The sequence below is a fragment of the Streptomyces sp. NPDC048483 genome (assembly GCF_040651455.1).
Lineage (GTDB): Bacteria > Actinomycetota > Actinomycetes > Streptomycetales > Streptomycetaceae > Streptomyces.
The window spans coordinates 1-56410 of record NZ_JBEZJZ010000035.1 but is presented as its reverse complement, the minus strand read 5'-3'; the positions used below and the strand labels follow the sequence as shown (position 1 = coordinate 56410).

Below are 56410 nucleotides of genomic sequence, written 5' to 3'. Positions count from 1 at the left end.
AAGAACCACGGCGCGCGCGGCGAGCAGGCCATGAAGGACGCCCAGGCGTACGTCGACGGCATCAACGCCTACCGGGAGCAGTCCAAGAACGGGCGGTACTTCCCCGGCGAGTACGTCCTCACCGGCCACATCAACGCGATCACCAACGCCGGTGAGATCAAGCCCTTCAAGCTCACCGACCTGATAGCGCTGGCCTCCGTCGTCGGCGGGCTCTTCGGCAACGGCGGTGGCGGCGAGGTCAATTCGGCCCTCGCGCTGCTCTCCGCCCAGCAGAAGTACGGCGTCGAGAAGGGCACCAAGGTCTGGGAGTCCTTCCGGGAGCGCAACGACCCCGAGGCCGCCAAGACCCTGCACAACGGCCAGAGCTTCCCGTACGCCGGCAAGCCCGACAAGGCCAAGGGCACCGCCCTGCCCGACCGCGGCTCGGTCACCCCGGAGCAGCTGGTCTTCGACCGCACCGGCGCCGCGGCCCTCAAGAAGGGCGAGAGGACGCCGCAGGACCCGGTCGAGGCCCCGAAGAAGTACAAGAAGCTGGAGGGGCTGTTCAAGGACGGGGTGCTGCCCAAGGGGAGCTTCAACCCCTCCCAGCGCCGCGGCATGTCCAATGCGCTGCTGGTCTCCGGCAAGCACACCGCCGGCGGGAACCCGGTCGCCGTCTTCGGCCCGCAGACCGGCTACTTCGCGCCCCAGCTGCTGATGCTCCAGGAGATCCAGGGACCGGGCATCAGCTCCCGCGGCGCCTCCTTCGCGGGCGTCGGCATGTACGTCCAGCTGGGCCGCGGCCAGGACTACGCCTGGAGCGCCACCTCCGCGGGCCAGGACATCACGGACACCTACGCCGTCGACCTGTGCAACGCGGACGGCTCCCGGCCCACCAAGGACTCGACCTCCTACCGCTACCGCGGCGCCTGTATCCCCATGGAGAAGCTGGAGCGGACGAACTCCTGGAAGCCCACCATCGCCGACCCGACGGCCGCCGGCTCGTACCGGATGCAGGTCTTCCGCACCAAGTGGGGGACCGTCACCCACCGCGCCACCGTCAAGGGCAGGCCCGTCGCCTATACGGCGCTGCGCACCACCTACCGGCACGAGGCCGACTCCATCATCGGCTTCCAGATGCTCAACGACCCGTCGTACGTCCGCAGTGCCGCGACCTTCAAGAAGGCCGCCCAGCACATCGGTTACGCCTTCAACTGGTTCTATGCCGACTCGCGTGACACCGCGTACTACAACAGCGGCCTCAACCCGGTCCGTCACCCGGACGTCGATCCGGCGCTGCCCATCAGGGCGCAGCAGGCCTACGCCTGGAAGGGCTACGACCCCGCCACCAACACCACCGACTACACCCCGCCCGCCCAGCACCCCCAGTCCGTCAACCAGGACTACTACATCTCCTGGAACAACAAGCAGGCCAAGGACTACGACTCGGCCGGCTTCGGCAACGGCCCGGTGCACCGCGCCAATCTGCTCGACGACCGGGTGCGCGCGCTGACCAAGGAGGGCGGGGTGACCCGGGCCTCCCTGACCCGGGCGATGTCCGAGGCCGCGGTCACCGATCTGCGCGGCGAGGACGTACTGCCCGAGCTGTTGCGGGTGCTGCGCAGCAAGCCCGTCACCGATCCCGCGCTCAAGACCGCGGTGCAGCGGCTGGAGGCCTGGCGCAAGGACGGTGCGCAGCGCCGCGAGACCGCCGCGGGCTCGCACACCTACGCCCACTCCGACGCCGTACGGCTGATGGACGCCTGGTGGCCGCGGATGATCGAAGCCACCTTCAAGCCGCGCCTGGGCGGCGACCTCTACCAGGCCCTGACCTCCAACCTGGCCACCGACGAGTCCCCGTCGGCGGCCCACGGACCCACCGGGGCGCACGCCGGCTCGGCCTTCCAGTACGGCTGGTGGAGCTACGCGGACAAGGACCTGCGCGCGGTGCTCGGCGACCAGGTCAAGGGCCCGCTCACCCAGCAGTACTGCGGCAACGGAGACCTGTCGGCCTGCCGCGACACCCTGCTGGACACGCTGCGGGAGGCCAACGCCAAGACGGCCGAGCAGGTCTACCCGGGCGACGACAGCTGCAAGGCCGGCGACCAGTGGTGCGCGGACGCGATCATCCACCGCGCGGTGGGCGGTCTGACCCACGACACCATCAGCTGGCAGAACCGGCCGACGTACCAGCAGGTGGTGGAATTCCCCGCACACCGGTAAGAGACCCGCACACCGGTAAGAGCGGAGCAATGCCGATGCCGCAGGCCCCGGGCGCGCGCCCGGGGCCTGCGGCAGGGGATCAGGCAGCCGTGCCCGGCTACAGGCCCTTCAGCTGCTTCGCATAACGGCCGTTGGCCGGCAACCAGCTGAACACGATCGCCACCAACGCGGTGAGCATGGCGACCATGCTCGTGAGCAGGAGGGAGTCCGGCGGGTAGTCGCCGGCGATCAGGATGTGGGCCAGCAGAACCACCACGGACATGATGGTGATCATGACGCGGGCCCAGGTGGCCGCCTTGCGGGCGAACAGCGCGAAGAGGAGCAGCAGCGCGCCGATGACAACGGCCATCACGGCGCGGTTCACCAACTGGTCCTGCCGCTCCTCGACCAGCGACTTCCAGAGAGCGCCGTCGCCGAACACGGTCTTCGCCGTGGTCCCCGCGGGCAGGCCGATTTTCTCCGGATCCTGCGCAATGGCGTCCTTGAGGTTCTGGTCGGCGAATTCCGTCCCTCCGGCGAAGGAAATGACCGCCCCGACAAATGCGGACACCGCCGAGAGCACCGTTACCACCAGCAGGGTGGTGAGGGTGCCGGGCCTCTTGGCCGGGCCCGTCGGTACGGGCGTGCCGTGCGGCGGCGCGACCTGGGAATGGCTCACTAGCTCAACTCTCCTTGCAGAGAAGATGGTTGACGGGGATTGGCCTGACCATTGCACGGGTACCGGGAACGCATCCAGTATTTTCCGGAAGAAATCCCCAGATAATCCCTGCTGACCTCGGGATCAGTTCGAACCGGTTTTGGGCAAGGGTTATGCTGCACAACCGTGATTTGAAAAGGGAGTGCGAAAGCGAGAAGGGGCGCATGGCCTTACAGGGTCCGCTGCAGTATCCGCCGGAGCTGCTCGATACGACCATGGACCAGTTGCGCACGTTGATCATGGTTCGTGAGGAAGGCACCGCGCTCGGTGCCGCCCGCCGGCTGGGACGCGAACAGTCCAGCGTGCAAAAGCAGCTGGACACGATGAACCGTACGTTCGCCGCCCTGTGCGGCGAGGAACTGGTGCTCAAGCAGGGGCGGGGGCGCGACGCCCTGTTCACCGCGACCGGCGAGGCGCTCGTCGGCCTGGCGCGGCGCACGCTCGGCGACTGGTCGGACGGCGTGCACGACGCCCGCCGCCGCCTGGGCCGGACGCTCTCCGTCGGCACCACCCGCTACACCCTCGGCTTCCTCCTGGACGCCGTGGAACGCGTCAGCGAGGCGTACGAGCGCGACAACGTCGACCTCAAGGTCACCCATGTCCGCACCGGCGACCTGTTCACCAAGCTCCGCTCCAAGGAACTCGATGTGGTCTGCGGCAGCGTGGTGGTGACGGAGGGCCAGGAGGAGGAACAGCTGGCCCCGTACGAGGTGATGGAGTGGCGGCGCAGCGGCCTGTCCCTGCTGACGAATCTGCCGCCCGACCGCCTCCCCGGCGGCTCCTTCGGCGCCCGGGACCTGCCCGCGCTGCCGCTGGTGATCTCCGCGCGCGGCCTGATCGGCCGCTTCCTGACCTCCTGGTACGGCCCCGACTACCGCCAGAGGCTGACCGTCGCCGCGGAGATAGAGGCCGCCCACTACGGCTTCGAGCTGCTGCGTTCGGGGGTGGTCAGCGGGGCGATGCTGGTCACCCGGGGCATCGGGGAGGCGGCGGAGGACGGCCGTCTCCCGGAGGCCGGGGGCCTGCGGATGCTGGACATCGTCGGCGATGTGGGGCCCCGGACCGAGGTGCTGGTCGGGGTGTTCACCCGGCGGGGTGAGCGGGACGCGTACGGCCCCGACCACCCCCTCAACCGCCTCTGGGAGGCGCTGTCCCGGGAGAGCGAACGGTGGTGGCTCAGGCCGTGAGCGTGCGGCCGCGCAGCAGCTCCGCCAGCCGCGGGGCGAAGTCGGTGGCGTTGTCCGTGTAGCCCGTGTGGCCGCCGGGCAACTCGGTGAGATCCAGGCTCAGTTGCCCGGCCAGCGCGGCACTCGCCCGGCCGGGCATCGACCGGCGCGCGTCGCTGCCGATGCCGATCAGCAGCCGGTCCGCCGCCGTGCGCAGCGCGTCGATGTCCGGTGCGTACGCCGTGACGGGAACCAGCTCGTGCTCAAGGAAGAACGGCTCATTGGCCGCCATCCGCTCCAGCAACGCACGCAGCGGTGCCGGGAGTTCGGCCAGGGGCGGCAGCTTCTGCGTGCCGTCCTCGAGCCCCACGCCCGCCAAAAACTGCCGCATCGCCGCCTCGGTCCCCTGCTGCCGCAAGGTGACCTGGACACCGGCGAACAGCTGCCGGTGGTCGGCGGCGTTGGGCAACAGCCCGATCAGCGGCGGTTCATGGGCGATGACGGTGTGTATCCGGTCCGGGTGCCGGGCGAGCAGGTCCAGCGCCACGACGGCGCCGGAGCTGCTGCCATAGACCAGCGCGGGCTCGTCGGTCAGTTCGCCGAGCAGCCGGTGGATGTCGTCGCTGTGCTCGTCGACCCGCGGTGTGGTGCCGGGCGGGTCGAGCGGGCTGCGGGAGTGGCCGCGACGGTCCGGCGCCACCACGGTGAAGTGCGCCGCCAGCGGGTCCGCGATCCAGTCGAAGACCCCGGCGTCACCGGCCCCGGCGTGCACCAGGACGAGCAACGGCCCGCGGCCGCGCACCTCGTAGTGGATCCGCGCGCCGGGCACGTCCAGGGTGCCGGTCCGGGGTGTGGCCATGGTCAACCTCCGCGAAAGCCGGTCCGGGAAGCCGGTCCGGGAAACCAGGTGGCCGGGCATCGGCCTGCCGCCATCCTCGCGTGCGCCGCCGACACCCGGCCGACACCCGGCCGACATCCGGCCGACAGGCTCAAGGCCTGCAGGCCCTAGCCGAGTTCGCGTTCCCGCGTCTCCGGCAGCGCCAGGACGCACACCAGCGAAACGACCGCCATGGCGCTGACGTACCAGCCCACCGACGCCGAACCGAACGCCGACTGGAGCCGGGTGGCGACCAGCGGTGCCACCGCGCCGCCCAGGACCCCGCCCAGGTTGTACGCCAGCGAGGCGCCCGAGTAGCGCACCGTCGTGCCGAACAGCTCGGGCAGATACGCGCCCATCGGGCCGTACACCACGCCCATGCAGAACAGCGCGCCGCCGATTCCGGCTGCGATCAGCACCGGCTGCCCGGTGTCCAGCAGCGGGAAGAGGACCAGCCCCCACACCGCCGCCAGACCGGTGCCCGCGAGGACCGGCGTGCGGCGTCCGAGGGCGTCGGAGAGGGTGGCTGCCAGCCAGGTGCCGGCCGCCAGGAACAGGCAGGCGACGAGGGAGAGGGCCAGCATGGTGTTACGGGAGATGCCGAGGGCGCCGGTGGCGTAGGCGAGGCAGTACGTCGTCGCCGTGTAGAAGAGGCCGTACGCGACGATCATGCCGCCGGCGCCCAGCAGCAGTGCGCGCGGATGCCGGCGGAAGACCTCGACAGCCGGGACCCTGGCGGCCTTGTGGGCGTCCATCACCTTGGCGAACACCGGCGTCTCGCTGATCTTCAGCCGTACGAACAGCCCCACGCCGACCAGCAGGAACGACAGCAGGAACGGCACCCGCCAGCCCCAGGAACGGAACGCCGCGTCATCGAGCCCCGCCGACAGCAGCCAGAACACCCCGGTTGCCGCGAAGAATCCCACGGACGGCCCGAGTTGAGGGAACGCGGCATACAGGCCGCGCCGCCTCTTCGGCGCGTGCTCGACGGCCAGCAGCGCGGCCCCGCCCCACTCACCGCCCAGCCCGATGCCCTGCAGGAAGCGCAGCGCGATCAGCAGCAGCGGCGCCCAGATGCCCAGCGTGCCGTAGCCCGGAAGCAGCCCGACGAAGGCCGTGGACAGGCCCATCAGCAGCAGCGAGGCGACCAGGACGGACTTGCGGCCCACCCGGTCCCCGAAGTGCCCGAAGATCACCGAGCCGAGGGGCCGCGCGGCGAACGCCACCGCGTAGGTGGAGAAGGACGCGAGGGTGGCGTTGACCGGGGAGAGGGTCGGGAAGAATGCCTGGTTGAGGACGAGGGCGGCGGCCGTCCCGTAGATGTAGAAGTCGTAGAACTCGATGGCCGTCCCGATGAACGAGGCCACCGCCACGCGCCGCAGGCTTTCACCGCCGCCCCGGCCCCCCGCCGGCTCCTTGTCCGGCTCCGTTTCCCGCGCTGTCTTTGCTGATCTCGCGTCACTCTGCACGAGCGGCACTCTCATGGTCGGTGTAGAGGGCAGTCAATAGCCGGACCGGTCTGTCTCGGTTGATGAGATATGCCGGTCCTTCCGACGCCCGGTACCGCCTACGCGTACCGCAGATACCGCCGCCGCACCCTGCGGAACCGCCGCAGCTGCGCCTGCCAGGACGCCACCACCTCGTCGGCTCCCGCGCCCGCGTCGATCATCGTGCGGACCGCCGACGAGCCGGTGAGCCGGTCGATCCCGTTGTCCGGCCGCCAGGCGAAGCCGCGCCAGACCTGCCGGGCCGTCACCAGCAGGCCGATGCCGGTCCGTACGGGGTCGAAGGCGGCGCGGTCGTGGACGTGCAGCTGGACGCCGCCGATCGTCCTGCCCTGGAACTTGGAGAAGGTGGGCGCGAAGTAGGCCTCCCTGAAATGCACACCGGGCAGGCCCAGTGCGGTGGCGGCCGCGGCCCACCGGGCGTCGATGCCGTCGGCTCCCAGCAGTTCGAAGGGGCGGGTGGTGCCGCGCCCTTCGGAGAGGTTGGTGCCCTCGAAGAGGCAGGTGCCCGAGTAGACCAGGGCGGTGTCGGGGGTGGGCATGTTGGGGCTCGGCGGCACCCAGGGCAGTCCGGTCGCGTCGAAGAAGTCCTCGCGCCGCCAGCCCGTCATCGGTACGGTCTCCAGCTCCACCGGCCGCCCGGCGGCCTGCGTCACGAACTCGCCGTTGAAGAGCAGCGCCAGCTCCATCGCCGTCATCCCGTGCGCCTGCGAGATCGGCTCGCGGCCCACGAAGGAGGCGTACTTCTTGTCCAGTACGGGCCCGGTGGCGGCCCGGCCGGTGACCGGATTGGGCCGGTCGAGCACCACGAAGCGCTTGCCCGCGAGGACGGCCGCCACCATGCAGTCGTAGAGCGTCCAGATGTAGGTGTAGAAGCGGGCGCCGACGTCCTGGATGTCGAAGACGACGGTGTCCACACCGGAGTCGGTGAAGATGCCGGCCAGTTCCGCGCCGCTCTTGTTGTAGGTGTCGTAGACCGGCAGCCCGGTGGCGGGATCGTCGTAGCGGCCCTCGGAGCCGCCGGCCTGGGCGGTGCCCCGGAAGCCGTGCTCGGGGCCGAAGACGGCGGTCAGGCGGACCCGTGGGTCGGCGTGCATGACGTCCACGATGTGGCGGACGTCCCGGGTCACCCCCGTCGGGTTGGTGACGATGCCGACCCTGCGGCCCTCCAGGAGGCGGTAGCCGTCGGCGGACAGACGGTCGAAGCCGGTGCGTACGGGGCGGCCGCCGGGGGGCGGCGCCGCCGCGTGGGCGGGGCCCGTGGCCGCGGTGACCGCTGCCGCGGCCGCTCCGGTCGCCGCCAGCCGGCCCAGAACGCGTCTCGACAGAGCCATGTGCACACCTCCGTGATCGGGGATGGATCCGATGGTCGTGACGTGGGCACGCTAACGCGCCCGGACGTGTTACGGAACGCGCCCGGCCGTGACGAGGGGGTACCTCCCGCTCGTGGGGGTCCCCCCGCTCGGGCGAAGCCGAAAGCGGGGGAGCGGCCGAGAGTGGTGGAGAGCTCTTCCACTTCTACATACCGACTGGTTAGTCTGCCGTGGAGCCGAGTCAGCGCGACCGAGGGAGACACCACATGGCAGCCGTACGGGACCAAGGCGTTGTCGTGACCGGAGCGGGCGGGGGGATCGGCGCCGCGCTGGCCCGCCGGTTCGCCGCCGAGGGGGCCCGCGTCGTGGTCAACGACCTGGACGAGGCCAAGGCGAAGACGACCGCCGAGGAGATCGGGGGTATCGCGGTGCCCGGCGACGCATCCGCCGTCGTCCCGGCCGCCCGCGACGCGCTCGGCGGCGCCATCGACATCTTCTGCGCCAACGCCGGGGTCGGCACCGGCGGCGGACCCGAGGCGCCCGACGACGCCTGGGAGCTGGCCTGGGACGTCAATGTGATGGCCCACGTACGGGCAGCGCGCGAGCTGCTGCCCGAGTGGCTGGAGCGCGGCAGCGGACGGTTCATCTCCACCGTGTCCGCCGCGGGCCTGCTCACCATGGTCGGCGCCGCCCCGTACAGCGTCACCAAGCACGGCGCGTACGCATTCGCCGAGTGGCTGTCGCTGACGTACCGCCACCGCGGCATCGACGTCCACGCCATCTGCCCGCAGGGCGTACGGACCGACATGCTGGCCGCCACCGGGGCCGCGGGCGACCTCGTCCTGACACCCACCGCCGTGGAACCCGCGGACGTCGCCGACGCGCTCTTCGCGGCCATGGCCGAGGGCCGGTTCCTGGTCCTGCCGCACCCGGAGGCCGGCGACTACTACATCGCACGGGCCACCGACCCCGACCGCTGGCTGGGCGGTATGAACCACCTCCAGCGCAAGCTGGAGGAGCGCGAGGGAGGCGCCCGGTGATCTCCTACCGGGACAAGCCGTGGCTGGGACAGCTCAACGACGCCCAGCGCGCCCCCGTCCAGCCGCCGCCCTCCACGCTGCACGCCTTCCGGGCGGCGGTCCGTGCCGCGCCCGACCGTACGGCGCTCGCGTACTTCGACGGCCGGCTGTCCTACGCCGACACCGACGCGCTCTCCGACGGCATCGCCGCCCACCTCACCGCCCGCGGCTTCCGGCACGGCGACCGGGCCGCGGTGATGCTGCAGAACACCCCGCACTTCGTGCTGGCGCTGCTCGGCGTCTGGAAGGCGGGCGGCGTGGTGGTGCCCGTCAACCCCATGTACAAATCGGGCGAGATGCGGCACATCCTGGACGACGCCGAGGTCACCGCCGTCATCTGCGCCGACCGCACCTGGGACGGCTTCCTGCGCGCCACCGCCGCCGAGGCGCCGTCCGTACGGATCGCACTCACCGCCCACGAGGCCGCTCTGCAGACGCGGAACGACGCGCGGGTGCTGCGCGGCGATCTCCCCGCAGCACCTTCGCCCGAGGGCGCCGACGATCTGCTGACCGTCGCCCGCACCGCCGGGACACCGACGGCACCGGCCGGGCCGGACCTCACCGCCGACGACATCGCACTGATCAGCTACACCTCGGGCACCAGCGGCACCCCCAAGGGCGCCACCAACACCCACGGCAACATCAGCTACAACGCCGAGCGCCAGCGCACTGGCCTGGCCCTGCCCGACGGCGCCACCTACTTCGCGCTCGCCCCGCTCTTCCACATCACCGGCATGGTCTGCCAACTGGCCGCCTGCATCGCCAACACCGGCACCCTCGCGCTCGCCTACCGCTTCGAGGCGGGCGTCGTCCTGGACGCCTTCCTGGAGCACCGGCCCGCCTACACGGTCGGCCCCTCGACCGCGTACATGGCGCTGATGGCCCACCCGGAGGCCGGCCGCGACCACTTCGCCTCCTTCCAGGCGATGTCCTCGGGCGGCGCGCCGCTGCCGCCCGCCCTGGTGGAGAAGTTCCGTACCGGCTTCGGCCCGTACCTCCACAACGGCTACGGGCTGACCGAATGCACCGCGCCCTGCGCCAGCGTCCCGCCCGGGCGCAAGGCGCCGGTCGACAAGGTTTCCGGGACCCTGGCCGTCGGCGTCCCCGGCCCCGACACCGTCGTCCGGATCATCGACGAGAACGGCGCGGACCTGCCGTTCGGCGAACAGGGCGAGATCGCGGTGCGCGGCCCCCAGGTCGTCCCCGGCTACTGGCGGCGGCCGGACGCCACCGCCGCCGCCATGCCGGACGGCGAACTGCGCACCGGCGACATCGGCTTCATGGACACCGACGGCTGGCTCTATGTCGTCGACCGCAAAAAGGACATGATCAACGCCTCCGGCTTCAAGGTGTGGCCGCGCGAGGTCGAGGACGTCCTCTACACCCACCCGGCGGTGCGCGAGGCGGCCGTCGTCGGCGTGCCGGACGCCTACCGCGGCGAGTCGGTGAAGGCCTATGTCAGCCTGCGCCCGGGGACCGCTCCCGAGCCCGCCGAACTGGCCGCCTACTGCAAGGAACGGCTGGCGGCGTACAAATATCCCCGAGTGGTGGAGATCCTGCCCGAGCTTCCGAAGACCGCGAGTGGCAAGATCCTCCGACGGGAGCTGCGCCACCGCGCGTAACCCCGCGGCACCCGCGGAGCACCACAGGCGCATACGCACGAAGGACAGGTGAGGGCGATGGCCGGCACGAAGGACGGCAGCGGCAACGGCACCGCTAGCGGCAACGGCGGTACGAAGCCGGTGGCCCAGCGACTGCTGGCCACCGCCACCAGACTCTTCGCGGAGCGCGGCTACGACCGCACCTCCGTCCAGGAGATCGTCGATGCGGCGGGCGTCACCAAGGGCGCCCTCTACCACTACTTCGGCTCCAAGGACGATCTGCTGCACGAGGTCTACGGCCGGGTGCTGCGGCTCCAGCAGGAGCGGCTCGACCACTTCGCCGGCTCCGATGCGCCGGTCGAGCAGCGGCTGCGGGACGCCGCCGCCGATGTCGTCGTCACCACCATCGAGAACCTCGACGACACCAAGATCTTCTTCCGCTCGATGCACCACCTCGGCCCCGAGAAGGACAAGCAGGTACGGGCCGAACGGCGGCGCTACCACGAGCGGTTCCGCGCCCTGATCGAGGAGGGGCAGCGGACCGGCGTGTTCGCCGCCGACATCCCCGCGGACCTCGTCGTGGACTACCACTTCGGGTCCGTCCACCACCTCGGCACCTGGTACCGCGAGGACGGGCCGCTCACGCCCCAGCAGGTGGCCGACCACCTGGCCGACCTCCTGCTGCGGGCACTGCGGCCGTAGGGCGATCCGTGCCGGTGACGCCCGTGCCGGTCACGCCCGTGCAGCACAACGCGGTGGGCCACGGGAATACCGCCGCGCCCCACCGCGTTGTGGCCCCGCAGGGGGCGCGTCCACCCCCTACGGGATCTGTTCGGCCACCCCTACGGGTACCGCCTCAACTCCCTCACCGGTACTGCTTCAGCTCCCTGCGCGCCAGCGACCGCTGATGCACCTCGTCCGGACCGTCGGCCAGGCGCAGCGTCCGTGCCCCGGCCCACAGTTCGGCCAGCGGGAAGTCCTGGCTGACGCCGCCCGCGCCGTGCAGCTGCACGGCCTGGTCGAGGATGTTCACGACCGTGCGCGGGGTGGCGATCTTGATGGCCTGGATCTCGGCGTGCGCGCCCTTGTTGCCGACGGTGTCCATCAGCCAGGCCGTCTTCAGCACCAGCAGCCGCAGCTGCTCCACCGCGACCCGCGCGTCCGCGATCCACTCCTGGACCACACCCTGCTGGGCCAGCGGCTTCCCGAAGGCCGTACGGGACACCGCGCGGCGGCACATCAGCTCGATGGCCCGCTCGGCCATCCCGATCAGCCGCATGCAGTGGTGGATCCGGCCGGGCCCGAGCCGCGCCTGCGCGATGCCGAAGCCGCCGCCCTCCTCGCCGATCAGGTTGCCCGCCGGCACCCGTACGTCGTGGAAGATCACCTCGGCGTGGCCGCCGTGCCAGTGGTCCTCGTAGCCGTAGACCTGCATGGCCCGCTTGACCTCGACGCCGGGGGTGTCGCGCGGCACCAGCACCATCGACTGCTGACGGCGGATGTCCGCACCGTCCGGATCGGTCTTGCCCATCACGATGAAGATCTGGCAGAGCGGGTTCATCGCCCCGGAGATGTACCACTTGCGGCCGTTGATGACGTAGCTGTCGCCGTCCCGCGCGATATGCGTCTCGATGTTGGTGGCGTCCGACGAGGCCACCTCCGGCTCCGTCATCGCGAACGCCGACCGGATCTCGCCCGCCAGCAGCGGCTCCAGCCACTGCTTCTTCTGCGCCTCGCTGCCGAACTGCGCCAGCACCTCCATGTTGCCGGTGTCCGGCGCCGCACAGTTCAGCGCGGTCGGCGCCAACTGCGGGCTGCGCCCGGTGATTTCGGCCAGCGGCGCGTACTGGAGATTGGTCAGCCCCGCGCCGTGCTCCGCGTCCGGAAGGAACAGATTCCACAGCCCCTGCTTACGGGCCTCGGCCTTCAGCTCCTCCACGATCGCCGGGGTGTCCCACGGCGAGGCGAGCGCCGCCCGCTGCTCGTGCGCGGTCTGCTCGGCCGGATGGACATGCTCGTCCATGAACGCCAGCAGCCGCTCGCGCAGCTCTTCCGTACGGGCATCGAATGCGAAGTCCATGGGCGCCTCAGCCTTCCTTGAGGGTGGTGAGTCCGTGGTCGATGAAGACGGGCACGAGTTCACCGATCCGGTCGAAGCCCGCGCCGACGGTCTGGCCGAGCGTGAAGCGGTAGTGGATGCCTTCGAGGATCACGGCGAGCTTGAACCAGGCGAAGGCGGTGTACCAGGCGATGGCGGAGGTGTCCCGGCCGGAGCGGGCGGCATAGCGCTCGATCAGTTCGGCGGGGGAGGGGTGGCCGGCCGCGCCGCTGGTGGTGCTGACCGGCGATTCGGGCAGGCCCAGGTCCTGGCTGTACATCACCAGCAGCCCGAGGTCGGTCAGCGGATCGCCGAGCGTGGACATCTCCCAGTCCAGGACGGCCTTGATGGTGTCGACGCCCTTTTCCGTGCCGACCAGGACGTTGTCGAGGCGGTAGTCGCCGTGCACGACGGCCGGCGCGGGGGAGGCGGGCAGTGCCCGGCCCAGCGCCTCGTTCAGCTCGTCGATCCCCGCCAGCTCGCGGTTCTTCGACGCACTCAACTGCTTTCCCCAGCGCCGCAGTTGGCGCTCCAGGAAGCCGTCCGGCCGCCCGAAGTCGCCGAGCCCGACCGCCTCCGGGTCCACGGCGTGCAGGTCGACGAGCGTGTCGACCAGGGACAGCACCACGGCCCGGGTGCGCTCCGCGCCGAGCGGGGCCAGCTGGTCCGCCGTCCGGTACGGCGTACCCTCGACCAGCTCCATCACATAGAACGGCGCGCCGGTCACCGACTCGTCCTCACACAGCAGCAGCGTCTCGGGCACCGGCACCGGCGTCGCGTGCAGCGCGCTGATGACCCGGTGCTCGCGCCGCATGTCGTGCGCGGTGGCCAGCACATGCCCCAGCGGCGGCCGGCGCACCACCCAGGAGGAGGCGCCGTCGGTGACGCGGTAGGTGAGATTGGACCGCCCGCCCTCGATCAGCTGCGCGCTGAGCGGCCCGCCGGTCAGGCCCGGCCGCTCCCGGTCCAGATGCTCGCGCAATCGGGCGAGGTCGAGGCCGGGGGGTTCCTCCCGGTCCGCGGCCTGCGGGGGAGGGGTGCCCTTGCTCATCGTTGTCCTCCGTACGGCATGACGGTCGCTGCGGTCGATCGGCCGCAGCCTCGATCATGCCGACTAGTCGGTATGGAGTCCAGTTCCTGTCAGTGGGGCGTGAGTCACGCCGCGCTAGGGAGCCGTGTGCGGCGGTGCACTTCCGCCGTACGCGCCGGCCCCTCACGCGTGGCACGCCATCGGGATCCCGCCGTTCAGCACCGTCATGTCGCCGAACCCCGCCACCGGGTCCAGCCGCACCCCCGGCTCGCCGCCCGCCAGCTCCGCGTAGGCGCGATGCAGATTCGCCACCAGCCGTTCGCTCTCGGCCAGCGCCGCGAACGGCCCGAGGTCCGCCTCCTGCGCCACCTCCAGAGGGGTCCGCCCGGCCGCCCGGCCCTGCCGCGCCAGCGCGTCGACGAACCGCAGATAGCGCTCGATCCCGTCGTACACCTCGGGCCCGGTCACCGGGCCGTGCCCGGGGACGACGGTCACCGCGTCCAGCGAGCGCAGCAGATCCAGCGAGCGCAGCGATCCGGCCAGCGAGCCCATGAAGATGAACGGGGTCCCGCCGTGGAAGACCAGGTCCCCGGTGAAGACGATGCGCTGCGCGGGCAGCCAGACGACGGTGTCGCCCGGGGTGTGCGCGACGCCCGGGTGCAGCAGCCGGACCTCGATGTCGCCGACGTGGAGGGTCAGCTCGTCGGTGTAGGTGACCGTGGGCGCGGTCAGGCGGATGTCGCCGTACTCCACGCCGGGCCACATCGCGTGCAGCTGGTGCCCGGCGGCCAGCAGCTCGCGGCGGCAGGCGGCGTGCCCGATGACGGTCGCCTCGGGGGTGAAGACGCCGTTGCCGTAGGTGTGGTCGCCGTGGTGGTGGGTGTTGACCATCATGCGGGGCGTGGGAGCACCGCTCTCGGCGATCCGGCGGCGCAGCACGCGCGCCCGGCGCTCGGTGGCGGCGGTGTCCACGACGAGGGTGATGCCGCCGTCGGAGACGAAGCCGGCGTTGTTGAGGCACCAGCCGCCGTCCGGCTGGACGAATGCGTGGACGCCGGTGGCCAGTTCGGTGAGATAGGGCTCGGCACGGGCCGTGTCGGTCATGGGGTCCCCCCTGGAGCGGTGATCGGTGAACTTCTCTGTCCGGCGGCGGAGCTGCTGCCGGAATGCGGGTACGTACGTACCCACGCGAGGCCCGTATCCACGCGAGGCCCGTATCCACGCGAGGCCCGTATCCACGCCAGGCCCACCTCGCCCCTACGCCACCACCATCGCCGCCCCGAACGCCGCCAGCGCCAGCGTGCAGCTCACCAGCAGCAGCGCGGTCCGCGGTGGCATGTCCGGCGGGCGGCCGGTGGTCATCTCGCGTACCCGGTGGTGGGCCAGTGCCACGAACGCGAGCCACACCAGCGCGGTCAGCGCCGTCAGAACGGCCACCACCGGGCCCGGTGCCGCGCTCCGCCCCAGCTGGCGGCCGGCCAGTACGGCCACAACCGTGCAGGACAGGGTCGTGCGCCGCCAGGCCAGCCGGGTGCGCTCCGGCTGGAGGCCGGGGTCGCGGTCGGGGGCCGGTGGGCGCGCCCGCGGGTCCGGCCGGGGGGTGCCGGACATCGTCAGCCGGTCCGGCGCAGCGCGACCAGGACGACCATGGCCACCGCCAGCACACCGACCCCCAGGGCCAGGACGGACGGGAAGCGGGAGACCGGCAGATCCTCACCGCGGCGCATCGCCCGTTCGCAGCGGACCCAGTGGTTCACCGCCCGCACGGCACACAGGCCCCCCGCCACCAGCAGGGCGACGGTGCAGGTCAGCCGCAGCGTCTCGTGCAGCCGGGGCAGGAACTGGTCGACCGCGAAGCCGCCGCCGACCAGCGCCAGCCCGGTCCGCAGCCAGGCCAGGAACGTGCGCTCATTGGCCAGCGAGAAGCGGTAGTCGGGGGTGGTGCCCTCCTCGCGGACCCGCGCGGGCGAGACCCACAGTCGCACGGCCGCGCCGAGCGACCGGAGCCCGTCGGAGAGGATCATGGTCAGAACCCTAACGGCCGGTGCCGTCCAGGGACCCGGAGCCCCGTCGGGCGGCCAGCTCCCGGTACGCGGCGAGCCCGTCCGGCGTCCACGGCCACTCGTCCAGCCGCCGCGTCAGCTCCGCCTCCGTCAGGAAGGTGTGCCAGTCGATCTCCGACTCCTGCGGGGCGACCGGCCCCGTCCAGCGCACCTGGTAGACCGCCGACCACCAGGTGTGCTCCGCCGTCTCGTACAGGAACTTCAGCAGCGGCTCCGGCTGCGCCAGCCCCCGCACGCCCAGTTCCTCCTCCGCCTCGCGCAGCGCCGCCTGGTCGTAGGTCTCGCCGGCGCCGACCACCCCGCCCACGAACATGTCGTAGTGGGCGGGGAAGACGAGCTTGTGCGGGGTGCGGCGGTGCACGAAGATCCGGTCCTCGGCGTCGCGGACCAGGACGAAGGCACAGCGGGTGCGCATCCGGCGGGCGTAGGTCTCGCCGCGTGGGGCCTGTCCCACGACCTGATCGTTCTCGTCGACGACATCGAGGATCTCGTCCGCGTTGAGCGGCTGCTGATCGTGATCGGTCATGGGGCCATGCAATCACCAGGGGCCGGTCCCGGTCGTGCCGGGGAGCGCGGCTGCGCGTCCTACTGCCCCATGACGTACTTCACCGTCGGTCCGGTGGTCCAGCCGCCGTCCACCGCCAGCTCGGCGCCGGTGACGTACGAGGCGGTGTCGGAGAGCAGGAAGACCACGGCACCGGCGATCTCGTGCGCCTCGCCGACCCGGCCCATGGGGGTGTTGGGGTAGTTGCCCTCGCCCTTCTGGATGCCGACCTGGGCGGTCATCGGGGTGTAGGTCATGCCGGGGTGCACGGAGTTCACCCGGATGCGCTCGGTGCCCAGCTCCACCGCACCGACCTTGGTCAGGCCGCGTACGCCCCACTTGGAGGCGCCGTAGCCGCCGGTCATCGCCAGGCCCATCAGCCCGGCGGCCGAGGAGATGTTCACGATGGAGCCCGCACCGCGCTCCTTCATGGCGGGGATGACGGTCTTCATCCCGATGAAGACGCCGGTCAGGTTCACATCGATGACCTTGCGGAAGAACTCGACGGACACCGTCTCGAGCGGCTGTCCGGTCGATATGCCGGCGTTGTTGACCAGGCCGTCGATACCGCCGAACTCGGCCACGGCGTAGTCGGCGACCCGCTGCCAGTCCTCCTCCGAGGTCACGTCGTGGGTGAGGAAGCGGGCCCGCTCGCCGAGCCGGGCGGCGGTCGCCGCGCCCTCCTCGTGGAGGACGTCGGTGAGGACGACGTTGGCGCCGGCGGCGAGGGCCTGCTCGGCGGCTGCCGCGCCCAGGCCGCGGGCGCCGCCGGTGATGATGACGGTCCTGCCGGCCAGGCCTGCCGCGGGGGCGGGGGTGGCTTCGGTCATGAGGGGACTCCTAAGGGTCGGGTGTGGTGGTGCCCGGGGCGGCCGCGAGCAGGAACGCCACGGTGGTCCCGGTGAGATCGGCGAGAAACAGCTCCTCGCCGGTGAGGGGGGCGACGCCGTCCAGGTAGTGCCGCGCACGGTCGGCCATCGCCGCGCCGATGAGGGTCAGCGCGAGATCGAGGCGCTCCAGGCGCAGCGCCTCGGGCAGGCCGGCCGCCGTGAGGGCGTCCTCCATACGGCCGATCAGCCGCCAGTAGTCGGTGCCGTCCAGTGCCGGATGCGGGATCCGGGTGCGTACCCCGCTCTCATGGGTGAGCTGGGCGGAGATCCGCAGACAGCGTCGCCCGCGGTCGTCACGCAGTTCGGTCGCCTCGGCGGTGATCAGCGCGCCGACCAGCCCCGTGAGCGTCGGTCCGGCGGCCTCCACCGTCTTCAGCAGCGGCGCCAGGGCCGCCTCCGTACGGGCCAGCCGGCCGGCCATCACGGCGTCCAGCAGCCCCGCACGCGAACCGAAGTGGTACTGCACGGCCGAGGGATTGCCCTGGCCGGCCAGCCGGACGATGTCCCGCATCTGGGCGCCGTCCACACCGTGCGCCGCGAAGATTTCCTCCGCGGCGCGGATCAGCTTGTCCCGGGTCTCGGGTCCTGAGGTCCTGGCCATGATCCACACTCTAATGCTGGCCATTATTAATGGCGAGTCCTTCCGCCCGGTCCGCTGCGCTTTGCCTGGGCCCCACGTTGTCGGCTTTCCCGCCGTGGGGGTGTTTCGCCGTTGCGCCTGCGGCGGGCGTGGGTTTGTCGGGTGCGGTGAGGGCCCTGCACGGCTTCGCCGCTACGGTCCGTCCCCTCCCGTGGGTGGGTGGTGGGGCCGGTGGGGGTGGGCGTGGTGTGTCCGGTTGCCCCATCACTGCGTCCACTGGCCGTACCTGACCACGCACTTACGCCCCCACCGGTCTTCACCACCCCCAACGGGGAGGTGCCGGGCCGCAGGACGGAGTCCGGAGGCTCGGTGCCGCAGCCGAACAGCCCCGCGCAGCGGCACCGCCCGCCGCAGGCGCAACGGAGAGAAACCCCCTACGGCGGGAAAGCCGAAAACGTGGGGCCAGGCAAAGCGCAGCGAACGGGCCGCAGGCGAAACGGCGAGAAACCCCCTACGGCGGGAAAGCCGAAAACGTGGGGCCCAGGCAAAGCGCAGCGGACCGGCGAAACGGCGCCCCCGCCACAAGCGGCGAGGGCGCCTCAGCGCGGCTGCAGTTCCCGGAGACCCTCCGGCGATGCCGCCCCCGGCGGCATCGCCGGATGGCTGCCGATCAGGACGATTCCCGTGATCACCGCCGCCACCCCGGCCGCCTCCCAGGCCAGGGCCCCGGTCGTCACCCGCAGCTGGTCGCCGAGGAAGCCCACCCCGCAGGCGATCCCGGCCAGCGGCTGGGCGGCGGTCAGGGCGGGCAGCGACATCCGCAGCGGCGCGGTCTCGAAGGCGCTCTGCACCATCACCAGCGCCAGCACCCCGAGCACGAGGATGCCGTAAGGGTGCCAGGTCGTCAGGAGGGCGCCCCAGCCGCCCTCTCCGAAGCGTTCGCCGCTGATCCGGGTCAGCGCGTCCTGCAGCCCGTACAAAAGCCCGGCCGCGACGCCCAGCAGCGCCGCCTCCAGGCTGACGTGCGTCCGCTCGTGTTTGGCGACGGCGGCCAGCAGCAGTGCGGTGCCCAGGAGCACGCCGGTGATCAGCCACTGGGCGGGCCGCCCGGCCTCGCTGTCGCCGCCGTGCGGCCGGCCGGCCAGGATGAACGCCGTCACCCCGCCCGCCAGCAGCCACAGTCCGGCCCAGCCGCTGCGCCCGAGCCGCTGCCCGCTCAGCCGCCGGGCGAGCGCCATCGCGAACAGCAGATTCGTCGCCAGCAGCGGCTCCACCAGAGTGATGTCGCCCATCCCCAGCGCCACCGCGCCCAGCGCCATCCCGGTGACCATCAGCCCGATACCGGCCACCCAGCGCGGCATCCGCACCAGGTCCAGCAGCAGCCGCAGGGACAGATAGTCCTTGGGCGGCGCGTGCTGGGCCGCTGCCTGCTGGAGGACGAAGCCGAGCCCCAGACAGCAGGCCGCCCCAAGGGCGAGCAGAATCACCGTCACGTCACACACCTCGTATCGCGCGGGGTGGGGGATGGTGCCTGAGGACAGTCGTCCGGCGGCGGCCCGGGGTGGCCCTCAACACCCCCCATTCTTGCGCGCACCCGCCCGTACCACCCGGTAACAAAGGGTTGACGGCATGGTCCGGCGCGCTGAAGATCGTGGGCACCACGGCTCACCGGGGCGTCCGGCGGGCCCCGGTGAGGAGAGCTGAGATGGCGTACGACGCTGATGTGATCGTGATCGGGGCGGGCCTTGCGGGGCTGGCGGCCACCGCGGAGCTGGTGGATGCCGGGCGCCGGGTGATCCTGCTCGACCAGGAGCCCGAGCAGTCCCTCGGCGGTCAGGCGCACTGGTCCTTCGGCGGCCTCTTCCTGGTGGACTCCCCCGAACAGCGCAGGCTGCGCATCCGCGACAGCCGCGAGCTGGCCTGGCAGGACTGGCTGGGCACCGCCGGCTTCGACCGTCCCGAGGACCACTGGCCGCGCAAATGGGCCGAGGCGTACGTCGACTTCGCGGCCGGCGAGAAGCGGGCGTGGCTGCACCGGCAGGGCGTACGGATCTTCCCCGTCGTCGGCTGGGCCGAACGCGGCGGCTACGACGCGACCGGGCACGGCAACTCCGTCCCCCGCTTCCACATCACGTGGGGCACCGGGCCCGGCCTCGTTGCGCCGTTCGAGCGCCGGGTACGGGCCGGCGCCGCCCGTGGCCTGGTGGACCTGCGCTTCCGCCACCGCGTCACGGGGCTGATGCGCACCGCGGGGGACGTGGACACGGTCAGCGGCGAGATCCTCGCGCCCTCGGACGCCGAGCGCGGCACGCCCAGCAGCCGCGAGGTGGCCGGCGCCTTCGAGCTCACGGCACAGGCGGTGATCGTCACCTCGGGCGGTATCGGCGGCAACCACGATCTCGTCCGCGCCAACTGGCCCGAGCGGCTGGGCAAGGCCCCCGAGCGGATGCTGTCCGGGGTGCCGGCACACGTGGACGGCAAGATGCTGGGCATCGCCGAGGCGGCCGGCGGCCGGATCATCAACCGCGACCGGATGTGGCACTACACCGAGGGCATCGAAAACTGGAACCCCATCTGGCCGATGCACGGCATCCGGATCCTGTCCGGCCCGTCCCCGCTGTGGCTGGACGCCCGTGGCAAGCGGCTGCCGGTACCCCTGTTCCCCGGCTTCGACACGCTCGGCACGCTCGAGCACATCATGAAGACCGGGTACGACCACACCTGGTTCGTCCTCACCCGGAAGATCATCGAGAAGGAGTTCACGCTCTCCGGCTCGGAGCAGAACCCGGACCTGACCGGCAAGAGCGTGCGCGACGTGCTGGGCCGGGCGAGGGCCGGGGCGCCGGGGCCGGTGCAGGCGTTCATGGACCACGGCGCCGACTTCCTCGTCGAGCGGTCGCTGAGCGATCTCGTACGGCGGATGAACGGCCTCACCGAGGACCCGCTGATCGACGAGGCCGCGCTGCGCCGCGAGATCGTCGCACGCGACCGCGAGATCGCCCACCCCTTCACCAAGGACCTCCAGGTGACGGCGATGCGCGGGGCCCGTAAATACCTCGGCGACCGGCTGATCCGCACCGCCGCCCCGCACCGCATGCTGGACCCCGGGGCCGGCCCGCTGATCGCCGTACGGCTGAGCATCCTGACCCGCAAGACGCTCGGCGGCCTGGAGACCGATCTGTCCTCGCGGGTGCTGACCAAGGGCGGCGAGCCCCTGCCCGGTGTGTACGCGGCGGGAGAGGTGGCCGGGTTCGGCGGTGGTGGCGTGCACGGCTACCGCTCGCTGGAGGGCACCTTCCTCGGCGGCTGTCTCTTCTCGGGGCGCACGGCGGGACGGGCGGCGGCCCGGGCGGTTTCCTAAGAGCGGGCACAACGCGGTCAATTCCGGTCGGCGATCGGTCAATGTCATTTTTCGGTAGGGGACTTGGCGTGGATCCGGCCATTCCCTTTCCGGCCTTGACGCGAAGCTGTGCGGAACGCTTTGCTGTGCGTGAAATTCCCGTAGTGGACCAGACCACTATCCGCTGACGTGCTACGCGCGCAGACCCGGTCCGCTCCCACTCGGACGACACGGTTCCCCGGGCGGCACGGTGCGCCCGGACGACACAGCGAGGTGGAAGATCGGTGCAGCGCGGCATGGAGTCACCTGATCCATGAACCCGCCTCCGTCGTCTCCGCTGGGACGCTCCCGCCGCAAGGACGCCCCGGCCCTCATCCCGATCCTGGACGACGCCGAACTGGCCACCGCAGCAACGGCGTTGACCCATGGCAGATGGGGCGAGGTGCGCACCCTCCTCGCCGGGACCGGTGAGGAATGGGACCTGCGCGGCCACCGATTAACCGTCCTGGGCACCGCGCCGGGCTGCGCCGCCTGGGCCCGCGACTGGCAGCTCGCCGAACCGGACAGCGGCGACGCCGCCACCCTGCTGGCCTGCGCCACCGTCCACCTCGCGCTGGCCGGCAAGGGCAGCATCCAGGCCGCCGCCGACGCCTGCGGGACCGCCGCCGCCATGCGGCCCGACGACCCGACCCCCTGGCTCGCCGCCCTGATCCTCGCCCGCCGCACCGGCACCGTCGACGAACGCGAGCAGGCCTTCGACCAGATACGCGCCCGCCACCCCGACCACCACCACGCGCACCACCTGATGACGGCCTGCCTCGCCGAACTCCAGCAGGGCGACCGCGACGACCCGCTGCACCAGGTCTACGACTTCGCCGCCTGGGCCGCCGAACAGGCCCCCGCCGACTCCCCGCTGGCCGTCCTCCCCGTCATCGCGCACGCCGAGCGCTACCGCGTCCTGGCCGCCCACGGCCTGGAACCCGCCGACCCCGCCGCCTCCGGCCACTGGTCCACCCGGCGCGCCCGCCAGGCCATGAAGGCCGCCTTCGACTGGTGGCTGGAGTGGGAGGGCGAGGGCCACCCGCGCTCCAAGGTCGACCTCAACTTCCTCGCACACGCAAAGTTCTACGAGGGGCGGATGGCCGAGGCGGCCGCGCTCTTCCACCGCATCGGCAACCACGTCACCCCCGAACCGTGGTCGTACGCGGGCCGCCACCCCGTCAAGGCCTTCAAGGCCGCCCGCGCCGCCGCCTTCAGCACCACCTGACCCCACCCCCATCCCTGGAAAGGACAACCCCGCCATGCCCATCGGCAGTTCGGGAAAGACGAGCAGCGCCGTCGCCACCGCCGGCCCCGGGCGCACGACCGGCCCAGGCGGCGCGATCCGCACCTTCAAGGGCACCGAACGCGCGCTGCGGGCCGACCGGATCGGCACGCCGGGCCTGTTGCTGTCGGTGCTGGCCGCCAGCGCACCCCTGATGGTCGTCGCCGGGATCATGGTCACCACGTACCAGGTCATGGGGATCGTGGGGCAGCCGCTGCTGTTCGTCGCCCTGGGCGTGGTGATGGCGCTGTTCAGCGTCGGCTATGCCGAGATGAGCCGGCACGTCCACAACGCCGGTGCGTTCTACGCCTATATCGCCCGCGGGCTGGGCGGTACGGTCGGCGCCGGCGCCTCCTTCGTCGCGCTCGTCTCCTACAGCATCATGCAGACCGGCATCTACGGCATGTTCGGCTTCGAGGTCTCGGCGCTGCTGGAGCGGTATCTCGAGGTCTCCGTCGCCTGGTGGATCCCCGCGCTGCTGGGCGTCGCGGTCGTCGGAGCGCTCGGCGCCCTGAAGATCGACCTCAACGCCAAGGTCCTCGGCGTTCTCCTGCTCCTCGAGGTCGTCATGATCGTCATCTTCGATCTCGGCTTCGCCGCCCGGCCCGGACCGCAGGGCCTGTCCCTGCAGGCCTTCGACCCCGCCACCCTCGGCGGCGCGGGCCTGGGCACCTCCCTGTGCTTCGCGGTCACCGGCTTCGTCGGCTTCGAACAGGCCCCCGTCTACGCGGAGGAGACCAGCCGGCCGGGGACCGTCGTGGCCCGGGTGATGTTCCTCACCGTCGGCTTCGTCGCGGTCTTCTTCGCCCTCAGCTGCTGGCTCATCGGTGTCGCCACCGGCCCGGACCATGTCGTGGCCGCCGCCGGCGAACACGGCCCCGGGCTGATCTTCGCCCTGGCCGAACAGCGCCTGGGCACCCTCTTCACCGACGTCCTGCATCTGTTCTTCGTCACCGGCATCTTCGCGGCGATGCTCAGCTGCCACAACGTCGTCGCCCGCTACGCCTTCGCCATGGGCCGCGAGGGCCTGCTGCCCGCCCCGCTCGGCCGTACCGCCAAGGCCAGCGGCGCCCCCGCGCTCGGCTCCCTCCTCCAGACCGTTCTCGCGCTGGTCGTCGTCACCGCCTTCACCGTCAGTGACAACAAGCCCGCGGGCGACCCCACCGCCCCGGTCATCCATCTGTCCGCCTGGGCCGGGAACCTCGGTGCGTTCGGCGTGATCCTGCTGATGGCCACCGCTTCCGTCGCCGTCATCGTCTTCTTCATACGCCGCGGAGCGGGCCGCGCCCAGGCCGGCCGACTGCTGGCCGCCGGGCTCGCCGCCCTCGGCCTGCTGGCCGTACTCGTCTACGGCGTCAAGGACTTCGACATCCTGGTCGACGCCGGGGAGGGCTCCGTACTGGGCTGGCTGCTGCCCTCCCTCATCGGGGTCGCCGCCGTCATCGGCCTCGTCCACGGCCGCCTGCTGCGCGCGCGCAAGCCGGAGGTGCACGCCCGGATCGGGCTGGGCAACGAGGCCTTCCAACTGGACAAGGCGGCCGGTGCACCGGCCCCCGGCGGCGCGGGCGCCCCCACCCCGCAGCACAAGGAGAGCTGACCGTGACCACCCCCCACCCGCTCGACCCGCTGACCGCCGACGAGATAGCCACCGCCCGCGCCGTCCTGGAGGAGGCCGGCAAGGCAGGGGAGAGCACCCGCTACCCGCTCGTCCTCCTCGAAGAGCCGGACCGGCACACCGTCACCGCGCACCTCCCCGGCGCCCCCGTCGTCCGCCGGCTCCGCGTCACCCTCCTCGAACCGGCCACCGGCACCGGCCACGAAGCCCTGGTCGACGTCACCGCCCGCACCCTGCTCGCCCACCGCGAACTCGACCCGGAGACCGACGGCCGGCCGCCGATCCTGGTCGAGGAGTACGAGCGCTGCGACGCGATCGTCAAGGCCGACCCGGGCTGGCGCAAGGCCATGGCCGAACGCGGCATCACCGACACCGGCCTGGTCATCTGCGCCGGCCTCGCGGCCGGCAACTTCGCCATCGAGACGGAACGCGGCCGCCGGATGCTGCGCGCGCTGACCTTCCTGCGCTGCGACACCACCGACAACCCCTTCGCCCACCCCGTCGCCGGCCTCGTCGCCGACGTCGACCTCACCGAGCGCCGGGTCATCCGCCTCATCGACACCGGCCCGGTCCCCGTCCCCGCCGAATGCGGCCGCTACGAGGCCGAGTTCACCGGCCCGCCCCGCACCGGCCTCAAGCCGCTGGAGATCACCCAGCCGGACGGCCCCTCCTTCACCCTCGACGGCCCCGTCCTCACCTGGCAGAACTGGCAGCTGCGGATCGACTTCAACGCCCGCGAGGGCCTGGTCCTGCACCAGCTCGCCCACCGCGACGGCGACCGGCTGCGCCCCGTACTGCACCGCGCCTCGCTCGCCGAAATGGCCGTCCCGTACGCCGATCCCGACGCCTCCCGCAACTGGGTCTGCTACCTCGACGTCGGCGAATACACCCTCGGCCGCAACGCCAACGCCCTGCGCCTGGGCTGCGACTGCCTCGGCGAGATCCGCTACCTCGACGCCGTCGTCGCCGACGACCACTGCGCCCCGCAGACGCTCCCCAACGCCATCTGCATCCACGAGGAGGACCACGGCCTCCTGTGGAAACACACCAACATGTTCGACGACTTCGCCGCCGAAAGCCGCCGCTCCCGCCGCCTGGTCATCTCCTTCATCGCCACCCTCGGCAACTACGACTACGGCTTCTACTGGTACCTCTACCAGGACGGCACCATCGAGTTCGAGGCCAAGTCCACCGGCCTGGTGCAGACGACCGCCACCGTGCCCGGCGAGCCCACCACCTACGCCACCGAGGTCGCCCCCGGCCTCCAGGCCCCCTTCCACCAGCACCTCTTCTGCGCCCGGCTGGACCCGGCGGTCGACGGCCACGCCAACACCGTCGAGGAGATCGACGTCGTACCGCTCCCGACGGGCCCGGACAACCCGTACGGCAACGCCTTCACCACCCGCGCCACACCCATGGCCGACTCCGCCGAGTCGGGCCGGCTCGCCGATGCCGCCGCCGGCCGCCGCTGGCAGATCACCAACCCCGCCGCCCACAACCGCATGGGCCGCCCCGTCGCCTACACCCTCATCCCGCAGCCGGGCCCCACCCTCCTCGCCCGCCCCGGCTCCGCCGCCGCCCGCCGCGTCGGCTACGCCACCCGCCATCTGTGGGTCACCCGCGCCCGCCCCGAACGCCGCTTCCCCGACGGCGACTACCCCAACCAGCACCCCGGCGGCGCCGGCGTCCTCGCCTGGTCACAGCCCGGCGAATCCCTCCTCACCACCGAACTCACCCTCTGGCACACCTTCGGCCCCACCCACCTCCCGCGCCTGGAGGACTGGCCGGTCATGCCCGTCGACCGCTGCGGCTTCACCCTCCGTCCCACCGGCTTCTTCGACCGCAACCCCGCCCTCGACCTCCCGCGGGAGAGCGGCGGCCACTGCGGGGGCGCCGCCGGCTGCGGATGACGAAAGTCTGACGCCGGGGCCGCGGCACTGGCCCCGGCCGCCTCCTGGTGCTCGAATCAAAGGGTGACCAAGGACCCTGCGATTCCGCCTCACGCGGCGGACGACGACAGCAGCGGTGCGGACGGGCGCGGGACCCCCGTCGGCCGCCGCGTGGTGCTCGGCATGCTCGCCGCCGGCGCCGCGGGCATCGCCGCCGCCCCGATCCTGCAGCGCGCCTACGACAACACCGTCGGCGCCGCCGCCCAGAACGACCCCACCGGAATCTCCGGCCTGCTCCCCGCCGGCGGCGGCTTCCGCTACTACTCCGTCACCGGCTCCGTCCCGCACAAGGACGAGCGCACCTACCGCCTCACCATCGACGGCCTGGTACGCCACCGCACCAGCTACCGCCTCGCCGACCTGCGCCGGCTCCCGCAGACCCGGATCGTCCACGACGTCCAGTGCGTCACCGGCTGGCGGGTCCCCGACACCCCCTTCGAAGGGGTACGCCTCGCCACCCTCCTCGACGCCGCCGGCGTCAGCCCCCGCGCCAAGGCCGTCCGCTTCACCTGCTTCGACGGCGCCTACAGCGAATCCCTCACCCTCGCCCAGGCCCGCCGCATGGACGTCCTGGTGGCCCTTCGTATGCAGGACAAACCCCTCGGCCACGACCACGGCGGACCGGTACGCCTCTACGTCGCCCCCATGTACTTCTACAAGTCGGCGAAATGGCTCTCCGGCATCACCGTCACCGACAGCGTGGAACCCGGCTTCTGGGAAGAGCGAGGCTACGACGTCGACGCCTGGGTCGGCCGCTCGAACGGACGCGACGATGCCCCGACCGGCTGAGCACACCGGGGGCGCCGCCGGGGACCGCACCGGCGGCGGCACCGGCACGGCCCGGATCCCCCGCTTCACCCCCGCCGAACACGGGGTGCACCGCGCCACCGCCACCCTGCTGACCGTCTGCATCCTCACCGCGGCCTGCCTCTACCTCCCCTTCCTCGCCGAACTCGTCGGCCGCCGCGCCCTGATGGTCACCGTCCACGAGTGGTCCGGCATCCTCCTCCCCGTCCCCCTCCTCCTGGGCCTCGCCTCCCGCGCCCTGCGCGCCGACCTCACCCGCCTCAACCGCTACGGCCCCCACGACCGCCGCTGGCTGTACTCCGCCCTGCGCCGCCGCCGCACCGGCCGTCCCGCCGGCAAGTTCAACGCCGGCCAGAAGCTCTACGCCGCCTGGATCGCCGGCGCCGTCCTGGTGATGATGGCCACCGGCCTGCTGATGTGGTTCACCCACCTCGCGCCGCTGGTCTGGCGCACCGGCGCCACCTTCGTCCACGACTGGCTCGCCCTCGCCGTGATCATCGCCGTCGCCGGCCATGTCTATATGGCGGTCGGGGACCCGGAGGCGCGGCGGGGCATGCGGACCGGGTCGGTGGACGCGGAGTGGGCCCGGCGGGAGCATCCGCTGTGGGCGAGGGAGGCACGGGAGGCGCGCAGGACAGGGCGGGAAGAGTAGACGTCGCCGTGGCCCCGCACGGCGCTCGCACCCCTGACAACCCGTAAAGCGACCACAGCACAGCCAACACGCCCCATGACAACCCGGCAATCACCCTTCGTGCCGATAATGTGACGAATAGTAGTGATGTCGTCTCGGAGAGGTCATGTCATGTGCGTTTCCCATGCCATCGGCAAGCGGGCCGCGGCTGCCGTGCTGGGTGCAGCCGTCCTGGTGCTGAGCGCTCCCGCGGTCAGCAGCGCGGCCGCGCCTGTCCCGCGTACCGACAGCGCCGCCAAACCGAGAGCGGACGAAGGCCAGGTCGCCATGCTCAAGCGCAGCGTGGCCGCGTGGAACCAGTGGCGCGAGCGGCACGCCGGTATCAAGCCCGACCTCCGCGACGCCAAACTCGGCGGCGCCGACCTCGCAAGGGCCGACCTTCGCGGCGCCGACCTCAGTGGCGCCTACCTCAAGGGCGCCTACCTCAGGGGCGCCGACCTCCGCGGCGCCGACCTCAAGCGCGCCAACCTCAACGGCGCCTACCTGGAAGGCGCCCACCTCGGCGGCGCCGACCTCAGTGGCGCCCACCTGGACGGCGCCACACTGGGGTGCCTCGACCACCCGGTGTGCCGTCAGTCGTGGCAACTCAAGCGGTCCTGGCCCTTCGAGGACTCCGGCCACTCCGGCACGCCGCGGAAACCGCATTCACCTACCGGAGGAAGTGCCGTCGACCGCCGCGACGACACCGTCTTCATCGCGGGTCCGCACATCAGGCTGATCATTTAGTCGGGCGGCCCGCCCCCCCGCATTGCGCACTGTGGCGCGTCCCTCGTGCGCCTCCACGATGCTCCGTGCGGAGGGGGCAGGGCACAGCGGAGGCATGCCGGGAGCCATGTGCAGAGAACTCTCTGCACATCGCGCCGAAAGGGATGCAGAGAACTCTCTGCATCCCTATGCTGACGCCCATGACCGATGCCCCGCACGGCAATGCCCCGGACGACAACACAGGGCCTCTGCCCACCCGCCACATGGACGCCCGCAGTCTGCGCGGTATCGCCCACCCGCTGCGGATGCGCATCCTGGAGCTGCTGAGGCTCGACGGCCCGGACACCGCCACCGGCCTCGGCCGCCGCCTCGGCGAGAACACCGGCACGGTGAGCTGGCATCTGCGCCACCTCGCCGACCACGGCTTCATCGAGGAGGAAACCGGCCGCGGCACCAGACGCGAACGCTGGTGGCGGGCAGTCCGGGTCTCCCACAACCTCAACACCACGGAATTCCGCGAGGACCCCGACGCCCGCGGCGCCCTGTCGGTCTACGTACACGAGATCGTCCAGCAGCACTTCAACCGGGTCATCGGCTACCTCACGGAGGACTGGGACGCCGACTGGCGGAACGCCGGCACCCTCACCCAGGTGCACGACCTCCGCCTGGCACCCGACCAGCTCGCCGCCCTGAACGCCGAGTTGATGACCGTCATCGACCGCCACCGGGAGTCGGCGCAGGTCTCGCGCCAGGCCCCCGACGCGGACGCCGGCACCACCGACGCCCGTCCCGTCATCATCCAGCTCCAGTCCTTTCCCCGCAGGGACCGGCAGGAACGGCCCGGACCGGACCGCGGCGACCGGTGACCGGCCTGCTGCGACGCCACCGCGACTTCCGTCTCCTCTGGTACGGAGAGACCTCCGGCAAGTTCGGTGCGGCGGTCACCGGCGTGGCCATGCCGCTGGTCGCCGTCTCCACCCTGCGCGCCGACACCTTCGCCGTCGGCCTGCTCAGCGCCTGCGGCTGGCTGCCCTGGCTGCTGATCGGCCTCCCGGTGGGCGTGTGGGTGGACCGGGTGCGCCGCCGCCCCCTGATGCTGGCCGCCGCCGCGCTGTCGCCGGTGTTGTTCGCCGTCGTACCGGTCCTGGCCTGGTGCGGCGGGCTCACCCTCGGCCTGCTGTTCGCCGTCGCCCTGCTCACCGGCGCCGCCGCCGTCCTCTTCCAGACCGCCTACAGCGCCTATCTCCCGACCCTCCTGGACCCGGCCGACCAGCCGGAGGGCAACGCCAAGCTGCACGGCAGCGCCTCCGCCGCCCAGATCGCCGGCCAGGGCGCGGGCGGCTTCCTCGTCCAACTGGCCGGTGCGGCCAATGGGTTGCTCGCCAACGCCGCAACGTTCGTGATCTCCCTCGGCTGCCTCCTCGGCATCCGTCACCGCGAGCCCCGGGCGGACCCCTGCAACCGCCGGTCCCGTTCCGTCGCCGCCGAGGTCGCCGAGGGCCTGCGCCGCGTCGCCCGCGACCGCTGGCTGCGTACGCTCACGCTCTTCGGCGCCGCCTCCAACCTCGCGCTGATGGGCTACCAGTCCCTCGCGCCCGTCTTCCTCGTCCGCGAGGTCGGCCTCGCACCGGGCGCCGTCGGCGCGGTGCTGGCGCTGGCCGGCGCGGGCGGCGTCGCCGGCGCCTTCGCCGCACGGCGCACGGCCGACCGCCTCGGCACCGCCCGCGCCACCCTCTTCTTCGAACTCGGCCTGTCCACCGCGGCCCTGCTCATCCCGCTCACCACCACCGGCGCCGGCACCCTGCTCTACGTCGCGGGCGCCGGCTGCGTCTCGGCGGGCGTCGTCGGCGGCAACATCCTCAAGGCAGGCTTCCAGCAGCGCTACTGCCCAACGGAGTTGCTGGGGCGGCTGACCGCCAGCACCTCCTTCGTGAACTATGGCACCTTGCCGCTGGGCGCACTGCTGGGCGGTGCGCTCGGCGCCGCCCTGGGCGTCCGTACCGCAATGTGGATCATGACGGCCGGAGTGCCGCTGGCCGCGCTGATCCTGGTCTTCTCGCCGGTCCGGACCGTACGCAATCTGCCGCTCGGCCCGATGGAGGGGGACCGGGGCGGCCCCGCTCAACCGCCCGCCACCTCATCCACCACGCCAACATCACCCACGTCTGCGTAGGCCGCCGGCCCCACCCCGCCGGACGTATTCGCGACGTCGCCGAGCAGGCACTGACGGGGTGGGGGACGACGTGGGAACTGCCGACGGCCCCTGATCCGGCGCACATCGGAAGGGCACATCGGAAGGGCGCATCGGAAAGGCGCATCGGAAAGGCGCATCGGAAGGGCGCATCGGAAAGGCGCATCGGAAAGGCTCTCGCCACAGCGTGTGGCGGAACGGGCCGTGGAGTGCCTAAGGGACCGGCCCCGCCGCCTCCCCCGCCGGCAGCTCCACCTCGAACCGGCAGCCCGCCCCCGCATTGCGCACCGTGGCGCGTCCCTCGTGCGCCTCCACGATGCCCCTTACGATCGCCAGCCCCAGCCCGGCGCCGCTCTCGCCGAAGGGGGCACCTCCCGCTCGGGCGAAGCCGGGAGTGGGGGAGCGAGGGGTACGGGCCGGGGCGCCGCGCCAGCCGGTGTCGAAGACGCGGGCCAGGTCCTCGGGCGGGATGCCGCCGCAGCCGTCCTCGACCGCGAGGACCACCCGGTCCGCCTCCTGCCGGGCGCTGACCGCGACCGTCCCGTCCGCCGGCGTCGCCCGGATCGCGTTGACCAGCAGATTGCTCAGTACGCGGGTGATCTGCTGCGCGTCCACCCGGACCGGCAGCGGCGCCACCCCGCCGTCCACCAGCCGCACCCCGCTCGCCCGCGCCAGCGGCTGCGCCCCCGCCAGCGCCTCGTCCACCAGGTCGTACACCGACACCCGCGACAGGGTCAGGGCCAGCGCGCCGGCCTGGATGCGGGCGAGTTCGAAGAGGTCGTCGACCATTGCCGCCAGCCGGTCCACCTCCACCCGCATCCGGGAGTGATAGCGCCCGGTGTCCTCGGCGACGCCGTCCTCCAAAGCCTCGGCCATCGCCCGCAGCCCGGCGAGCGGGGTCCGCAGATCGTGGGAGATCCCGGCGATCAGCTCGCGCCGCGAGGCATCGATCGCCCGCTCCCGCTCGCGGGCCGCCGCCAGCCGCCCGCTGGCATCCTCCAACGCCCTTGACAGCGCGGCGAGTTCGGCCGTGGGCGGCTCGGTGGGCGCCACGAAACCGCCCTCGCTGCCGACCGTACGGGCGGACCGCGCCAGCTCCCGGCTGCCCGCCGCGATCCGCCGCCCGAACAGCAGCGCAGCGGCCAGCGACACCACCCCGGAGACGCCGACCACGGCCATCACCACACCCAGGTCGTGGCCGGAAAGGAACATCGCCTGTGCGACGGCCACCGTCCCCGCCGCCATCGCGGCCACCGCCATCGCCGCGACGGCGAACAGCGACAGTACGACGGAGCGCCGCCGCAGGGCCCGTACGGCCGGCGCGGCCGGCAGCCCGACGGCGGCCGCGCCGAGCGCCGCCAGGGCGACGATGACCAGGAAGTCCGTCATGCCGGGGGCCTGCCTTTCGTACGGGCGGCTGCCGGGAGCGCCCGGAACCCGCGCCGCGGCCGCGCCCCCACGGCAGGGGCCGCCCGCGCCACCCTGTTCCGCAACACCGTCATGACCCCGCTCCGTCCCCGGCCGGATCGAAGCGGTAGCCCGCGCCCCAGACCGTCGTCACCAGCAGCGGCGCCGCCGGATCGTCCTCGATCTTCTCCCGCAGGCGCCGTACGTGCACCGTCACCGTCGACAGATCGCCGAACTCCCACCCCCACACCCGGTGCAGCAGCTCCTCCCGGGAGAAGACCTGCCCCGGGTTGCGCATCAGAAAGGCCAGCAGGTCGAACTCGCGGGCGGTGAGGGCGAGTTCGCGTCCGCAGCGGTCGGCGCGACGGCCTCCGGGGTCGGCGGTGAGGTCCCCGGCCCGCAGGACGGGGGAGTGCGCGGTGGCCGGCGGCGCGGACTCCGCCCGGCGCAGCACCGAGGCGATCCGCAGCACCAGTTCCCGCGGGCTGAACGGCTTGGTGACGTAGTCGTCCGCGCCCAGTTCGAGCCCGAGGATACGGTCCGCCTCCTCGCCGCGCGCCGTCAGCATCACCACCGGGACGGCGGGTCCGTCGGCCGCCCGGCGCAGCCGCCGGCACACCTCCAGCCCGTCGATGCCCGGCAGCATCAGATCGAGGACGACGAGGTGCGGGCGGAAGGCCGCGGCCCGGTCGAGCGCGGCGAACCCGTCGGCGGCGTGCTCGGTGGCGTACCCCGCGCGCGCGAGATAGCCGGTGACGACCTCGGCGACCGTCGGATCGTCCTCGACGACCAGGACGCGCCGGGGCGGCCCGTGCGGGGGAACCTGCGCGGGCAGCGGGGCCGAAGGGGACGTCATGCTTCCAGCCAACACCACCGGGCGGCGCGACGGGCGGACGTCCCGCAGGCGTAAGACTCCGGTAACCGGCCCGGGACGCGGCAGGCCCCGGGACGCGGCAAGCGGCCCGCCGCCGGCCCGCCCCTGACCCATCGGCCCCGCCCCTAACCCTCCAGCCCCTCCCGCACCCGCCGCGACACCGTGATCGCGTACAGATCGAGAACCCCCGGCGGCTCGGCGATCCCCGGGCCCCCGGCCCGTATCCAGGACGCGATGTCCGCCAGCGCCTCGTCGTCGTTGACCAGCCCCAGCCACACGGGCCGCCCGCCCGCGGCCCGCCCGGCGGGCGACGGCTGGACCACGACCACATTCGCCTGGTCGCAGACGTCCAGACACTCCGAGGCCCGCACCGGCGCCGCCCCCGCGAGCGCCGCGCGCAGCCGCGGGATCTGGCCGCTGTGGTCGACACCCGGAATCTTGGCCGGGTCGCCGCAGCAGCAGCCGCGGCAGACGGTGACACGACAGGGAGCCTCGGCGGCCGCCCGGCCGGAACGCTTGCTGATCATCCGGCCCATGCTACGTGCCACCCGATCGCCCCCGGTGAGCCATATCCGGCCCGCATCCTGGACAGGAATCCGCCATGACAACGACCCCCGTCGACTCCCGCTCCCGCGGCGAGGCCCCCGGCCCGGCCGGCCTCCCCCTCCTCGGCTCGATGCTCGACCTGCGCCGCGACTCCCTCGGCACCTTCTTACGGGCCCAGCGCGAACACGGCGACGTGGTCCGCCTCGAAGCCGGCCCGCCCGGCCTGCGCAGCGTCTTCCACGCGGTCTTCGCGCCCGAGGGCATCCAGCAGGTCCTCGCCTCCGAAGCCGCCAACTTCCGCAAGGACCACCCGCTGTACGAGGAGGTCCGCCGGTCCTTCGGCAACGGCCTGCTCACCAGCCAGGACACCGACTACCTCCGGCAGCGGCGGCTGGTGCAGCCGCTGTTCACCAAACGCCGGGTCGACGGCTACGCCGCGGCCGTGACGACCGAGGCCGCCGCCGTCGCCGCACGCTGGCGGACGGCCGGCACCCCCACCGTCGACGTCGTCCGCGAAATGAACCGCCTGGCCCTGTGCACGGTCTCCCGCATCCTGTTCGGCACGGACGCGGCCGCGGCGGCGGACGCCATCGACCGCTGCGCCCCGGTCGTCAACGCCTATGTCGTCCAACGTGCCTATGTCCCCGTGAAGATCCCCCGCGAGTGGCCCACCCCCGGCAACCGGCGGGCGCGCGCGGCCACCGACGAGCTGAACGCGCTGTGCGACCGCATCATCGCCGAACGGCGCACGGCGGCCGCGGCGCCGGCGGACGGTGCGTCTGCGGCCGGTGCGCCCGCGGACGGTGCCGTACCGGGCGGCGACCTGCTCTCCCTCCTCACCGAAGCCGGCAACGACGAGGACGGCTCGCTCGATGCGACCGAGATCCGCGAACAGGTCCTGATCTTCCTGCTGGCCGGTCATGAGACCACGGCGACCTCCCTCGCCTTCACCCTCCACCTCCTCGCCCGGCACCCGGCCGAGCAGCGGCGGGTCCAGGAGGAGATCGACCGCACGCTGGGGGACCGTACCCCCACGGCCGCCGACCTGGACCGGCTCCCGTATCTGACGCAGGCCCTCAAGGAATCCATGCGGCTCTATCCGGCGGCGCCGGTCATCAGCCGCCGGGCCGTCGAGGCCACCGAGATCGGCGGTCACCGCATCCCGGCCGGCGCGGACGTGGTCGTCGCTCCCTGGGTCACCCACCGCAACCCGGCGCTGTGGGAGGACCCGGAACGCTTCGATCCGGGCCGCTTCGCCCCCGAGCGCGAGGCGGCCCGCCACCGCTACGCCTGGTTCCCGTTCGGCGGCGGCCCGCGCGCCTGCATCGGGCAGCACTTCTCGATGCTGGAGTCGGTACTGGCGCTGGCGACACTGCTGCGCGCGTACGACCTGGAGGCGGTGGACGAGGAGGTGCCGGTGGCCGCCGGGATCACGCTCCAGGCGACGGGGCCGGCGCGGGTACTCCTGCGCCCGCGCCCCCACTTCTCGTAAACGCAACGAAAATAGCGTTTGCGTTTGGGTGGCGGTGCGCGTACGGTCGGTACCGGTCCAGCGCGCCGCCACGGCGCCACCGCACCGACAGGAGAAGGCCGTTGCTCGTCTGAGGTCCTGAGACACCGCGCCCGCGCATGCACTGCATCGCGCGGCCGACCGTCACGACCTCGGCGTACCCGCACGGCGTACCCCGGCGCACCCCGACGTTCTCCCGCGGTGTCTCCCTGCGCAGTCCCCCTTCACCCCGCGCACCAGGAGACCTGTATGTCAAAGATGCCCAAGCCGCCCACCCCCGCCGTCACCTCCATCGCCTGCACCGGCCTCGGCTTCACCTGGCCCGACGGCACCCCCGTCCTCGATGACTTCCAGCTGGCCGTCGGCCCCGGCCGTACGGGCCTCATCGGCCTCAACGGCACGGGAAAATCAACCCTGTTGAAGCTGATCGCGGGCGAACTCACCCCGACCGCGGGCCGCGTCAAGGTCGCCGGCGACCTCGGTTACCTCCCGCAGCACGCCGCCCTCGACACCCACCTCCGCGTCGACCAGGCGCTCGGCATCGCCACGGCCCGCGCCGCCCTGCACGCCATCGAGCGCGGCGATGCGAGCGAGGAGCACTTCACCGCCATCGGCGACGACTGGGACGTCGAGGAACGCGCCCGCGCCACCCTCGATCAGCTCGGACTGCCCGCCCTCGACCTCGACCGCACCATCGGCGAGGTCTCCGGCGGCGAGTCCGTCCTGCTCCGCCTGGCCGCCCTCCTCCTGCGCCGGCCGGACGTCCTGCTCCTGGACGAGCCCACCAACAACCTCGACCGCACCGCCCGCGGGCGGCTGTACGACGCCGTCACCGGCTGGTCCGGGGTCCTCCTGGTGGTCAGCCACGACCGCGAACTCCTCGAACGCGTCGACCGCATCGCCGACCTCCGCGACGGAGAGATCCACTGGTACGGCGGCAACTTCAGCGCGTACGAAAAGGCCCTGGCCGTCGAGCAGGAGGCGGCCGAGCGGATGGTGCGGGTCGCCGAGGCCGACGTCCAGCGCCAAAAGCGCGAACTGGCCGACGCCCACGTCAAGCTGGCCCGCCGGGTCCGCTACGGAAACAAGATGACCGCCAACAAACGTGAACCGAAGATCGTCATGAACGAGCGCAAGAGGGAGGCCCAGGTATCCGCGGGCAAACACCGCATCATGCACACCGAACGCCTCAAGGAGGCCAGAGAGCGCCTCGACGAGGCCGCCGACGCCGTCCGCGACGATGACGAGATCCGTATCGACCTGCCCCACACGGCCGTACCGCCGGGCCGCACCGTCCTCACCCTGCACGACCTCACCCTCCGCTACGGCGCCCACGCCCACCTGGAGATCCGCGGCCCCGAACGCATCGCGCTGACCGGCCGCAACGGCTCCGGCAAAACCACCCTGCTGCGCACCCTCACCGGCGAGATCCCACCCCTGTCCGGCGCCGCGCAGACCCACGTCCCGTACCGCTTCCTCCCCCAGCGCCTGGAGGTCCTCGACAACGACCTCACCATCGTCGAGAACGTCGCCCGCTTTGCCCCGGACGCCACCAACAACCGCATCCGCGCCCGGCTCGCCCGCTTCCTGTTCAAGGGCGCCCGCGCCGACCAGCAGGCCGGCACCCTCTCCGGCGGCGAACGCTTCCGCGCCTCCCTCGCCGCCCTGATGCTCGCCGAACCGGCCCCCCAGTTCCTGATGCTGGACGAGCCGACCAACAACCTCGACATGGCCTCCGTCCGCCGCCTCGTCACGGCCCTGGAGTCCTACGAGGGCGCGCTCGCGGTCGTCAGCCACGATCTGCCGTTCCTGCGCGAACTGGGGATCACCCGCTGGCTGGCCCTGGAGGACGGTGAACTGACCGACATCGGCCCGCAGTAACGGGCACCAAACGGCAGGGCCCGGCCCATCGGACAGGCCCTACCGCACCTCGGCGAACCACTCCCGCCCGAGCAGCAGTCCGAACACGGGGACCGGCAGGCGCACCAGCGCCCGCATCACCGCGGCGAGCCGGCCGGTCCCCGCCACCTGCGACCGGTGGGCGGCCAGCGCCGCCTGCTTCCGGCCGGCGAACCGCCGGACGTCGACCGCGTGGGTGATGGCCTCGCGAGGGCTGAAAGCGGTACGGAGCGCCTCATCGTCGTACCGCAACGGAATCCGCACCAGCCGCACCAGCCTCACCAGCCGGGTGACCACCTCACGCGGCACCGTGGCCTCCAGCAGACGGGGGACCCCGGCCAGTTCGGCCGCCCGCCTGCCCACCTGATGCACCTTCACATGATCACGGTGGCCGTACCCGCCGTTGGCGTCGTAACCGAGGAGCACGTCCACCTCTTCCTCGCGGAGAAGGGCCGCCAGCCGCTCGGCGGCCTCCTCCGTACCGGCCCGCGCAAAGCGCACCCGGTCCGGCGGATCCGGATGGAGCACCGGACCGTGGCCACTGTCCGCATACCCCAGGTGCACCACCCGTGCCACGCCCAGCACACCCGCACTCGCCCGCAGTTCGCCCATCCGCGGCGCCTCGTCGGCACCCTCCGGGACGGGACCCATCAGACCGTCGGCGGCCACCACGACCACCACCCGGTGGCCTTCGGCGGCAGCGCGGGCCAGCGTGCCGCCGGTCAGGAGCACTTCGTCATCGGGATGTGCATGAAACGCCAGGAGGGTCGCCATGCCCCCATCCTGGAACACCCGTCAGAAGTGGTGCAGCAGTTCCCCGAATGCCGCCAGCCGCAACACCTTCTCATCGGCCGGATCCAGCTCGCTGTGCTCCAGCACCCAGGTGTTGCCGTTCGGAAGGAAGACGGCATTCAGCCCGGCCGACCGCGCGGGCAGGATGTCCGACTTGGGAGAGTTCCCGATCATCCACGTCGAGCCCGGCACCAGCGCATGGGCCCGCACCAGCTCCTCGTACGTGGCCACATCCTTCTCCGCCACGATATGGACGCCCTTGAAGTGCGGCGTCAGCCCGGACGCCGCCACCTTCCGCTCCTGCTCCTCCTGGTCCCCCTTGGTCAGCAGCAGCAACTCATGCCGCCGCGCCAGCTCCGCCAGCGTCTCCGCCACTCCCGGAATCAGCTCCACATGATCCCCGTCGAAGGCCGCGGCCCACCCCGAGATCCGCGCCGTCTCCTCGGCCGTCGCCGCCCGCCCCCGCACCCACGCAAGGCACTCCGCAAGGCTTCGCAGAAACACCTTGCTCCCGTACCCGTGCGTCACCGCATTCGCCGCCTCGATCCCGTCGAGCCCGGCCCGTACGCCGTCCCGGTCGAGCCCGGGATGCGCCATCCAGTCCAGGAACTCGTCGATGACCCGCTCGAAGATCACGTTGTTCTCCCACAACGTGTCATCCGCATCAAAGATCAGCACCGCGGCTCCACTCCCCTTCGTTCCCCAACCTCGGACCCGCGCACCCTATGCACGCCCGGCCGCGTCCCGCACCGGAAATACCGGCGCGGGGGCCGGGCCCGTACGCCGCCCCGCGTACCGGCGGTCCTCACTCCGCCGCGCCGGCATCCCACACCGCCAGCCGCAGCCCGCTCTCGAACCGCCGCACCCGCCCGTCCACCGGATCCGTGAACTCCAGCCGCCTCGCCAGCAGTTGCAGCGGCGCGCGGAAATCGTCCGGCGCCGGCTCGGCGCGGACGGCCGGGAACAACGGATCGTTCAGGATCGGCAGCCCGAGGCTGTTCATGTGCACCCGCAGCTGATGGGTACGCCCGGTGGCGGGCAGCAGCCGGTACCGCCCGAGCCCGCCCCGCCGCTCCACCAGCTCGATCCGGCTCTCCGCGTTCGCCTCGCCGGCCTCCTCGCGGGCGGCCATGACCCCCCGCTCCTTCACGATCCGGCTGCGCACCGTCACCGGCAGCGCCACCCCGGCGTCGTACGCCGCCACCGCCTCGTACTCCTTACACACCCGCCGCCCGGCGAACAGCCCCTGATACGCCCCCCGGTCCTCGGGCCGTACGACGAACAGCGCCAGCCCCGCCGTCAGCCGGTCCAGCCGGTGCGCGGGCTGCAGCGCGGGCAGCTTGAGATCACGCCGCAGCCGGGCCAGCGCGGTCTCGGTGATGTGCCGCCCCCGCGGCGTCGTGGCAAGGAAATGCGGTTTGTCGGCCACCACGATCCGCTCGTCCCGGTGGACCACCCCCACCCCGAACGGCACCGCCACCTCCGGGGCAAAATCCCGGTGGAACCACACATACCCCCCGGCCGGATACGGCTCACCCCCACTGAGCACCCCGCCCGCCCCCACAAACCGCCCCGCCCGCAGCATCTCCGCCACCCGCCCGGCCCCGACGGCCCCCGCAAACCGGTCGACCAGATGATCCCCGACCGTCCCCCAGACCCCGCCCGGATCGGCCGGCAGCCGCACCCGCACGGGGTCGATGCCGTCGCGCTGGGGGAGAGGGGCGGGGGGAATGGCGGGTCTGCGTCTCACGGGGGCAAGGGAACCTCAGCCCGGCGGCGTTCTCAAGCCGAGGGGACCGGGGACGGGTACCGGGCCCCGATGGCGTCGAGGCGGGCGCGGATGCGGTGCCGAGGCGATCGCCGTTCCAGGTGCGGGCGTACGGGTCCGGCACGCGCTCGGCCTCGGGGCGGGACCTCGCAGCCGAGGCTCGGCCGGTCCGGCCGGCGGGACGAGACGCGCGCCGCCGTCGCTCTCCACGACCGTGCCGGTGAGGTTGGCATTGGTTGCCGCAAGGGCAACCACCTCGGCAACCTCCTCGGCCGTCGCGATATGCCGTACCGGCAGAGTCGCGGCCGCCTGTGCGAAGTACTCGCGCCTGGCATCGTCGGGCAGACCGCTCCGCCAGGGTGTGTCGACGAATCCGGGAGAGACGGCGTTCACCCGTATCGGAGCGAGTTCCGCGGCCGGCGGCCCGACCAGTGCCTCGACGGCGCCGTTGAGGGCGGCGAGGCCTGCCGTTCCCGGTATGCCGGTCCGGGCGGTGATGGCGCTGAGCAGGGTGACCTGTGTGTCCTGATGGCGGAGGCCCAGATCAACGCGGAGTTCGGCCGGCTCTTCCGCACGGACTTTCTGCAACGCCGGCGGGACGCGCTCCACGTGGTGCTCGACAGAGCTCGGGCGCGCGGCGACCTGCCGCCCCGCCCCGCTCCGTCCACGGTCCTGGACATCGTGTTCGGCGCCCTGTGGTACCGCCTCCTGGCCACGCGGGAGCCCGTCGACGACGACCTCATCAACGACCTCACGGCCACCCTCACCCGCATCCCCCAGACCCCGGCCGGCACCTCGAACGACCCGGGAGGCCCGCAATGACCCGTCCCCGCACCATCCTCATCACCGGGGCCACCGACGGCCTCGGCCGTGCTCTGGCCGAACACCTGGCAGCCGACGGTGCCGACCTGATCCTCCACGGCCGGACACAGGCCAAACTCGACCGGATCGCAGACGAGTTCGCGGCCCGAGGAGCATCCAGACCCCGGACCGTGATCGCGGACCTCGCCGACCTCGACCAGGTCCGCCGCATGGCCGCCGGCATCCGCGCATCGACAAACCGACTCGACGTGCTGGTGAACAGCGCGGGCATCGGCGGCGGGGAACCGGACGGCCGCACCCGCCGCACCAGCGCCGACGGCCACGAGCTGCGCCTTGCCGTCAACCACCTCGCAGGCTTCCTGCTCACCCTCGAACTGCTGCCGCTGCTGCGTGTGTCAGCACCGGCCCGCATCATCAACGTCGCCTCCATCGGCCGGCACCCGATCGACTTCGGCAATCTGATGCTGGAGCGCGGCTACGACGGCATCCGGGCGTACGGCCAGAGCAAGCTCGCCCAGATCATGTCCGGCTTCGAACTCGCCGCACGGCTGCCCGCCGACGAGGTCACGGTGAACAGCTTGCATCCCGCCACATACACGCCGACCAAGATCGCCCTTGCCGGGATCGGCCACAGCATCGACTCGCTGGAGCAAGGAGTGGCCGCCACCCGGCGGCTCAGCACCGCTCCCGCACTCGCCGGTACCACCGGACGGTTCTACGACCGCACCCGCGAAGCGCGCGCCCACTCCCAGGCGTACGACAGCGAGGCCCGCCTGCACCTGTGGCAGACAAGCCTGGAACTCACCGAAGTCGCGAGTCCCCTGTAACCCCGGCCGGCCACGGGACACCCCAGGGCCGGGGCGGCGGCCTGTGCCCCGGGCCGTCGATCCGCAGCTCCACGGCCCCGGCCTACTCGCGCGCCCATGGCGACCGCCTGGCCGGCTCCTCATGCAAAATGCCTGGTCAGCGCACTGACCAGGCATGTGAAGCGAGTGTCCGAGGGGGGACTTGAACCCCCACGCCCGATAAAGGGCACTAGCACCTCAAGCTAGCGCGTCTGCCATTCCGCCACCCGGACAAGGTGTCTGCCGTTGCGGCCTGGGCCGTTCCGACGTGGAAAACAATAGCAAACGATCCGGGGTGGTCGATCACCTGCACATCCGGGCGGCGGCGGGGCTGTGACCAGCGCATGTCGGGAGTATTGCGGCCTTGGGTGTGGGGGGTGGGAGGGGGAGGATGGCGGTGGACCCCGCCGCGGAGTGCGCTCCTCGGGGAGCACGACGCGGCCGCGAACCAAGAGGAGGCAGAGTGAGCGAGCTCCGCGAGCGAACCAGGGAACGGTGCGAGCCCCGCGAATGCGGGGCCGGGCGAAGCGAGGTTCCGGCATGAGCGAGTCGCAGCCGGCCCGTACGGTCACCGGTGAGGACGAGGTCGTCGACCTGTGCCGGGATCTGATCAGGATCGACACCAGCAACTACGGGGACCACTCGGGGCCGGGCGAGCGGGCCGCCGCCGAGTACGTCGCGGAGAAGCTCGCCGAGGTCGGGCTGGAGCCGCGGATCTTCGAGTCGCACAAGGGCCGGGCCTCCACGGTGGCCCGGATCGAGGGCGAGGACCGTTCGCGGCCCGCGCTGCTCATTCACGGGCACACCGACGTCGTACCGGCCAACGCCGACGACTGGACGCATCACCCGTTCTCGGGCGAGATCGCGGACGGGTGTGTGTGGGGCCGCGGCGCGGTCGACATGAAGGACATGGACGCGATGACGCTGGCCGTCGTACGCGACCGGCTCCGTACGGGGCGCAAACCCCCGCGGGACATCGTGCTGGCATTCCTCGCGGACGAAGAGGCGGGCGGTACGTACGGCGCGCGCTTCCTCGTCGACAAGCACCCGGAGCTGTTCGAGGGGGTCACGGAGGCGATCAGCGAGGTCGGTGGCTTCTCCTTCACCGTCAATGAGCAGGTACGCCTGTATCTGATCGAGACGGCCCAGAAGGGCATGCACTGGATGAAGCTGACCGTGGACGGCAATGCCGGGCACGGCTCGATGATCCACAAGGACAATGCGATCACCGAACTGTCCGAGGCCGTCGGACGGTTGGGGCGGCACGAGTTCCCGGTACGGGTGACCAAGACGCTGCGGTCGTTCCTGGACCAGCTCGGCGACGCGCTGGGCACCGAGCTCGACCCGGAGGACATGGACGCCACGCTCGCCAAGCTGGGCGGTATCGCGAAGCTGATCGGTGCCTCGCTCCGGAACACCGCCAACCCGACGCAGCTGGGCGCCGGTTACAAGGTCAATGTGATTCCGGGGCAGGCCACCGCGCATGTCGACGGGCGTTTCCTGCCGGGCCACGAGGAGGAGTTCCTGGTCGATCTGGACCGGATCCTGGGGCCGCGGGTCAAGCGCGAGGACGTCCACGCGGACAAGGCGCTGGAGACGACGTTCGACGGGGCGCTGGTGGACGCCATGCAGTCGGCACTGCAGGCGGAGGACCCGATCGCGCGTGCGGTGCCGTACATGCTCTCCGCCGGCACGGACGCCAAGTCCTTCGACGATCTCGGGATCCGCGGCTTCGGCTTTGCGCCGCTGAAGCTGCCGCCGGAGCTGGACTTCGCCGGGATGTTCCACGGCGTGGACGAGCGGGTTCCGGTGGACGGACTGCAGTTCGGGGTGCGGGTGCTGGACCGGTTCATCGACCAGAGCTGAATGCGGGGCCGTTGAAGCCGAATTGGGTGCGGATTCCCTGTCATTCGTACCGGATTAGCTGAAAAGAGTGAATGCTGTGATGTGTTCGTAGCTTCAACGGCTCGGCCCTCGTTGCAGTGTGTGCGGTCCGCGGCTGGGATCGCATTGCCTACAAGGAGGAACAATGATCAAGAAGGTCGTCGCAGCTGCGGCAATCACCAGTGGTCTCGTGCTCGCCGGCGCGGGCCTGGCCGTTGCCGACTCGGGTGCTCAGGGTGCGTCCGTGCACTCCCCCGGAGTGCTTTCCGGTAACACCGTCCAGACTCCGGTCCACGTGCCGGTCAATGCCTGTGGCAACACCATTTCCGTGATCGGGCTGCTGAACCCGGCCTTCGGCAACACCTGCGTCAACAAGTGACGTGCTGACGTTCTTTGGCGTTGTACAAGAGCCCATAAGGGCCTGATCCAGCTCGGCTCCGGAATGCATGCCATGCATTCCGGAGCCTCTGGGTATTTCTGTGCCGGGCCAATCCCGTAGCGGATCCGCTCGCGCGCATTCCTGGTAAGGCACAAGGCAGGGGAACAACCTATGAGACAGGTCGCAAGAAAGGGCCTGATCACGATGGCGGCCGCGGGTGGCGTACTCGCCGCCGTCAGCGGATACGCACACGCGGACTCGGGGGCCGAGGGAGGCGCGGCGCATTCGCCCGGCGTCGCCTCGGGCAACAACGTCCAGGTGCCGGTCGACGCACCGGTGAACGTCTGCGGTAACACCGTCGACGTCGTCGGACTGCTCAACCCCGCGTTCGGGAACCGCTGCGCCAACGGCGGCAAGCACCGTGGCGGCCACCGTGAGCACGGCGGCCAGGGGCACCAGCAAGATCAGCACCGGGGTGGCTCGGGCCGCCACGCAGGCGGCGCGAGCGCCGAGGGAGGCGCGGCGCATTCGCCCGGCGTCGCCTCGGGCAACAACGTCCAGGTGCCGGTCGACGTGCCCGTCAACGTCTGCGGCAACAGCGTCTCCATCGTCGGGCTGGTGAACCCGGCCGTTGGCAACGAGTGCGGCAACGAAGCGCGGCCGCATACGCCGACGGGACCACACCACCCGCACCACCCGCAGCAGCCGGGCCACCACCCGCACCACCCGCGGCCGGAGCAGCCGTCGGAGCCGGGCCATCCGCACGGCCCAGGGAGCAAGGGCGGCCCGGAGACGACGCCCCCGGAGCACCAGCGCGGCCCGGACGACCTGGGCACCACGGAAATCCCGGGTATGCGGCCGCAGGCCGAGCCGCAGGGGAAGGCGGCGATCGTCACGACACCGTCGGCCGGCGAGCATCTCGCCCAGACAGGCGCCGGGATGATCGGCTACGCCGTACCGGCGAGCGCCGGGCTGCTGCTCGGCGGGGCCGTGCTCTACCGCCGGGCGCGCACCGCTCGCAGGTGAGCCGCGTCGCGCAGGTGATCCGCGCCACGTAACGCGGAACACACGAGAACGGAACACGCGAAAACGGAACACACGCAAAACGGAGCGGGCCCTGTCGCCACGGGGCCCGTTCTGCTGTGTTCAGTTCTTCTGCCTGTGCTCAGTTCCGTCCAGGGCCGACCCCTGCGAGGCATTCCCGGGGGCAAGTACCCGGGGGCATTCCCTGCGGGGTCAGTTCCCGCTGGCCCCTCTGGTCCCTCTGGCGCTCACCATGTGGCGCGGAGCTGTCGGATGATCCGGCGGCGCAGCCGCACTCTGCGGCTCCCGTCGGGGTTGAGGCGAAGGCGGTCCAACTCCCAGTGTCCGTACTCGGCATGGTCGGTCAGCAGGCGTGTGGCGGCCGACCGGGAGACCCCCCGGGGCACATACACATCGCAGAATTCGTATTCCGGCATCGCATCTATTGTGCGGGACCGGCCCCGGTACGGATAGCGTCTGCACTATGTCTGATGCTGCGCAGCCTTCCGCTGCCGAGGTACGTGCCGCCGCCGAGGCGGTCAAAGCCGCGCTGGACCGTCACCTCGACGCGGTCGAACGCCGCTCGGGGCCGGACGATCCGGCTGTCTACGCCGCGTTCGACGAGCTCGCCGCGGCGGCTGAGGTCTACGACGAGCTGCTCTACGACACCCACGACGAGGTCACCCCCTTCGAGATCCCCGGGAACGAGGCGCTGCCCGCCTACGCCGGCCCCGAGGAGCCGAGCGCGCTCAGCGTGCTCATCCGGCGCGACTACACCGTCGCCGAACCGCAGCGGCTGCTGCATCAGGCGCAGCGCATCGCCGACCTCGATCCGGACGCCGTCGACGAGGCGGCGGCGAACGGCTCCGGCGAGGCCGCGGGGGTGGTCGGCACCAGCGTGCATGCGGCGCTCGGGGTGCTCTTCGGGGAGTTCGAACCGGACGAGATCGCTTCCCGGCACAAGGAGTTCGGCCTGGAGGAGGGCGACTCCACCCTGTGGGTGGCAGCCGCCGACGAGCCGGCCGATCCGGGGGAGTGGCTGTCCGCACCGTTCGACCAGGCCGATCCCCAGCGAGTGGTCTGCCGCTTCGACGTCAGCTCGGTCTTTGACGAGGAGCTGGACGGCGATGACGGGCTGGTGGAGCCGCTTGATCGGGAGCGCTGACCGTCGCGGATCCCTGGCTAATGGCTGACCCGTGGCGGATCCATGGGTGATACCGGGCTGATGTTGGGCTGATGCCTGCTGGCGTTGGCCCCGTTCTCAGTGGCTGCCGCCCACAGGGTGGAGTCGCCCTTCTCCGGGGGCTGATCTGTTCCCGTGGGCAGAGGGGGATCTGTCCCCCCTGCCCACCTGCCCCTGTGCCCGCGGGGGACGGGTCAGCCATGCCTGCGGGGGCCTGTCCCTCGTGCCCGAGAGGGGGAGGGGCGGTGGCGTGATGGGCCCGCGGGGTGCGGCGCGTTGTGCCCCTCTGCTCGGTTGTTGCTTGGGGCTGCCTCTGCGGCCTCCTTCTCTTTCCGGCAACAATTACTCAGAGTTATTTGTTCCCCACCGAGTGTCACCTTGCGGCTTCGGGGCGTGTGGCGTGGGGCGGGGTGCGTGGCGGCGGGGGCGGGCGCGATCGGCTGTCAGCGTGATCGTGGTCAGGGGGTTGTGAGGGGGGTGTCTGTTTCGGGTGGGGTGAGGTGGAGTTGGAGGAGGGTGCGTAGGCGGGTGGTGCGTTCCTTTACGGGGATCTCCGCGACGGCGCGGGGGAGGGCCTGGTCGGCGCCCTGGACGACCGAGAGGTGGCGTTCGCCGCGGCTGAAGGCGGTGTAGACCCAGGCGCGGGTCAGGCCGCCGGCCGCGTCGCCGGGCAGGACGACCACCGCGGCGGGCCACCGGAAGCCGGCCGCCTGGTGGGCGGTGAGGGCCCAGCCGTGACGTACCGCGCCGGCTTCGACCTGCTCGCGCGGGACGACGACGGGGGTACCGTCGCAGTCGAGGCGGAGGCCCTCGGCGTCGGCGCCGGTGACGGTGCCCGGGACCGTACGGCCGAGGGCGGCGGCGTAGGCGACACGGTCGCCGGGGTCGAAGCTGCCGAACCGGCCGGGGCCGGGGTTGAGCCGTTCCTTCAGGGCGGCGTTCAGCGCGCGGGTGCCGGCCGCGCCGCCGTGGCCGACGGTGATGACCTGGGTCCGGTCGGCCGGGACGCCGAGCGCCCGGGGTACGGAGTCGGCGACCAGCTGGACGGTGCGGTGCACCGCCTCCGTGGCGTCGCGTACCGGGACGGTCACCACCTCCTTGCCGGGGGCCTCGACCTGGCTCAGTTCGCCGATGCCGATACCGGACACCAGCTCGCCGATCGGGCCGAAGTCCGGGGTACGGGAGGCGATTTGGGGGCAGAACCGGGCGGCGAGGAGGTCGGCGAAGAGGCGGCCGGGGCCGGCGGACCACAGGACGGCGGGGTCGCCGCTGAGGACCAGCCGGGTGCCGTCGGCCAGCGACTCGATGAGCAGTGCGGCGGTCTCGAGGTCCAGTTGGGGGGCGTCCAGCACCACCAGGAGGTCGAGGGCGAGCGCGCCGTCCGAGTCCCGGCCGGGGCCCTCCTGGCCGGAGAGCAGGCCGGATACGGTCACCGCCGCCGCGTTCAGGGATGTGCCGGCCTCGTCGGGGGCGGTCTCGGCCAGGTGCGCGGTCAGGCGTCGGCGGCCGTTCTCGGTGTGGGTGGCGCCGTAGGCGCGTAGCCCCAGGGAGCGGGCGGCGGCGATCAGCGCGGCGGGCTCGGCGCGGGCCGCCTCGGCGCCGGTGTGCGCCACCAGGCCGCCGGCCGCGGCGGCGCGGATCAGCTCGGCGGCGGAGGGCGAGGGGGCGGCGGCCGCCGCGGCCTCCCAGTCGGCGGGGGAGGGGGCGGCGGGCCGGGGGGCGGTTTCCTCAGGGGCGGCCGGGGTGTTCTCGTCGCTCTGCGCCTCTGCGGCTTCGTCGCCCTGCTCCTCGGCCGTTGCCTCGAAGGTGTTGAGCAGGCGCGCCAGGCCGTCGGCCACGCTTTCCTCGGCCATGGCGAACCGGTCCAGGCCGAGCAGGATGCGGACGGGGCGCTCTTCGTCCTCGTCGTCGGCCGCCGCGGGTCGGGCCTGGCCCGGGGTGTCGAGGGCGTCCTGGAAGACCAGCACCGCGCCCTCGGCGATGGCCGTCTGGAGGGCTTCATCGGGGTCCGGTACGGCCCGTTGGGCGAGCGCCGCGCGCAGCGTGGCCGCCTCCAGGGCGGAGTGGCCCGCTACGGCGGCCTGTTCCAGCAGCCACAGGACCAGGGCCTGGGCGCGCCGCTCGTCGTCCGGGCCGCAGGCGGGGCCGAGCAGCGCCCGCGCGAAGCCGTCGGCCTGATCGAGGCGTACGCCGGGCACGCCGAGGAGCTGCCAGGGGTCGGCGCTCAGTGCCTCGGCGGCCCGTTCGCCCAGCGCCTCGGCGGTCTTCTGGGCCAGCGCCGGCGGGGCGCCGCCCGCTGTCAGGATCTGCCGTACGCCTTCGATGCCGGGGGCCGTGGGCGAGGCGGGCCGGGGAGCGGGCGCGGCGGGTGCCTGCGGAGCGGCCGGGGCGGCGGGCCGGGCGGGCGCACGCTGTGCTGCCACCTCCGGTGCGGGGCGGGTGTGCTCCGCCGGGGGGCTCTGCGGCTTGGCGGCGGCCGGTGCGGCCGCGGGTGCCGGGCGTGCTGTCTGCGTGAAGAACGAGGCGGCCGAGCGTTCGCCGCTTTCCACGGCCCGTACCGCCGCCGCGAGCTGTGCCGCCGTTGCCGCAGCGGCACCGGAGGCCGCGGCGCCCGCTTTCCCCGCGTCCGGGGCCGTGCTGTCGGAGGCCGACGAGGCGGGTGCCGTGCTGCCCGCGCCGCCCGCCGTCTCCGAGGCGTTCCCCGCCGGCCGGCCGGCCGGCGTCGCGGCCGGGCCGGACACCCCGGCACCCGCCTCGTCGGCCTCCGCGGTCGTGTCACTGGATGACGCCGCCGTGCCGCCCGAGCCCGCCGCCCCCGAGGTGTCCTCGGTCGGCCGTGCGGCCGCAGGAGCAGAATCGGATCCCCCGGCGCCCGCACCGCCCGAGGACGCCCCCGCGCCACCCGATTCCCGCGCACCCGAGGCGTCCTCGGCCGGCCGGGCACCCGTGGTGCCGGGCGTGGCCTCCTGCTCTGGTCGGGATTCGCCGGGGAGGCGGTCGGTGGTCACAGCGTGCTCCAGTCGTGGTCGGGGTAGTGGTGCACCGGAGCGGATACATCGTCCAGCGCCCGGCGGATCTCGTCAGGAAGACTAAGGGTCTCCACTGACAATGCCGCTCTGAGCTGCGGTGCTGTGCGGGCACCCACGATGGGGGCGGTGACGCCGGGGCGGTCGCGGACCCAGGAGAGGGCGACCTGGAGAGGGGTGACGGCCAGTCCGTCGGCGGCGGTGCTGACCGCTTCGACGACGCGGCCCGCGGTCTCGTCGAGGTAGGGGGCGACGAAGGGGGCCAGGTGCTCCGAGGCGGCGCGGGAGTCGGCCGGGGTGGCGTTGCGGTACTTGCCGGTGAGGACGCCGCGGCCCAGGGGGGAGGAGGGGAGCAGGCCGATGCCGAGGTCGACGGCGGCGGGGAGGACCTCGCGTTCGACGCCGCGCTGGAGGAGGGAGTACTCGAGCTGCGCGCCGGCCAGCCGGTTGCGTACGCCGGGTGCCGCCAGCTGCCAGGTGGCGGCCTTGGCGAGCTGCCAGCCGGAGAAGTTCGCGAGTCCCACGTAGCGTGCCCGGCCGCTGGTGACGGCGAGGTCGAGGGCCTGGAGGGTTTCCTCCAGCGGGGTGTGCGGGTCGAAGGCGTGCAGCTGCCACAGGTCGACGTAGTCGGTGCCCAGGCGTTCGAGGGAGGCGTCGAGGGCGGCGAGGAGGTGGCGTCTGGAGCAGTCGACGCGGCGGTCGGTCTCCAGGACGCTGCCGGCCTTGGTGGCGATGACCAGGTCGTCGCGCGGAACGAGTCCTTCCGTGAGCCTGCCCAGGAGGTATTCGGCGCCGCCGTCGGCGTAGATGTCGGCGGTGTCGACGAGGGTGCCGCCGGCCTCCCAGAACGTCTTGAGCTGGTCGGCGGCTTCCTGCTCGTCGGTGTCGCGTGCCCAGTTGAGGGTGCCGAGGCCGAGGCGGGACACGCGAAGGCCCGTACGGCCGAGGTGCCTTTGCTCCATGGGGCCTGAGATTACGCGCCGTGGGTCAGGATCAGGGGACCTGTGGACAACCGGCCGATGACGGGCGGCGGCGTCGCGCGCTAGAGTCCCCGCAACAGCGACGTTACCGATGAGTAAGGGGAGCGGCATGAGGCTTGGCATCAACCTCGGCTACTGGGGTGCCGGGATGGACTCGGACAATCTCGCGGTGGCGCAGGAGGCCGATCGCCTGGGGTATTCCGTGTGCTGGGCCGCCGAGGCGTACGGGTCCGACGCCGCCACCGTGCTGTCCTGGGTCGCCGCCCAGACCGAGCGGATCGACATCGGCTCGGCCATCTTCCAGATCCCGGCCCGTACGCCCGCGATGACCGCGATGACCGCTGCCACGCTGGACTCCCTTTCCGGGGGCCGGTTCCGGCTGGGCCTCGGCGTCTCGGGGCCGCAGGTCTCCGAGGGCTGGTACGGCGTCAAGTTCGACAAGCCGCTGGCGCGCACCCGTGAGTACGTCGAGATCGTGCGGAAGGCGATGAGCCGTGAGCGGCTGTCCCACGAGGGCGAGCACTGGACGCTGCCGCTGCCCGGAGGTCCCGGCAAGCCGCTGAAGCTGACCGTGCACCCGCAGCGCGAGCACATCCCGCTCTACATCGCGGCGATCGGGCCGAAGAATCTCCAGCAGACCGGTGAGATCGCCGACGGCGCGCTGCTGATCTTCCCGTCCGCCGACCACCTGGAGGAGACCGCGGTCGCGCACATCCGGGCGGGCCGGGAGAAGGCGGGCAAGACGCTGGAGGGGTTCGATGTGTGCCCGACGCTGCCGCTGGCAGTGAGCCCCGGCGGCGGGGACAAGGAGATCAGCGCGCTGGCCGACATGTTCCGCCCGTACACGGCCCTGTACGTCGGCGGGATGGGCAGCCGGAAGCAGAACTTCTACAACCAGCTGGCCCAGCGGATGGGGTACGAGAAGGAGGCCGCCGAGATCCAGGACAAGTACCTGGCCGGCGACAAGGACGGTGCCGCCGCCGCGATCCCGGAGAAGCTGATCGACCAGACCACGCTGCTCGGCTCCGTCGAGCGGATCGCGGAGCGGATGCAGGCGTACGCGGCGGCCGGGGTCACCACGCTGACGCTGGCTCCGGCGGGCTTCACGCTGGAGGACCGGCTGGCGTCACTGCGGGCCGGAACCGAGGCTCTGGAGCGCGCCGGGCTCGCCTAGGACCTGAGCACGTCCGGTATTGCCGGGCCCGTGCGAAGGCCCGGCGCCGAGGGGCGCCGGGCCGGTAAAGCTCTGCGGCCGTGGTGGGGGCTCGGGGGTCTTCCCCGCCACGGCCGTCACGCAGCACAACGTCCCGGCGGCGTGCTGGTTACGCCCCGGCACCAGCGGGGGAGTCGTTCGAACGGGCGCATGGGCGGGCACTGCGGTTGCCGCTCCCCGGAGGCAGCTCTTGACTTGATGCGGAGTGGTCCTTGGGAAGGTGGCACGGATGCTCTCGGCCAGAAGTCTGTTCCAGGAGATCGTCGACAACGACGATGCCTACCGTCTGTTCTGCTCCATCGCGGCCAGCGGGGAGGCGCAGGGCGGGTGGGAGAACGGCCGGATCGCCGCGCTGATTCCGGCCGCGCAGCGGGAGCTGGCACCCAAGGTCACCCGGCACGGCGCCGACGAGGACAAGCACGGGCGGATCTTCCAGGCCCTGCTGCGCAAGCGCGGACTGATGCCCGCCGAGGTTCCCCAAGAGACCGACTACACCATGCTGTTGGAGCGGCGGGGCATCGGGCTGGCCCATGACAAGCTGCGCCGCGACGAGCCGCTCACCGAGCTCGACATCATCACCTACCTTGCGCACAGCCGGGTCACCGAGCAGCGCGCCTCCGACCAGATGGTGCTGCTCAAGACGTACTTCGGGGACCACCCCGAGGTCGGCAGGGCGGTCCGGATGATCTCCCATGACGAGGACAATCACCTCGCCTACTGCCACGAGGAGCTGCTGCGGCTGGCCCGCGCCGGGCACGGCCGGACCATCCAGCGGATGCTGCGCGACTGCGCGCTCGCGGAGACCGGCATCTACCGGGACGTCAGCCTGGCGGTGATGGCCCGCATGGGCCGTATCCTGCGCTGGCCCGCGGCCAAGTCCGGGCTGCTCGCCGCCGCGATCTGGGCGATGTACGCCTATGAGCGGGTGTTCGGCTGGCGGCGGATGGTCAGCCTGCGGATGCCCGAGCGGCGCAATGCGCTGGGCGGGCCCGCCACGTCCGCGCCGGAGTTCGCGTGACGGCGCCGGGCGGGTGCACGGCACCCCGAGGGTTCACAGCCACCCGCGCCGCTTGAACAGCCGGTACAGGCACACCTCGATCACGGCCATGACCAGCACGATCGCCTCGTAGCCGTAGTGCCACCTCAGCTCGGGCATCCGGTCGAAGTTCATGCCGTAGACGCCGGCGATCAGGGTGGGTACGGCGGCCAGCGCCGCCCACGCCGAGATCTTGCGCATGTCGTCGTTCTGCCGTACGCCCATTTGCGCCAGATGGGCCGCGAGAATGTCCGAGAGCAGCCGGTCCAGGCCCTCCACCGACTCGTTGGCGCGGGTGAGATGGTCGTCCACGTCGCGGAAGAACGGCCGGGCATGGTCGTGCACGAACGGCACGCCGGGGCTCTGCAGCCGGGTCATCGGCTCCGCCAACGGGCCCGTGGCACGCCGGAATTCCATCACCTCGCGCTTGAACGCGTAGATCCGGGCCGCGGTGTTCCTGGTGTCGCCGCGGACCGGGGAGAACACCTCGGCCTCCAACTCCTCGAGATCCATCTGGAGTTCGGCGGCGACCTCGATGTAGTGGTCGACGACCGCGTCGCTGACCGCGTAGAGCACCGCCGTCGGTCCGTGCCGCAGGATCTTCGGCTGCTGCTCCAGCCGCTTGCGCACCGCGCCCAGGGGGCTGGCCGCGCCGTGCCGGACGGTCACCACGAACGAGTCGCCGAGGAAGAGCATCAGCTCGGAGGCCGTCACGGTGTCGGCGTGCACGTCGTAGGTGATCGGTTTGAGGACGACGAAGACCGAGTCGTCGTAGACCTCCAGCTTGGGCCGCTGGTGGGCGTTGAGGGCGTCCTCGACGGCCAGGGGGTGCAGCGCGAATTCGGAGGTGACCATGTCGAACTCGTCCCGTGTCGGCTCGTACATGCCCAGCCACAGAAAGGAGTGGCCCTCGGCCCGTGCTTCGCCGAGGGCGCGGGCGAAGTCGGCCGCGCAGTCGATGCGGCGGCCCTCGCGGTAGATGGCGCAGTCAACGATCACACCTGGCATTCTCACTCGTCATCCGGCGGCCTGCCAGGAATGACGGCCGGCAGCGTCGTCGTACCCGGCGGCCTGCCGCCAGGGGCCGCCGGGAACGTAGGGTGGCGGTCATGCCCACGCTGATCCTGGTGCGGCACGGCCGCTCCACCGCCAACACCTCCGGGGTGCTCGCCGGACGTCTGCCCGGCGTCGCCCTCGACGAGCGGGGCGCCGCCCAGGCCGCGGCGCTGCCCGCACGGCTGGCGCGGGTTGCGCTGGTCGCCGCCGTGTCCAGCCCGCTCCAGCGCTGCCAGGAGACGCTGCGGCCGCTGCTGGCAGCCCGCCCCGGTCTGCCGCTGCACACCGATGACCGGATCAGCGAATGCGACTACGGGGACTGGGCCGGCCGCAAACTGGCCGAGCTGAACGACGAGCCCCTGATGGAGGCCGTCCAGCAGCACCCGTCGTCGGCGGCCTTCCCCGGTGGCGAGTCGATGCGTGCCATGCAGGCCCGCGCGGTCGATGCCGTACGGGACTGGAACGCCCGCATCGAGCAGCGGCACGGCGCCGAGGCCGCCTATCTGATGTGCTCGCACGGCGACATCATCAAATCCCTCGTCGCGGACGCCCTGGGGATGCATCTCGACCTCTTCCAGCGGATTTCGGTCGAGCCCTGCTCGGTCACGGTGATCCGCTATACCCGGCTGCGTCCCTTCCTCGTCCGGCTCGGCGACACCGGTGACTTCGCCTCCCTGGAGCCCGCCGAGGACGGGCCCGCGGCCGCCGGCGGGCGGGACGCGGCCCTGGGAGGCGGTGCGGGAGCACCGTGATCAGTCGGCGCAGTAGGGTGGTGCGACGGCGCTGCTCTGCCGTACCCCTGTGAACCGCGCAGTGACCGCAGGACCGCGCAGCGACCGCAGTGTCCCCGAAGTCGAGCAATCGGAGCAGGACGTTGTCCCGTCAGGTGTTCTTCTACGACGCGCCGGACCGCTTTGTGGCCGGTACGGTCGGGCTGCCTGGCCGCCGTAGCTTTTTCCTCCAGGCGACCGCGCCCGGCCGCACCACCAGCGTCGCCCTGGAGAAGACCCAGGTCGCCGCCCTCGCCGAGCGGATCGACGAGCTGCTGGACGAGGTCGTACGGCGCAGCGGCGGCAATGCCCCGGTGCCCGCTGTCTCACCCACCGAGCTGACCGACACCGCGCCGCTGGAATCGCCGGTCGAGGAGGAGTTCCGGGTCGGCACCATGGCGCTCGCCTGGGACGGCGAGGACCAGCGCATGATCGTCGAGGCGCAGGCGCTGGTCGAGCTGGAGGCCGACACCGACGAGGACCTCGCCGATGCCGAGGAGCGGCTCCTGCAGGACGACGAGAACGGCCCGCCGATGCTGCGGGTGCGCCTGACCGGCATGATGGCCAGGGCATTCGCCAAGCGGGCCCTGGAAGTCGTCAACGCGGGGCGGCCGCCGTGCCCGCTGTGCAGCCTGCCGCTCGACCCGGAGGGACACGTATGCCCGCGCCAGAACGGATACCGGCGGGACGCGTGAGCGCCATGGAGCCCGCCGTCGAACCGGTCGCCGTTCCCGCGGCCCGCAAGGATCCGCCGCGGACCGCACAGGAGCCTGCCATGGGGCTGACGGACGCCTTTCTCGCCGACGGTGAGCTGACCGTCCGCGGGCAGATCCGCGAGGCGTCCAACGCCGTGCTCTACTGCACCGTCGAGCGCGACGGCCGCACCGCCTCCGCCGTGTACAAGCCGGTCGCCGGCGAGCGCCCGCTGTGGGACTTCCCCGACGGCACCCTCGCCCAGCGCGAGGTCGCCGCCTACGAGATCTCCCGGGCCAGCGGCTGGGACCTGATCCCCACGACGGTGCTGCGGGACGGCCCGTACGGCACCGGCATGGTCCAGGAGTGGATCGAGGCGCCCGCCACGGAGGACGGCGGTGAGGTTCCCGAGCTGCTGGCGCTGATCGAGGACGAGGAGCCGGGGCCGGGCTGGAAGGCGGTCGGGTACGCGGACATCGGCGAGGGCCGTACCGCGCTGCTGGTGCATGCCGACCATCCGTGGCTGCGGCGGCTCGCCGTACTGGACGTGGTGATCAACAACGGGGACCGCAAGGGCGGGCATCTGCTGCCCGGCGCCGGCGGGCGGCTGTTCGCCATCGACCACGGTGTCACCTTCAACGCCGACGACAAGCTGCGCACCCTGCTGTGGGGCTGGGCGGGGGAGCCGCTGACCGGGGAGGCGCTGGAGATGCTGCGGGGGCTGGCGGCGACGCTCGAGGACGGTGCGCCGCTCGCCGCCCGACTGGCGGAACTGATCACGGACACCGAGATCGGGGCGCTGCGGGAGCGGGTGGCGCAGCTGCTGCGCACCGGGAAGCACCCTGAGCCCGGTGGGCAGTGGCCCGCGATCCCCTGGCCGCCGGTCTGATCCGGGCCACCGGCCGTTGATCGTCCGGAAGCATGCTTCGCCGCGGAACACAAGACCGCGAATTCGGCCAAGACCACTGGTCCGGTTCGTATGCGGAACATGCGTCCGGTTACGCTCAAGGCATGCATGCATGGCCCGCTTCTGAGGTCCCCGCCCTGCCTGGCCAGGGCCGCGACCTGAGGATCCACGACACCTCGACCGGCGGACGGGTGACCCTCGCCCCCGGTCCCGTCGCCCGTATCTATGTCTGCGGCATCACGCCGTACGACGCGACCCACATGGGGCACGCGGCGACCTACAACGCGTTCGACCTGGTTCAGCGCGTGTGGCTCGACACGAAGCGCCAGGTTCACTACGTGCAGAACGTCACCGACGTCGACGATCCGCTGCTGGAGCGGGCCGTGGCCACGGGCGACGACTGGACGGCGCTCGCCGAGCGCGAGACCGCCCTGTTCCGCGAGGACATGACGGCCCTGCGGATGCTGCCGCCCCGCCACTACATAGGCGCGGTCGAGTCGATACCGGGCATCGTCCCGCTGGTGGAGCGGCTGCGTGCGGTCGGCGCCGCCTACGAACTGGACGGCGACACCTACTTCTCCGTCGCCTCCGACGCGCACTTCGGCGAGGTGTCCGGGCTGGACGCCGAGGCGATGCGGCTGCTGTCCGCCGAGCGCGGCGGCGACCCGGAGCGCCAGGGCAAGAAGAACCCCCTCGACCCGATGCTGTGGATGGCCGCCCGCGACGGCGAGCCGAGCTGGGACGGCGGCTCGCTGGGCCACGGCCGGCCCGGCTGGCACATCGAGTGCGTCGCCATCGCCCTGGAGCACCTCGGCATGGGCTTCGACGTCCAGGGCGGCGGCTCCGACCTCGCCTTCCCGCACCACGAGATGGGCGCCTCGCACGCCCAGGCCCTCACCGGTGAGCACCCGTTCGCCAAGGCCTATGTCCACGCCGGGATGGTGGCCCTGAACGGCGAGAAGATGTCCAAGTCCAAGGGCAATCTCGTCTTCGTCTCCACGGTGCGGCGCGACGGCAGGGACCCGGCCGCCATCCGGCTCGCGCTGCTCGCGCACCACTACCGCGCCAACTGGGAGTGGACCGACGACGTGCTGGCCGAGGCCGAGGAGCGGGTGGGACGCTGGCGTGCCGCGGTCTCCCGCCCCGACGGCCCGTCCGCCGACGCGCTCTTGGACGAGATCCGTACGGCGCTCGCCGATGACCTGGACTCCCCGGCCGCCCTAGCGGCCGTGGACCGCTGGGCGGCCGCCCAGGAGTCCGACGGTGGCACGGACGAGGGTGCGCCCGGTCTGGTCTCGCGCGCCGTCGACGCGCTGCTTGGCGTGGCGCTTTGATGGCCACGCGCTGACCCCGTCCGTTTTCAGGGGCGCCCCTGCCGCATGGTGGGGGCGCCCCACGTTTTCGGCTTTCCCGCCGTGGGGGTGTTTCGCCGTTTCGCCTGCGGCGGGCGTGGTGTTGTTGGGTGCGGTGACGGCCCTGCACGGCTTCGCCGCTACGGTCCGTCCCCTCCCGTGGGTGGGTGGTGGGGCC

At 72.1% G+C, this 56410-nt stretch carries 52 protein-coding genes and 1 tRNA gene (1 of these 53 cut by a window edge); 28 read left to right on the top strand and 25 right to left on the bottom strand.

Annotation, left to right across the window (positions count from 1 at the left end; all coding sequences use genetic code 11):
• A protein-coding gene (locus AB0D04_RS19795; protein WP_362704735.1) for a penicillin acylase family protein crosses the window boundary here: on the top strand, positions 1–2202 show its 3' portion. Its footprint begins 624 nt before the window's first position; the window shows 2202 of its 2826 coding nt (coding positions 625–2826); the start codon falls outside the window, past its left edge; its stop codon occupies positions 2200–2202.
• Positions 2203–2299: 97 nt separating this feature from the next.
• Here the strand turns inward: AB0D04_RS19795 and AB0D04_RS19790 are convergent, their stop codons facing one another.
• Entirely contained in the window at positions 2300–2860 is a 561-nt protein-coding gene (locus AB0D04_RS19790; protein ID WP_362704732.1) for a hypothetical protein, read from the bottom strand.
• Between the two features lie 203 nt (positions 2861–3063).
• Here AB0D04_RS19790 and AB0D04_RS19785 point away from each other — a divergent pair, with 203 nt between their 5' ends.
• Positions 3064–4086: a LysR family transcriptional regulator gene (locus AB0D04_RS19785; RefSeq protein ID WP_362704729.1), complete on the top strand. Its 1023-nt coding sequence runs from the start codon at positions 3064–3066 to the stop codon at positions 4084–4086.
• Here the strand turns inward: AB0D04_RS19785 and AB0D04_RS19780 are convergent.
• From AB0D04_RS19780 to AB0D04_RS19770, 3 genes are all read right to left on the bottom strand, one after another.
• Positions 4076–4924: an alpha/beta hydrolase gene (locus AB0D04_RS19780; protein WP_362704726.1), complete on the bottom strand. Its 849-nt coding sequence runs from the start codon at positions 4922–4924 to the stop codon at positions 4076–4078. The genes AB0D04_RS19785 and AB0D04_RS19780 overlap by 11 nt on opposite strands.
• Positions 4925–5070: 146 nt before the next feature.
• Positions 5071–6324, bottom strand: a complete 1254-nt coding sequence (locus AB0D04_RS19775) for an MFS transporter (RefSeq protein WP_362704769.1) — start codon at positions 6322–6324, stop codon at positions 5071–5073.
• A 185-nt stretch (positions 6325–6509) separates the two neighbouring features.
• The gene (locus tag AB0D04_RS19770) at positions 6510–7781 is read right to left on the bottom strand and encodes a DUF1343 domain-containing protein (protein WP_362704724.1); all 1272 of its coding nucleotides are present in this window, start codon (positions 7779–7781) and stop codon (positions 6510–6512) included.
• A gap of 245 nt (positions 7782–8026) precedes the next feature.
• Here AB0D04_RS19770 and AB0D04_RS19765 point away from each other — a divergent pair, with 245 nt between their 5' ends.
• From AB0D04_RS19765 to AB0D04_RS19755, 3 genes are read left to right on the top strand one after another with little or no spacing between them, the layout of a single operon-like run.
• Positions 8027–8800: an SDR family oxidoreductase gene (locus AB0D04_RS19765; protein ID WP_362704722.1), complete on the top strand. Its 774-nt coding sequence runs from the start codon at positions 8027–8029 to the stop codon at positions 8798–8800.
• The gene (locus AB0D04_RS19760) at positions 8797–10461 is read left to right on the top strand and encodes an AMP-binding protein (protein WP_362704719.1); all 1665 of its coding nucleotides are present in this window, start codon (positions 8797–8799) and stop codon (positions 10459–10461) included. Before AB0D04_RS19765 ends, AB0D04_RS19760 begins: the two co-directional genes overlap by 4 nt.
• Positions 10462–10518: 57 nt before the next feature.
• Complete coding sequence (locus AB0D04_RS19755) at positions 10519–11142, top strand: TetR/AcrR family transcriptional regulator (protein WP_362704716.1); 624 nt, start codon at positions 10519–10521, stop codon at positions 11140–11142.
• 163 nt (positions 11143–11305) lie between these two features.
• On the opposite strand, the gene AB0D04_RS19750 is transcribed toward AB0D04_RS19755, so the two are convergent.
• From AB0D04_RS19750 to AB0D04_RS19710, 9 genes are all read right to left on the bottom strand, one after another.
• Complete coding sequence (locus AB0D04_RS19750; protein WP_362704713.1) at positions 11306–12520, bottom strand: acyl-CoA dehydrogenase family protein; 1215 nt, start codon at positions 12518–12520, stop codon at positions 11306–11308.
• Between the two features lie 7 nt (positions 12521–12527).
• Entirely contained in the window at positions 12528–13589 is a 1062-nt protein-coding gene (locus tag AB0D04_RS19745; protein ID WP_362704710.1) for a phosphotransferase family protein, read from the bottom strand.
• A gap of 162 nt (positions 13590–13751) precedes the next feature.
• Positions 13752–14672: an MBL fold metallo-hydrolase gene (locus AB0D04_RS19740; RefSeq protein WP_362704708.1), complete on the bottom strand. Its 921-nt coding sequence runs from the start codon at positions 14670–14672 to the stop codon at positions 13752–13754.
• Positions 14673–14825: 153 nt separating this feature from the next.
• On the bottom strand, positions 14826–15179 hold the full coding sequence (locus AB0D04_RS19735) for a DUF202 domain-containing protein (protein WP_362704706.1): 354 nt from the start codon (positions 15177–15179) through the stop codon (positions 14826–14828).
• Positions 15180–15181: 2 nt separating this feature from the next.
• Positions 15182–15592 carry a DUF202 domain-containing protein gene (locus AB0D04_RS19730; protein WP_362704705.1) on the bottom strand — a complete coding sequence of 137 codons (411 nt, stop codon included), beginning with the start codon at positions 15590–15592 and terminating at the stop codon, positions 15182–15184.
• A gap of 10 nt (positions 15593–15602) precedes the next feature.
• Positions 15603–16157, bottom strand: a complete 555-nt coding sequence (locus AB0D04_RS19725; protein ID WP_362704702.1) for an NUDIX domain-containing protein — start codon at positions 16155–16157, stop codon at positions 15603–15605.
• 59 nt (positions 16158–16216) lie between these two features.
• The gene (locus AB0D04_RS19720) at positions 16217–17005 is read right to left on the bottom strand and encodes a glucose 1-dehydrogenase (RefSeq protein ID WP_362704700.1); all 789 of its coding nucleotides are present in this window, start codon (positions 17003–17005) and stop codon (positions 16217–16219) included.
• 10 nt (positions 17006–17015) lie between these two features.
• Entirely contained in the window at positions 17016–17666 is a 651-nt protein-coding gene (locus tag AB0D04_RS19715; RefSeq protein ID WP_362704698.1) for a TetR family transcriptional regulator, read from the bottom strand.
• Between the two features lie 578 nt (positions 17667–18244).
• Complete coding sequence (locus AB0D04_RS19710; RefSeq protein ID WP_362704695.1) at positions 18245–19138, bottom strand: DMT family transporter; 894 nt, start codon at positions 19136–19138, stop codon at positions 18245–18247.
• A gap of 212 nt (positions 19139–19350) precedes the next feature.
• On the opposite strand from AB0D04_RS19710, the gene AB0D04_RS19705 reads away from it, so the two are divergent.
• From AB0D04_RS19705 to AB0D04_RS19665, 9 genes are all read left to right on the top strand, one after another.
• A complete protein-coding gene (locus AB0D04_RS19705) occupies positions 19351–21006 on the top strand; it encodes an FAD-binding dehydrogenase (RefSeq protein WP_362704694.1) in 1656 nt (551 codons plus the stop codon).
• A 292-nt stretch (positions 21007–21298) separates the two neighbouring features.
• Positions 21299–22252, top strand: coding sequence for a hypothetical protein (locus AB0D04_RS19700; RefSeq protein ID WP_362704691.1), 954 nt, complete (start codon positions 21299–21301; stop codon positions 22250–22252).
• 34 nt (positions 22253–22286) lie between these two features.
• Entirely contained in the window at positions 22287–23906 is a 1620-nt protein-coding gene (locus AB0D04_RS19695; protein WP_362704689.1) for an APC family permease, read from the top strand.
• A gap of 2 nt (positions 23907–23908) precedes the next feature.
• Entirely contained in the window at positions 23909–25834 is a 1926-nt protein-coding gene (locus AB0D04_RS19690) for a primary-amine oxidase (RefSeq protein ID WP_362704686.1), read from the top strand.
• Between the two features lie 162 nt (positions 25835–25996).
• Positions 25997–26662 (top strand): molybdopterin-dependent oxidoreductase, encoded by a 666-nt coding sequence (locus AB0D04_RS19685; protein ID WP_362704767.1) that lies wholly within the window; start codon positions 25997–25999, stop codon positions 26660–26662.
• Between the two features lie 55 nt (positions 26663–26717).
• Positions 26718–27332, top strand: coding sequence for a cytochrome b/b6 domain-containing protein (locus tag AB0D04_RS19680; RefSeq protein WP_362704764.1), 615 nt, complete (start codon positions 26718–26720; stop codon positions 27330–27332).
• A 150-nt stretch (positions 27333–27482) separates the two neighbouring features.
• On the top strand, positions 27483–28097 hold the full coding sequence (locus AB0D04_RS19675; RefSeq protein ID WP_362704684.1) for a pentapeptide repeat-containing protein: 615 nt from the start codon (positions 27483–27485) through the stop codon (positions 28095–28097).
• Positions 28098–28339: 242 nt separating this feature from the next.
• Complete coding sequence (locus AB0D04_RS19670) at positions 28340–28942, top strand: helix-turn-helix domain-containing protein (RefSeq protein ID WP_362704762.1); 603 nt, start codon at positions 28340–28342, stop codon at positions 28940–28942.
• Positions 28939–30249 carry an MFS transporter gene (locus AB0D04_RS19665; RefSeq protein ID WP_362704681.1) on the top strand — a complete coding sequence of 437 codons (1311 nt, stop codon included), beginning with the start codon at positions 28939–28941 and terminating at the stop codon, positions 30247–30249. The genes AB0D04_RS19670 and AB0D04_RS19665 overlap by 4 nt, the downstream gene beginning before the upstream one ends.
• Before the next feature lie 231 nt (positions 30250–30480).
• Here AB0D04_RS19665 and AB0D04_RS19660 read toward each other — a convergent pair whose 3' ends face one another.
• The 3 genes from AB0D04_RS19660 to AB0D04_RS19650 form a co-directional block, all read right to left on the bottom strand.
• Positions 30481–31656: a HAMP domain-containing sensor histidine kinase gene (locus AB0D04_RS19660; RefSeq protein WP_362704679.1), complete on the bottom strand. Its 1176-nt coding sequence runs from the start codon at positions 31654–31656 to the stop codon at positions 30481–30483.
• Positions 31657–31765: 109 nt separating this feature from the next.
• Complete coding sequence (locus AB0D04_RS19655) at positions 31766–32530, bottom strand: response regulator transcription factor (protein WP_362704678.1); 765 nt, start codon at positions 32528–32530, stop codon at positions 31766–31768.
• A gap of 143 nt (positions 32531–32673) precedes the next feature.
• The gene (locus AB0D04_RS19650) at positions 32674–33075 is read right to left on the bottom strand and encodes a (2Fe-2S) ferredoxin domain-containing protein (RefSeq protein WP_362704675.1); all 402 of its coding nucleotides are present in this window, start codon (positions 33073–33075) and stop codon (positions 32674–32676) included.
• A 74-nt stretch (positions 33076–33149) separates the two neighbouring features.
• On the opposite strand from AB0D04_RS19650, the gene AB0D04_RS19645 reads away from it, so the two are divergent.
• Both AB0D04_RS19645 and AB0D04_RS19640 read left to right on the top strand, forming a co-directional pair.
• Positions 33150–34586: a cytochrome P450 gene (locus tag AB0D04_RS19645; protein ID WP_362704672.1), complete on the top strand. Its 1437-nt coding sequence runs from the start codon at positions 33150–33152 to the stop codon at positions 34584–34586.
• Positions 34587–34862: 276 nt separating this feature from the next.
• Complete coding sequence (locus AB0D04_RS19640; protein ID WP_362704761.1) at positions 34863–36485, top strand: ABC-F family ATP-binding cassette domain-containing protein; 1623 nt, start codon at positions 34863–34865, stop codon at positions 36483–36485.
• 39 nt (positions 36486–36524) lie between these two features.
• Here AB0D04_RS19640 and AB0D04_RS19635 read toward each other — a convergent pair whose 3' ends face one another.
• From AB0D04_RS19635 to AB0D04_RS19620, 4 genes are all read right to left on the bottom strand, one after another.
• The gene (locus AB0D04_RS19635; RefSeq protein ID WP_362704670.1) at positions 36525–37277 is read right to left on the bottom strand and encodes a PIG-L family deacetylase; all 753 of its coding nucleotides are present in this window, start codon (positions 37275–37277) and stop codon (positions 36525–36527) included.
• Between the two features lie 21 nt (positions 37278–37298).
• On the bottom strand, positions 37299–37973 hold the full coding sequence (locus AB0D04_RS19630) for an HAD family hydrolase (RefSeq protein WP_362704668.1): 675 nt from the start codon (positions 37971–37973) through the stop codon (positions 37299–37301).
• A gap of 127 nt (positions 37974–38100) precedes the next feature.
• Positions 38101–39045, bottom strand: a complete 945-nt coding sequence (locus AB0D04_RS19625; RefSeq protein WP_362704665.1) for a pseudouridine synthase — start codon at positions 39043–39045, stop codon at positions 38101–38103.
• 15 nt (positions 39046–39060) lie between these two features.
• Positions 39061–39672, bottom strand: coding sequence for an SDR family oxidoreductase (locus AB0D04_RS19620; protein ID WP_362704662.1), 612 nt, complete (start codon positions 39670–39672; stop codon positions 39061–39063).
• On the opposite strand from AB0D04_RS19620, the gene AB0D04_RS19615 reads away from it, so the two are divergent.
• Entirely contained in the window at positions 39592–39885 is a 294-nt protein-coding gene (locus AB0D04_RS19615) for a TetR-like C-terminal domain-containing protein (protein ID WP_362704661.1), read from the top strand. The two genes, AB0D04_RS19620 and AB0D04_RS19615, sit on opposite strands and share 81 nt — an antisense overlap.
• Positions 39882–40712: an SDR family NAD(P)-dependent oxidoreductase gene (locus AB0D04_RS19610; protein ID WP_362704659.1), complete on the top strand. Its 831-nt coding sequence runs from the start codon at positions 39882–39884 to the stop codon at positions 40710–40712. The genes AB0D04_RS19615 and AB0D04_RS19610 overlap by 4 nt, the downstream gene beginning before the upstream one ends.
• 166 nt (positions 40713–40878) lie before the next feature.
• On the opposite strand, the gene AB0D04_RS19605 is transcribed toward AB0D04_RS19610, so the two are convergent.
• A tRNA-Leu gene (locus AB0D04_RS19605) sits at positions 40879–40963 on the bottom strand.
• Between the two features lie 307 nt (positions 40964–41270).
• On the opposite strand from AB0D04_RS19605, the gene AB0D04_RS19600 reads away from it, so the two are divergent.
• The 3 genes from AB0D04_RS19600 (at position 41271) to AB0D04_RS19590 (ending at position 44019) form a co-directional block, all read left to right on the top strand.
• Positions 41271–42596, top strand: a complete 1326-nt coding sequence (locus AB0D04_RS19600; RefSeq protein WP_362704657.1) for a M20/M25/M40 family metallo-hydrolase — start codon at positions 41271–41273, stop codon at positions 42594–42596.
• 163 nt (positions 42597–42759) lie between these two features.
• Entirely contained in the window at positions 42760–42993 is a 234-nt protein-coding gene (gene chpH / locus AB0D04_RS19595) for a chaplin ChpH (RefSeq protein WP_362704655.1), read from the top strand.
• A 171-nt stretch (positions 42994–43164) separates the two neighbouring features.
• Positions 43165–44019, top strand: coding sequence for a chaplin (locus AB0D04_RS19590; protein ID WP_362704652.1), 855 nt, complete (start codon positions 43165–43167; stop codon positions 44017–44019).
• 245 nt (positions 44020–44264) lie between these two features.
• Here the strand turns inward: AB0D04_RS19590 and AB0D04_RS19585 are convergent, their stop codons facing one another.
• On the bottom strand, positions 44265–44453 hold the full coding sequence (locus AB0D04_RS19585; protein WP_046928855.1) for a DUF5703 family protein: 189 nt from the start codon (positions 44451–44453) through the stop codon (positions 44265–44267).
• Between the two features lie 47 nt (positions 44454–44500).
• On the opposite strand from AB0D04_RS19585, the gene AB0D04_RS19580 reads away from it, so the two are divergent.
• Entirely contained in the window at positions 44501–45181 is a 681-nt protein-coding gene (locus AB0D04_RS19580) for a hypothetical protein (protein WP_362704650.1), read from the top strand.
• A 476-nt stretch (positions 45182–45657) separates the two neighbouring features.
• On the opposite strand, the gene AB0D04_RS19575 is transcribed toward AB0D04_RS19580, so the two are convergent.
• Positions 45658–48207: a helix-hairpin-helix domain-containing protein gene (locus AB0D04_RS19575; RefSeq protein ID WP_362704648.1), complete on the bottom strand. Its 2550-nt coding sequence runs from the start codon at positions 48205–48207 to the stop codon at positions 45658–45660.
• Positions 48204–49187, bottom strand: a complete 984-nt coding sequence (locus AB0D04_RS19570) for an aldo/keto reductase (RefSeq protein ID WP_362704646.1) — start codon at positions 49185–49187, stop codon at positions 48204–48206. Before AB0D04_RS19570 ends, AB0D04_RS19575 begins: the two co-directional genes overlap by 4 nt.
• A gap of 127 nt (positions 49188–49314) precedes the next feature.
• Between AB0D04_RS19570 and AB0D04_RS19565 the strand changes: the two genes are divergently transcribed.
• Positions 49315–50379, top strand: a complete 1065-nt coding sequence (locus AB0D04_RS19565; protein WP_362704643.1) for an LLM class F420-dependent oxidoreductase — start codon at positions 49315–49317, stop codon at positions 50377–50379.
• 268 nt (positions 50380–50647) lie between these two features.
• Complete coding sequence (locus AB0D04_RS19560; protein ID WP_362704641.1) at positions 50648–51436, top strand: ferritin-like domain-containing protein; 789 nt, start codon at positions 50648–50650, stop codon at positions 51434–51436.
• A gap of 33 nt (positions 51437–51469) precedes the next feature.
• On the opposite strand, the gene corA is transcribed toward AB0D04_RS19560, so the two are convergent.
• Positions 51470–52462, bottom strand: a complete 993-nt coding sequence (gene corA, locus AB0D04_RS19555; protein WP_362704638.1) for a magnesium/cobalt transporter CorA — start codon at positions 52460–52462, stop codon at positions 51470–51472.
• 101 nt (positions 52463–52563) lie between these two features.
• Here corA and AB0D04_RS19550 point away from each other — a divergent pair, with 101 nt between their 5' ends.
• The 4 genes from AB0D04_RS19550 to mshC all read left to right on the top strand — a co-directional run bounded on the left by AB0D04_RS19550 (position 52564) and on the right by mshC (position 56214).
• Positions 52564–53262, top strand: coding sequence for a histidine phosphatase family protein (locus AB0D04_RS19550; protein WP_362704636.1), 699 nt, complete (start codon positions 52564–52566; stop codon positions 53260–53262).
• 122 nt (positions 53263–53384) lie between these two features.
• On the top strand, positions 53385–53975 hold the full coding sequence (locus tag AB0D04_RS19545; protein WP_362704633.1) for a DUF3090 domain-containing protein: 591 nt from the start codon (positions 53385–53387) through the stop codon (positions 53973–53975).
• Entirely contained in the window at positions 53939–54862 is a 924-nt protein-coding gene (locus tag AB0D04_RS19540) for an SCO1664 family protein (RefSeq protein ID WP_362704631.1), read from the top strand. The genes AB0D04_RS19545 and AB0D04_RS19540 overlap by 37 nt, the downstream gene beginning before the upstream one ends.
• A gap of 122 nt (positions 54863–54984) precedes the next feature.
• Complete coding sequence (gene mshC, locus AB0D04_RS19535; RefSeq protein WP_362704629.1) at positions 54985–56214, top strand: cysteine--1-D-myo-inosityl 2-amino-2-deoxy-alpha-D-glucopyranoside ligase; 1230 nt, start codon at positions 54985–54987, stop codon at positions 56212–56214.
• Positions 56215–56410: the final 196 nt, after the last annotated feature.

Bases quoted from the DNA above. Each gene is read 5' to 3' on its own strand.
- AB0D04_RS19785 (WP_362704729.1), top strand. From the start codon at position 3,064: ATGGCCTTACAGGGTCCGCTGCAGTATCCGCCGGAGCTGCTCGATACG.
- AB0D04_RS19780 (WP_362704726.1), bottom strand. From the start codon at position 4,924: ATGGCCACACCCCGGACCGGCACCCTGGACGTGCCCGGCGCGCGGATC.
- AB0D04_RS19770 (WP_362704724.1), bottom strand. From the start codon at position 7,781: ATGGCTCTGTCGAGACGCGTTCTGGGCCGGCTGGCGGCGACCGGAGCG.
- AB0D04_RS19765 (WP_362704722.1), top strand. From the start codon at position 8,027: ATGGCAGCCGTACGGGACCAAGGCGTTGTCGTGACCGGAGCGGGCGGG.
- AB0D04_RS19755 (WP_362704716.1), top strand. From the start codon at position 10,519: ATGGCCGGCACGAAGGACGGCAGCGGCAACGGCACCGCTAGCGGCAAC.
- AB0D04_RS19750 (WP_362704713.1), bottom strand. From the start codon at position 12,520: ATGGACTTCGCATTCGATGCCCGTACGGAAGAGCTGCGCGAGCGGCTG.
- AB0D04_RS19745 (WP_362704710.1), bottom strand. From the start codon at position 13,589: ATGAGCAAGGGCACCCCTCCCCCGCAGGCCGCGGACCGGGAGGAACCC.
- AB0D04_RS19740 (WP_362704708.1), bottom strand. From the start codon at position 14,672: ATGACCGACACGGCCCGTGCCGAGCCCTATCTCACCGAACTGGCCACC.
- AB0D04_RS19735 (WP_362704706.1), bottom strand. From the start codon at position 15,179: ATGTCCGGCACCCCCCGGCCGGACCCGCGGGCGCGCCCACCGGCCCCC.
- AB0D04_RS19730 (WP_362704705.1), bottom strand. From the start codon at position 15,592: ATGATCCTCTCCGACGGGCTCCGGTCGCTCGGCGCGGCCGTGCGACTG.
- AB0D04_RS19725 (WP_362704702.1), bottom strand. From the start codon at position 16,157: ATGACCGATCACGATCAGCAGCCGCTCAACGCGGACGAGATCCTCGAT.
- AB0D04_RS19720 (WP_362704700.1), bottom strand. From the start codon at position 17,005: ATGACCGAAGCCACCCCCGCCCCCGCGGCAGGCCTGGCCGGCAGGACC.
- AB0D04_RS19715 (WP_362704698.1), bottom strand. From the start codon at position 17,666: ATGGCCAGGACCTCAGGACCCGAGACCCGGGACAAGCTGATCCGCGCC.
- AB0D04_RS19705 (WP_362704694.1), top strand. From the start codon at position 19,351: ATGGCGTACGACGCTGATGTGATCGTGATCGGGGCGGGCCTTGCGGGG.
- AB0D04_RS19700 (WP_362704691.1), top strand. From the start codon at position 21,299: ATGAACCCGCCTCCGTCGTCTCCGCTGGGACGCTCCCGCCGCAAGGAC.
- AB0D04_RS19695 (WP_362704689.1), top strand. From the start codon at position 22,287: ATGCCCATCGGCAGTTCGGGAAAGACGAGCAGCGCCGTCGCCACCGCC.
- AB0D04_RS19685 (WP_362704767.1), top strand. From the start codon at position 25,997: ATGCTCGCCGCCGGCGCCGCGGGCATCGCCGCCGCCCCGATCCTGCAG.
- AB0D04_RS19675 (WP_362704684.1), top strand. From the start codon at position 27,483: ATGTGCGTTTCCCATGCCATCGGCAAGCGGGCCGCGGCTGCCGTGCTG.
- AB0D04_RS19670 (WP_362704762.1), top strand. From the start codon at position 28,340: ATGGACGCCCGCAGTCTGCGCGGTATCGCCCACCCGCTGCGGATGCGC.
- AB0D04_RS19660 (WP_362704679.1), bottom strand. From the start codon at position 31,656: ATGACGGACTTCCTGGTCATCGTCGCCCTGGCGGCGCTCGGCGCGGCC.
- AB0D04_RS19655 (WP_362704678.1), bottom strand. From the start codon at position 32,530: ATGACGTCCCCTTCGGCCCCGCTGCCCGCGCAGGTTCCCCCGCACGGG.
- AB0D04_RS19650 (WP_362704675.1), bottom strand. From the start codon at position 33,075: ATGATCAGCAAGCGTTCCGGCCGGGCGGCCGCCGAGGCTCCCTGTCGT.
- AB0D04_RS19645 (WP_362704672.1), top strand. From the start codon at position 33,150: ATGACAACGACCCCCGTCGACTCCCGCTCCCGCGGCGAGGCCCCCGGC.
- AB0D04_RS19640 (WP_362704761.1), top strand. From the start codon at position 34,863: ATGCCCAAGCCGCCCACCCCCGCCGTCACCTCCATCGCCTGCACCGGC.
- AB0D04_RS19635 (WP_362704670.1), bottom strand. From the start codon at position 37,277: ATGGCGACCCTCCTGGCGTTTCATGCACATCCCGATGACGAAGTGCTC.
- AB0D04_RS19615 (WP_362704661.1), top strand. From the start codon at position 39,592: ATGGCGGAGGCCCAGATCAACGCGGAGTTCGGCCGGCTCTTCCGCACG.
- AB0D04_RS19610 (WP_362704659.1), top strand. From the start codon at position 39,882: ATGACCCGTCCCCGCACCATCCTCATCACCGGGGCCACCGACGGCCTC.
- AB0D04_RS19600 (WP_362704657.1), top strand. From the start codon at position 41,271: ATGAGCGAGTCGCAGCCGGCCCGTACGGTCACCGGTGAGGACGAGGTC.
- chpH (WP_362704655.1), top strand. From the start codon at position 42,760: ATGATCAAGAAGGTCGTCGCAGCTGCGGCAATCACCAGTGGTCTCGTG.
- AB0D04_RS19590 (WP_362704652.1), top strand. From the start codon at position 43,165: ATGAGACAGGTCGCAAGAAAGGGCCTGATCACGATGGCGGCCGCGGGT.
- AB0D04_RS19585 (WP_046928855.1), bottom strand. From the start codon at position 44,453: ATGCCGGAATACGAATTCTGCGATGTGTATGTGCCCCGGGGGGTCTCC.
- AB0D04_RS19580 (WP_362704650.1), top strand. From the start codon at position 44,501: ATGTCTGATGCTGCGCAGCCTTCCGCTGCCGAGGTACGTGCCGCCGCC.
- AB0D04_RS19570 (WP_362704646.1), bottom strand. From the start codon at position 49,187: ATGGAGCAAAGGCACCTCGGCCGTACGGGCCTTCGCGTGTCCCGCCTC.
- AB0D04_RS19565 (WP_362704643.1), top strand. From the start codon at position 49,315: ATGAGGCTTGGCATCAACCTCGGCTACTGGGGTGCCGGGATGGACTCG.
- AB0D04_RS19560 (WP_362704641.1), top strand. From the start codon at position 50,648: ATGCTCTCGGCCAGAAGTCTGTTCCAGGAGATCGTCGACAACGACGAT.
- corA (WP_362704638.1), bottom strand. From the start codon at position 52,462: ATGCCAGGTGTGATCGTTGACTGCGCCATCTACCGCGAGGGCCGCCGC.
- AB0D04_RS19550 (WP_362704636.1), top strand. From the start codon at position 52,564: ATGCCCACGCTGATCCTGGTGCGGCACGGCCGCTCCACCGCCAACACC.
- AB0D04_RS19540 (WP_362704631.1), top strand. From the start codon at position 53,939: ATGCCCGCGCCAGAACGGATACCGGCGGGACGCGTGAGCGCCATGGAG.
- mshC (WP_362704629.1), top strand. From the start codon at position 54,985: ATGCATGCATGGCCCGCTTCTGAGGTCCCCGCCCTGCCTGGCCAGGGC.